This is a genomic window from Methanoculleus taiwanensis (assembly GCF_004102725.1).
GTDB classification, from domain to species: Archaea; Halobacteriota; Methanomicrobia; order Methanomicrobiales; family Methanoculleaceae; genus Methanoculleus_A; species Methanoculleus_A taiwanensis.
The window spans coordinates 860,862-917,780 of record NZ_LHQS01000001.1 but is presented as its reverse complement, the minus strand read 5'-3'; the positions used below and the strand labels follow the sequence as shown (position 1 = coordinate 917,780).

56 protein-coding genes and 1 tRNA gene (1 of these 57 cut by a window edge) are annotated in these 56,919 nt (G+C 61.2%); 32 read left to right on the top strand and 25 right to left on the bottom strand.

Features of this window, described 5'->3' with window-relative positions; genetic code table 11:
• From serA to ABH15_RS04650, 6 genes are all read left to right on the top strand, one after another.
• Positions 1–1,171, top strand: the 3' portion of a protein-coding gene (serA, locus tag ABH15_RS04675; protein ID WP_128693176.1) for a phosphoglycerate dehydrogenase. The gene continues 413 nt to the left of window position 1, outside the view; the window shows 1,171 of its 1,584 coding nt (coding positions 414–1,584); its start codon lies beyond the left edge, outside the window; its stop codon occupies positions 1,169–1,171.
• Between the two features lie 124 nt (positions 1,172–1,295).
• Positions 1,296–1,369 (top strand) — tRNA-Val (locus ABH15_RS04670).
• Between the two features lie 822 nt (positions 1,370–2,191).
• The gene (locus ABH15_RS04665) at positions 2,192–2,764 is read left to right on the top strand and encodes a hypothetical protein (protein WP_128693175.1); all 573 of its coding nucleotides are present in this window, start codon (positions 2,192–2,194) and stop codon (positions 2,762–2,764) included.
• On the top strand, positions 2,761–3,066 hold the full coding sequence (locus ABH15_RS04660; protein WP_128693174.1) for a hypothetical protein: 306 nt from the start codon (positions 2,761–2,763) through the stop codon (positions 3,064–3,066). Before ABH15_RS04665 ends, ABH15_RS04660 begins: the two co-directional genes overlap by 4 nt.
• Before the next feature lie 269 nt (positions 3,067–3,335).
• Positions 3,336–3,695, top strand: a complete 360-nt coding sequence (locus tag ABH15_RS04655) for a transposase (protein WP_128693173.1) — start codon at positions 3,336–3,338, stop codon at positions 3,693–3,695.
• On the top strand, positions 3,692–4,129 hold the full coding sequence (locus ABH15_RS04650) for a transposase (RefSeq protein ID WP_128693172.1): 438 nt from the start codon (positions 3,692–3,694) through the stop codon (positions 4,127–4,129). Before ABH15_RS04655 ends, ABH15_RS04650 begins: the two co-directional genes overlap by 4 nt.
• 11 nt (positions 4,130–4,140) lie before the next feature.
• On the opposite strand, the gene ABH15_RS04645 is transcribed toward ABH15_RS04650, so the two are convergent.
• Both ABH15_RS04645 and ABH15_RS14120 read right to left on the bottom strand, forming a co-directional pair.
• Complete coding sequence (locus ABH15_RS04645) at positions 4,141–4,758, bottom strand: class I SAM-dependent methyltransferase (protein WP_128693171.1); 618 nt, start codon at positions 4,756–4,758, stop codon at positions 4,141–4,143.
• Positions 4,759–4,937: 179 nt separating this feature from the next.
• Positions 4,938–5,243, bottom strand: a complete 306-nt coding sequence (locus ABH15_RS14120) for a transposase (protein ID WP_394342490.1) — start codon at positions 5,241–5,243, stop codon at positions 4,938–4,940.
• A 256-nt stretch (positions 5,244–5,499) separates the two neighbouring features.
• Here ABH15_RS14120 and ABH15_RS04635 point away from each other — a divergent pair, with 256 nt between their 5' ends.
• Positions 5,500–5,814, top strand: coding sequence for an antibiotic biosynthesis monooxygenase family protein (locus ABH15_RS04635; protein ID WP_128693170.1), 315 nt, complete (start codon positions 5,500–5,502; stop codon positions 5,812–5,814).
• Between the two features lie 27 nt (positions 5,815–5,841).
• Here ABH15_RS04635 and ABH15_RS04630 read toward each other — a convergent pair whose 3' ends face one another.
• Positions 5,842–7,038 carry an acyltransferase gene (locus tag ABH15_RS04630; protein ID WP_128693169.1) on the bottom strand — a complete coding sequence of 399 codons (1,197 nt, stop codon included), beginning with the start codon at positions 7,036–7,038 and terminating at the stop codon, positions 5,842–5,844.
• 122 nt (positions 7,039–7,160) lie between these two features.
• Between ABH15_RS04630 and ABH15_RS04625 the strand changes: the two genes are divergently transcribed.
• Entirely contained in the window at positions 7,161–7,646 is a 486-nt protein-coding gene (locus tag ABH15_RS04625) for a PPC domain-containing DNA-binding protein (protein WP_128693168.1), read from the top strand.
• 38 nt (positions 7,647–7,684) lie between these two features.
• Positions 7,685–9,487 (top strand): YgiQ family radical SAM protein, encoded by a 1,803-nt coding sequence (locus ABH15_RS04620; protein ID WP_128693249.1) that lies wholly within the window; start codon positions 7,685–7,687, stop codon positions 9,485–9,487.
• 18 nt (positions 9,488–9,505) lie between these two features.
• Here ABH15_RS04620 and ABH15_RS04615 read toward each other — a convergent pair whose 3' ends face one another.
• Positions 9,506–9,808, bottom strand: a complete 303-nt coding sequence (locus ABH15_RS04615; protein WP_128693167.1) for a hypothetical protein — start codon at positions 9,806–9,808, stop codon at positions 9,506–9,508.
• Between the two features lie 26 nt (positions 9,809–9,834).
• The gene (locus ABH15_RS04610) at positions 9,835–10,119 is read right to left on the bottom strand and encodes an HNH endonuclease (RefSeq protein ID WP_128693248.1); all 285 of its coding nucleotides are present in this window, start codon (positions 10,117–10,119) and stop codon (positions 9,835–9,837) included.
• 220 nt (positions 10,120–10,339) lie between these two features.
• Between ABH15_RS04610 and ABH15_RS04605 the strand changes: the two genes are divergently transcribed.
• The 3 genes from ABH15_RS04605 to ABH15_RS04595 are packed head-to-tail and all read left to right on the top strand — an operon-like array spanning position 10,340 to position 13,249.
• Entirely contained in the window at positions 10,340–11,029 is a 690-nt protein-coding gene (locus ABH15_RS04605; protein WP_128693166.1) for a TIGR00266 family protein, read from the top strand.
• A gap of 11 nt (positions 11,030–11,040) precedes the next feature.
• Positions 11,041–12,117: a DUF2117 domain-containing protein gene (locus ABH15_RS04600; protein ID WP_128693165.1), complete on the top strand. Its 1,077-nt coding sequence runs from the start codon at positions 11,041–11,043 to the stop codon at positions 12,115–12,117.
• Positions 12,104–13,249 (top strand): Nre family DNA repair protein, encoded by a 1,146-nt coding sequence (locus tag ABH15_RS04595; RefSeq protein ID WP_128693164.1) that lies wholly within the window; start codon positions 12,104–12,106, stop codon positions 13,247–13,249. The genes ABH15_RS04600 and ABH15_RS04595 overlap by 14 nt, the downstream gene beginning before the upstream one ends.
• On the opposite strand, the gene ABH15_RS04590 is transcribed toward ABH15_RS04595, so the two are convergent.
• The gene (locus ABH15_RS04590) at positions 13,246–14,901 is read right to left on the bottom strand and encodes an ATP-dependent DNA ligase (protein WP_128693247.1); all 1,656 of its coding nucleotides are present in this window, start codon (positions 14,899–14,901) and stop codon (positions 13,246–13,248) included. The genes ABH15_RS04595 and ABH15_RS04590 overlap by 4 nt on opposite strands.
• 127 nt (positions 14,902–15,028) lie before the next feature.
• Here ABH15_RS04590 and ABH15_RS04585 point away from each other — a divergent pair, with 127 nt between their 5' ends.
• The 3 genes from ABH15_RS04585 (at position 15,029) to ABH15_RS04575 (ending at position 18,446) form a co-directional block, all read left to right on the top strand.
• The gene (locus tag ABH15_RS04585; RefSeq protein WP_128693163.1) at positions 15,029–16,219 is read left to right on the top strand and encodes a hypothetical protein; all 1,191 of its coding nucleotides are present in this window, start codon (positions 15,029–15,031) and stop codon (positions 16,217–16,219) included.
• A gap of 66 nt (positions 16,220–16,285) precedes the next feature.
• A complete protein-coding gene (locus ABH15_RS04580; RefSeq protein WP_128693162.1) occupies positions 16,286–16,948 on the top strand; it encodes a PIG-L deacetylase family protein in 663 nt (220 codons plus the stop codon).
• Between the two features lie 163 nt (positions 16,949–17,111).
• On the top strand, positions 17,112–18,446 hold the full coding sequence (locus tag ABH15_RS04575; protein WP_164913632.1) for a PAS domain-containing protein: 1,335 nt from the start codon (positions 17,112–17,114) through the stop codon (positions 18,444–18,446).
• 10 nt (positions 18,447–18,456) lie between these two features.
• On the opposite strand, the gene ABH15_RS04570 is transcribed toward ABH15_RS04575, so the two are convergent.
• The 5 genes from ABH15_RS04570 to modA form a co-directional block, all read right to left on the bottom strand.
• A complete protein-coding gene (locus tag ABH15_RS04570; protein WP_128693160.1) occupies positions 18,457–19,245 on the bottom strand; it encodes an MBL fold metallo-hydrolase in 789 nt (262 codons plus the stop codon).
• A 317-nt stretch (positions 19,246–19,562) separates the two neighbouring features.
• A complete protein-coding gene (gene wtpC, locus ABH15_RS04565) occupies positions 19,563–20,621 on the bottom strand; it encodes a tungstate ABC transporter ATP-binding protein WtpC (RefSeq protein WP_128693159.1) in 1,059 nt (352 codons plus the stop codon).
• A 10-nt stretch (positions 20,622–20,631) separates the two neighbouring features.
• Positions 20,632–21,426: an ABC transporter permease gene (locus ABH15_RS04560; protein ID WP_241648007.1), complete on the bottom strand. Its 795-nt coding sequence runs from the start codon at positions 21,424–21,426 to the stop codon at positions 20,632–20,634.
• Entirely contained in the window at positions 21,423–21,971 is a 549-nt protein-coding gene (gene tsaA, locus ABH15_RS04555) for a tRNA (N6-threonylcarbamoyladenosine(37)-N6)-methyltransferase TrmO (protein WP_241648006.1), read from the bottom strand. The genes ABH15_RS04560 and tsaA (ABH15_RS04555) overlap by 4 nt, the downstream gene beginning before the upstream one ends.
• 20 nt (positions 21,972–21,991) lie before the next feature.
• Positions 21,992–22,807, bottom strand: coding sequence for a molybdate ABC transporter substrate-binding protein (gene modA, locus ABH15_RS04550; protein WP_128693157.1), 816 nt, complete (start codon positions 22,805–22,807; stop codon positions 21,992–21,994).
• Positions 22,808–23,104: 297 nt separating this feature from the next.
• On the opposite strand from modA, the gene ABH15_RS04545 reads away from it, so the two are divergent.
• Together ABH15_RS04545 and ABH15_RS04540 are read left to right on the top strand one after the other, a co-directional pair.
• Complete coding sequence (locus ABH15_RS04545) at positions 23,105–24,244, top strand: putative sulfate/molybdate transporter (protein WP_241648005.1); 1,140 nt, start codon at positions 23,105–23,107, stop codon at positions 24,242–24,244.
• A gap of 98 nt (positions 24,245–24,342) precedes the next feature.
• On the top strand, positions 24,343–24,870 hold the full coding sequence (locus ABH15_RS04540; protein WP_128693155.1) for a zinc ribbon domain-containing protein: 528 nt from the start codon (positions 24,343–24,345) through the stop codon (positions 24,868–24,870).
• Between the two features lie 33 nt (positions 24,871–24,903).
• Here the strand turns inward: ABH15_RS04540 and ABH15_RS04535 are convergent, their stop codons facing one another.
• From ABH15_RS04535 to nifS, 4 genes are all read right to left on the bottom strand, one after another.
• Complete coding sequence (locus tag ABH15_RS04535) at positions 24,904–26,190, bottom strand: serpin family protein (RefSeq protein WP_128693154.1); 1,287 nt, start codon at positions 26,188–26,190, stop codon at positions 24,904–24,906.
• Between the two features lie 99 nt (positions 26,191–26,289).
• Positions 26,290–27,036 carry a HesA/MoeB/ThiF family protein gene (locus ABH15_RS04530; protein WP_241648004.1) on the bottom strand — a complete coding sequence of 249 codons (747 nt, stop codon included), beginning with the start codon at positions 27,034–27,036 and terminating at the stop codon, positions 26,290–26,292.
• Positions 27,033–27,443 (bottom strand): Fe-S cluster assembly scaffold protein NifU, encoded by a 411-nt coding sequence (gene nifU / locus ABH15_RS04525; RefSeq protein WP_128693152.1) that lies wholly within the window; start codon positions 27,441–27,443, stop codon positions 27,033–27,035. Before nifU ends, ABH15_RS04530 begins: the two co-directional genes overlap by 4 nt.
• 4 nt (positions 27,444–27,447) lie before the next feature.
• The gene (nifS, locus tag ABH15_RS04520; protein ID WP_128693151.1) at positions 27,448–28,623 is read right to left on the bottom strand and encodes a cysteine desulfurase NifS; all 1,176 of its coding nucleotides are present in this window, start codon (positions 28,621–28,623) and stop codon (positions 27,448–27,450) included.
• Positions 28,624–28,743: 120 nt separating this feature from the next.
• Here nifS and ABH15_RS04515 point away from each other — a divergent pair, with 120 nt between their 5' ends.
• Positions 28,744–29,094: a transcriptional regulator gene (locus ABH15_RS04515; RefSeq protein WP_128693150.1), complete on the top strand. Its 351-nt coding sequence runs from the start codon at positions 28,744–28,746 to the stop codon at positions 29,092–29,094.
• A gap of 90 nt (positions 29,095–29,184) precedes the next feature.
• On the opposite strand, the gene ABH15_RS04510 is transcribed toward ABH15_RS04515, so the two are convergent.
• The 3 genes from ABH15_RS04510 to ABH15_RS04500 form a co-directional block, all read right to left on the bottom strand.
• Complete coding sequence (locus ABH15_RS04510; RefSeq protein WP_128693149.1) at positions 29,185–30,042, bottom strand: methanogenesis marker 8 protein; 858 nt, start codon at positions 30,040–30,042, stop codon at positions 29,185–29,187.
• Positions 30,043–30,167: 125 nt separating this feature from the next.
• A complete protein-coding gene (locus tag ABH15_RS04505; protein ID WP_241648002.1) occupies positions 30,168–31,070 on the bottom strand; it encodes a TIGR00269 family protein in 903 nt (300 codons plus the stop codon).
• 19 nt (positions 31,071–31,089) lie between these two features.
• Positions 31,090–31,284 (bottom strand): MoaD/ThiS family protein, encoded by a 195-nt coding sequence (locus tag ABH15_RS04500; RefSeq protein ID WP_128693147.1) that lies wholly within the window; start codon positions 31,282–31,284, stop codon positions 31,090–31,092.
• Between the two features lie 203 nt (positions 31,285–31,487).
• On the opposite strand from ABH15_RS04500, the gene nadA reads away from it, so the two are divergent.
• Entirely contained in the window at positions 31,488–32,420 is a 933-nt protein-coding gene (gene nadA / locus ABH15_RS04495; protein WP_128693146.1) for a quinolinate synthase NadA, read from the top strand.
• A gap of 6 nt (positions 32,421–32,426) precedes the next feature.
• On the opposite strand, the gene thiE is transcribed toward nadA, so the two are convergent.
• Positions 32,427–33,068: a thiamine phosphate synthase gene (gene thiE, locus ABH15_RS04490; protein WP_128693145.1), complete on the bottom strand. Its 642-nt coding sequence runs from the start codon at positions 33,066–33,068 to the stop codon at positions 32,427–32,429.
• On the bottom strand, positions 33,058–33,867 hold the full coding sequence (gene thiM, locus ABH15_RS04485; RefSeq protein ID WP_128693144.1) for a hydroxyethylthiazole kinase: 810 nt from the start codon (positions 33,865–33,867) through the stop codon (positions 33,058–33,060). Before thiM ends, thiE begins: the two co-directional genes overlap by 11 nt.
• A gap of 239 nt (positions 33,868–34,106) precedes the next feature.
• On the opposite strand from thiM, the gene ABH15_RS04480 reads away from it, so the two are divergent.
• From ABH15_RS04480 to ABH15_RS04465, 4 genes are all read left to right on the top strand, one after another.
• Positions 34,107–35,252, top strand: coding sequence for a KamA family radical SAM protein (locus ABH15_RS04480; protein ID WP_128693143.1), 1,146 nt, complete (start codon positions 34,107–34,109; stop codon positions 35,250–35,252).
• A 154-nt stretch (positions 35,253–35,406) separates the two neighbouring features.
• Complete coding sequence (gene hgcC, locus ABH15_RS04475) at positions 35,407–35,676, top strand: HgcAB-associated protein HgcC (protein ID WP_128693142.1); 270 nt, start codon at positions 35,407–35,409, stop codon at positions 35,674–35,676.
• A gap of 22 nt (positions 35,677–35,698) precedes the next feature.
• On the top strand, positions 35,699–36,553 hold the full coding sequence (locus ABH15_RS04470) for an arsenite methyltransferase (RefSeq protein ID WP_128693141.1): 855 nt from the start codon (positions 35,699–35,701) through the stop codon (positions 36,551–36,553).
• 210 nt (positions 36,554–36,763) lie between these two features.
• Positions 36,764–37,198: a GNAT family N-acetyltransferase gene (locus tag ABH15_RS04465; RefSeq protein ID WP_128693140.1), complete on the top strand. Its 435-nt coding sequence runs from the start codon at positions 36,764–36,766 to the stop codon at positions 37,196–37,198.
• A 99-nt stretch (positions 37,199–37,297) separates the two neighbouring features.
• On the opposite strand, the gene ABH15_RS04460 is transcribed toward ABH15_RS04465, so the two are convergent.
• Positions 37,298–40,621 carry a PAS domain S-box protein gene (locus ABH15_RS04460; RefSeq protein ID WP_128693139.1) on the bottom strand — a complete coding sequence of 1,108 codons (3,324 nt, stop codon included), beginning with the start codon at positions 40,619–40,621 and terminating at the stop codon, positions 37,298–37,300.
• 267 nt (positions 40,622–40,888) lie between these two features.
• On the opposite strand from ABH15_RS04460, the gene tsaA (ABH15_RS04455) reads away from it, so the two are divergent.
• The 7 genes from tsaA (ABH15_RS04455) (at position 40,889) to wtpA (ABH15_RS04425) (ending at position 51,995) form a co-directional block, all read left to right on the top strand.
• On the top strand, positions 40,889–41,446 hold the full coding sequence (gene tsaA, locus ABH15_RS04455; protein WP_164913631.1) for a tRNA (N6-threonylcarbamoyladenosine(37)-N6)-methyltransferase TrmO: 558 nt from the start codon (positions 40,889–40,891) through the stop codon (positions 41,444–41,446).
• Positions 41,447–41,958: 512 nt separating this feature from the next.
• Positions 41,959–45,801: a DUF4430 domain-containing protein gene (locus ABH15_RS04450; RefSeq protein WP_164913630.1), complete on the top strand. Its 3,843-nt coding sequence runs from the start codon at positions 41,959–41,961 to the stop codon at positions 45,799–45,801.
• A gap of 12 nt (positions 45,802–45,813) precedes the next feature.
• Complete coding sequence (locus ABH15_RS04445) at positions 45,814–47,199, top strand: hypothetical protein (RefSeq protein WP_128693137.1); 1,386 nt, start codon at positions 45,814–45,816, stop codon at positions 47,197–47,199.
• Positions 47,200–47,252: 53 nt separating this feature from the next.
• The gene (locus ABH15_RS04440) at positions 47,253–49,571 is read left to right on the top strand and encodes a PEGA domain-containing protein (RefSeq protein ID WP_128693136.1); all 2,319 of its coding nucleotides are present in this window, start codon (positions 47,253–47,255) and stop codon (positions 49,569–49,571) included.
• A 39-nt stretch (positions 49,572–49,610) separates the two neighbouring features.
• Positions 49,611–50,444, top strand: a complete 834-nt coding sequence (locus ABH15_RS04435) for an argininosuccinate synthase (protein WP_128693135.1) — start codon at positions 49,611–49,613, stop codon at positions 50,442–50,444.
• A 6-nt stretch (positions 50,445–50,450) separates the two neighbouring features.
• A complete protein-coding gene (locus tag ABH15_RS04430) occupies positions 50,451–51,005 on the top strand; it encodes a molybdopterin-dependent oxidoreductase (RefSeq protein ID WP_241648001.1) in 555 nt (184 codons plus the stop codon).
• A 3-nt stretch (positions 51,006–51,008) separates the two neighbouring features.
• On the top strand, positions 51,009–51,995 hold the full coding sequence (wtpA, locus tag ABH15_RS04425) for a tungstate ABC transporter substrate-binding protein WtpA (protein WP_128693134.1): 987 nt from the start codon (positions 51,009–51,011) through the stop codon (positions 51,993–51,995).
• Positions 51,996–52,080: 85 nt separating this feature from the next.
• On the opposite strand, the gene ABH15_RS04420 is transcribed toward wtpA (ABH15_RS04425), so the two are convergent.
• Positions 52,081–52,779 (bottom strand): ABC transporter substrate-binding protein, encoded by a 699-nt coding sequence (locus tag ABH15_RS04420; RefSeq protein ID WP_128693133.1) that lies wholly within the window; start codon positions 52,777–52,779, stop codon positions 52,081–52,083.
• 271 nt (positions 52,780–53,050) lie between these two features.
• On the opposite strand from ABH15_RS04420, the gene ABH15_RS04415 reads away from it, so the two are divergent.
• Both ABH15_RS04415 and ABH15_RS04410 read left to right on the top strand, forming a co-directional pair.
• Positions 53,051–53,287: a hypothetical protein gene (locus ABH15_RS04415; protein WP_128693132.1), complete on the top strand. Its 237-nt coding sequence runs from the start codon at positions 53,051–53,053 to the stop codon at positions 53,285–53,287.
• A 46-nt stretch (positions 53,288–53,333) separates the two neighbouring features.
• Positions 53,334–53,762 carry a hypothetical protein gene (locus tag ABH15_RS04410; protein ID WP_174719410.1) on the top strand — a complete coding sequence of 143 codons (429 nt, stop codon included), beginning with the start codon at positions 53,334–53,336 and terminating at the stop codon, positions 53,760–53,762.
• Here ABH15_RS04410 and ABH15_RS04405 read toward each other — a convergent pair whose 3' ends face one another.
• The 3 genes from ABH15_RS04405 to wtpA (ABH15_RS04395) are packed head-to-tail and all read right to left on the bottom strand — an operon-like array spanning position 53,763 to position 56,817.
• The gene (locus ABH15_RS04405; RefSeq protein ID WP_128693131.1) at positions 53,763–54,842 is read right to left on the bottom strand and encodes an ATP-binding cassette domain-containing protein; all 1,080 of its coding nucleotides are present in this window, start codon (positions 54,840–54,842) and stop codon (positions 53,763–53,765) included.
• Positions 54,829–55,698: an ABC transporter permease gene (locus ABH15_RS04400; protein WP_241648000.1), complete on the bottom strand. Its 870-nt coding sequence runs from the start codon at positions 55,696–55,698 to the stop codon at positions 54,829–54,831. Before ABH15_RS04400 ends, ABH15_RS04405 begins: the two co-directional genes overlap by 14 nt.
• 39 nt (positions 55,699–55,737) lie before the next feature.
• Positions 55,738–56,817, bottom strand: coding sequence for a tungstate ABC transporter substrate-binding protein WtpA (gene wtpA, locus ABH15_RS04395; protein WP_206633416.1), 1,080 nt, complete (start codon positions 56,815–56,817; stop codon positions 55,738–55,740).
• Positions 56,818–56,919 lie beyond the last annotated feature (102 nt).

The window sequence follows — 56,919 nt, the reverse complement described above, 5'->3', positions numbered from 1 at the left end:
GAACGACAAGACGCTCGGGATCGTCGGGTTCGGCCGTATCGGCCAGGAAGTGGCGAAGCGTGCACGGGCGCTCGAGATGAAGTGCGTCGCCTACGACCCCTTCATCAGCAAGGAGCGTGCCGCACAACTCGGTGTCGAACTGCTGCCGCTCGACGAGCTCTTCCGGGTGGCCGACGTGATCACGGTGCATACGCCGCTGATCAAAGAGACACGCCACGTCATCAACGCAAAGAGCATCGCCACCATGAAGGACGGCGTGCGGATCATCAACTGCGCCCGCGGCGGTATCATCGACGAAGCAGCCCTTGCCGATGCGGTGAAGAGCGGCAAGGTCGCCGGAGCGGCACTCGACGTCTTCGAGGAAGAGCCGCCGACGGCATCGCCGCTCCTCGAGATCGACCGGGTCATCGTCACGCCGCACCTCGGTGCGAGCACCGTCGAGGCGCAGAAGAACGTGGCCATCTCGGTGGCACGGCAGTGCATCAGCGTCCTCGAAGGCGGCGCTGCCAAGTACGTGGTCAATGCGCCGATGGTGCCGCCGGAGCAGGCGGAGATCGTCGAGCCCTATGCACGGCTTGCGGAGAAGATGGGCAGGCTCTTAATCCAGCTCGTGGAAGGGCCGGTCGAGTCGGTCGAGATCATCTACGGCGGCGAGATCGCCCGGATACCGAACACGAAGTACATCACCCGCACCGCTCTGAAAGGGCTGCTCGACCCGATCCTGCAGGTGCCGATCAACATCGTCAACGCCGAGTTCGTGACGAAAGAGCGCGGGATCCGGATGAGCGAGACCACGACCGAAGAGGCCTACGGGTTTAAGAATATCATCACGATCACCGTGAAGACCGACCGGATGACCGAGTCGGTGAGCGGCAACCTCTCCGGCCAGAACAAACCGCGTATCGTGAGCATCGGCGGATACATGACCGACCTGACACCGACCGGCCACGTCGTCATCTCGCGCCACACCGACAAACCCGGGATTATCGGCAAGGTCGCTACCATCCTCGGGCAGGTGAACGTCAACATTGCGGGGATGCAGGTCGGCAGGAACAAGCCCGGCGAGGAGGCACTGATGGTGCTGACCGTCGACAGCGACGTTCCCCCGGGCGCCATGGACGAGGTCCGCGCGGTCGGCGGTATTCACACCGCGAAGCATGCAGAGATCTAGAGAAAGACCACCTCTTTCCCCCTTTTCTTCGGCCGTACCGGCGGGCGGCGCCTCTCCCCGCGGAACTGCAAAAGAGAATTCTTATATATCCATGAGATCAACGGTATAGAGCACAAGGCACACCGGGCTCGTGGTCTAGCTGGTTATGACGTCGCCTTGACATGGCGGAGGTCCTGAGTTCGAATCTCAGCGAGCCCATCTTTCTTTTGTTGTTCTCTCTCCTTGAGAAGCATCGTTCGTGCGGCGACGGTTTCGTAGCGAGGAAGGCCGGGTCACATTTTTCCAGGAGTCTCCAGAGGGAGATTACTCTCCGGAGGTCGCGGCATACGAGCGGGCGGAGGAGTATGCAGAGTTGCAATCCGGAGTGACGAGGACGGTGATGACACGTACACCATGGCAGCAGATGTACACCGTATGTACACCACGTGCTGCCACTATCAAAACGGCGAAACCGGGGAGGAATCTGCTGATACTCTTCTGTATAGTACAAAAAGCGTATCTCAGAGTACTGATGTACACCAGGATCGGGGGGCACAGTCCGGACAGCGTGCTCGCTCCTCTCACACTGCATGTGTCTGTGCTCTGGAGAATGGTGTACATGTCGGGGCGAAAACCGCATTTGAGTCTCGAATCAATGCCATTCCCCAGGAATCGCCTTCGCTCGGTGACACCACGCGGTGTACACCGGTACACCCGGGCACCTCGCCGCTGTACATGGTGTACCCGACCGACCCCGTCCCGCTGCCGCTGACGAAGGACGAGCCCTGCCAGATCTACGGATATTGACGGCGACGGTCTCTACGACGGCTGCAAACCCCGGGACGGACGTGGCGGCAGCGCCCTTCCCGGCCGGAGCCGATCGTTCTCCCCACATCGCCTGAGCTGCATCCGGAGCCCTTCGACGGGATCGCCGGTGACCGCAAGATACCGCCCTTACTGACATCACCGAAAATCGCCTTGTCCTCCGGCAGGCATACCGGAGCGAAGGCCTTAACTGGAGCCGGTACGGTACCGTTGTATATGAAGAACAGGTCGCTTTCCATCCTCCTTATCCTCTGCATCCTCACCTCCGCCGTCCTCTCGGCAGGGTGCACCTCCACCCGTTCGACAGCGCTGGCGGACGAAGGGGCGAGACCCGAGATCACCCGCCCCGACGTCACCCTCCCGTCGGGCGCCGCCGCAGTTCCGACCATCGATCCCGCGACGCAAGCGGCGCTCGAAGACCTGGCGGTGACGGCACAGGACCTTGCCGCCGCCTGGAACCTCGAGAGCGCCGTCTACGAGGGATCGTCGGTGACCGTCGCCCTCAGGAACACGAACGGCGATACGGTAACGATCCGGTCGACCATGTATGCAACCGATGACGAGGCAAACGAGGCCTACACCGCAGCAAAGGCACAGGCAGGAGCCCGCACCATCCCGCTCACGATCCCGGACGAGAGCTACGGTGCGATCAGGGGCGGGACGGCCGAGGTCGGGTTCGTCAAGAGCGTCGTCGTCACCCAGACGGCGTATACTGCCGCGGACGGAAAGGTGACGCTGGCGGACGCAACAGAGATCGCGAAGCTTGCGGCCGGTAAGATGGCGGCATGAGGCAGATCTCTGTAATCCTGCTCTGCTTCGCCGTCGTAGCGGCCGTGAGCACGGGAGTCGCCAACCTCTCGCTGCCCGACCGCGACGCACCGGAGAGCGTGCTCGGCACCGCCGCATCCATGTGGGAGTTCGTTACGTGGCTGGTGCAGCTCGGCGACGATTGCATGGCGCTCGCCCACGAGGTGCTCCGGTACCTCGAGGTGGGGAGCGAGTATATCGAGCGCCTGACGGGGGCGATGGAAACGGGAAAGGATATCGTGAATACAACCGTCGAACGGCATGCACCCCCGGAGAGGGTGTAGCGGGAACGATCGTCACCTCTTCCTCATCGATCCGGGTGCCGGGGTGAGGGAAAACACCTCTCACCTCGCCTTAAAACAAGGCTGATTCACCGTTATTTTCTGATTTTAGCGTGGTTCTCAGAGACCAGATATCGACAACCATATTCGCCGGCATATATCGTGCTGATGGCGAAACGGAGCATAACCCAGGGAGTATATCGACGATATGAGCGCCAGTAATTTTGAGGTCACCCCATAATTATAAGGCCTCTTGAATAAAACCTGGAGTCATGGCCTTCCGGGAAATTGACGGTGATCTCTGGGAAGTCATCCGGAAATACCTTCCTCCAACGAAGCCGCACATCGGCCGACCACGGCGTGACCCCCGCGGGCTGATCAACGGTATCCTGTACGTCCTGACCACCGGCTGCACTTGGCGCGACGTACCGGAGAAATACGGCACGAAATCGACAGTTCATCGGTACCACCTCGAACTCTGCGAGAAGGGGGTGTACCAGGCGATCTTCCTCGACCTTCTCCAGTCGGGGTATGAGATCCGAAAGGTCGATCTCACGCATTGTTCCACCGATACCAAGGATATCGCGGCTAAAAAGGGGGATCAACCGGCTATGATGGCTATAAGAAGGTGAACGGGAACAAGCTGAGTGCTCTGGTCGATCGAAATGGTCTCCCCCTTGCCTGCACGATTCCACCCGCCAATGTCCATGACTCCCGGCTCTATGAACCAACCCTCGAAGCATTTGCGATTCCCGGGACGGAGGAGCAACCAATGATCATCTCGGCAGATGCGGCTCATGATGCCCGGAAGATTCGTCAGTACAACCGGAACCGGGGAATCAGGAGCAATATCCCCGTCAACCGGAGATCCTGGATACACCCGAAGCGAGGAAGGCCATTCTGGTTCGATCCGGAACTTTACAAAAAGCGCAGCGCCATCGAACGATTCTTCAGCTGGATTGAGGCGTTCAAAAAGGTTACTCCCCGATATGAGCGCTATGAACACTCATTCCTCGGGCTAATCCGCCTGGCATGTGCCATGATGATCTGGAGAATTCTGGGATGAGATCCTTCATATCATCTAGATTTAAACAGATAGTTCCGCCAACCATCTTTTCTTAGTTTCTCATCAAGATAACCTTCACGAACATATTCCAACCCTGCTTTTTCAGCCTCTTCGCACAGGTAATTTTGAGTATATAAGTAAAACGTTCTATTCAGTTTTCTTCCATCGACATCTAGCATACTGAATTTTTCATTGATCCCTTCTCCCTCAACAATAATAATGGCAACGTAGCCACCATCAACGAGTACTTTTTTAATATTACTCAAAACTACTCCCAATTCGCTGGGACCTATATGGACCAATGATGCACAGGCAAAAACTCCTTCAAACCTTCCATATACATCATCTAAAAAACGAAAATCCTCTATTGCAAATTTGCATTGAGGACAATGTTGGCGTGCAATATCAATGCATTTTTTACTGAAATCAACACCTACAACTTTTGCTCCCGCCTGGCTCAATCTCATGCTTTCATGACCAGGGCCGCAACCAAGGTCAAGAATTTGTGGACTTGGCGGCAGCAATGAAAGAAAATCTTGTATTGTTGGTTTCAGTATATCTTCACCATACCATTCATCGGCGGTTCTTTCTGCCATTAAATCATAGAATAATTTGATTTCGTTCTCCATCTTATTTGCTCCCAATGTTCAAATCAGTCCATCATCAAGGTTCCGACAAGAGTTCGACTCCTATTGATTTTGGAAACAACCTGAATTCTCAAATTCTAAAACTGTTAATTGGAAGAATTATCAATTAACATCCTTTCCACATTTCAAACCTTTCCTTAAGATGTTTATCAAGAGTATAGTTACTGACTCAACATCTTTGAAGCATACTTTGGACTCAAGAACATCTTCACCAATTTCTCCCAGTAGGCTTTCTTCTCCGCCAGTTGCTCAAATGCCCGTGCAATCGTGGCGATCATGTGCTCGTAGCCCCTGACAAACATTGCCGAGACCTCCCGCTTGATCGCTCGCCAGACCTGCTCGATGGGATTGAGATCCGGCGAGTATGGCGGGGAAGGTGCACTAGACGGAGTTACAAGCGGCCTACTGCCTGACGAAAGTCGCGTGGTGCGACTTGAAGTTGCCGAGGGCGATGCCGAGCCGTTTATCGGGATTCGCCTTCCGATATGTTCTCAACGCCTCTCGAATGTCCTCCTGTTTGGAGCGCTCCCGGAACGGCTGCAATAACTTCCTCCACACTCTTCCGGGATGCCATAGAGCGCGGCTGCCTCTTCAAAGACCCAGCAACGCTGCACCCCGTCACGGATCATAGATGAATAGATTGAGCCTCCAGTTTCGGTGAAGCGCAAGGCATAATACGGATGCCCCGTATGGAGGCCTCCGATCACCATGGTAGTTGCACGAATGTCAGTATGGAAGTTCAAGAGCGGTCGGCGTGAGAGCGCTTTTAACGCAATCGAACAGATTAAGGCGAACGCACAGAAAACAGACGGCTTTATGGGGCACCTCTTCCTGATGCCGCAGGAGAACCCGGACTCCATGACCGCCATCAGCCTCTGGGAGAACGAAGAGGCGGCGAGGTCCTCCATGCAGGGACTCTTCCAGGAGGCCTCCCGCGATCTTACGGAATACATCTCGTCTCCGCCTGAGGTTACGACGTACCGGGTGTACTCGGCCAATGTCTCGGACGTGAGACCGCAGATGGCACAACCGGTGTAAAAACCCCCCCGGACAGGGGCGAAGGGCTCAGAGCTCCTCCGGTGAACCGCCTGCGGAGCCACGCCTCTTTTCGCCCACAGCCGCCGCCGGATCGCTTCGCCGCACCCCGAGAGCAAGACCGCTCCCGGGCAGAGCCCCGAGCGCCCGCACAAAGCCGTAGGTTATCGCAACCGTCGCAACGAAGAGCACCGGGTAGAAGAGCCACGAGGAGTAGCCGAGGCTCAGCTCTGCGAAAACGCCGAGCAGTATCGCGATGACGAGCGGGTGGATGAGGTAAATGCCGTAGGAGTGTTCGCCGATGCTGCGAAGAGCGGTCGAACTGCGGGATGCCGAGGGAGCCAGGCGCTGCGCGGCGGTGAAGAGAACGAGAAAGATCGGCAGATACATGAGCGGTTCTGCTATCCTGTAGACACAGAAGTATGCCGGTGAGACGGTGCTGAAACTTCCGGATTCGGCGATCCCGATCGACCACATCGCGGTGAGAAGGACCGTGACGGAGACAGAGACTCCGAGCATCGCCTGCCAGGGGAGACGGCGCCTGATCTCGAGGAACGTATCGTAATGCCGGCAGGTGGCGATACCGAGGACGAACCAGAAAAGGTGCGAGACGAAGATCCGTATCAGCACCGAGTACCAGACCGTTCCTGCATACGCCCCGATAAGGTGTGCGCCGACATTCCAGAGGGTCTGCACGAAGAGCAGCGTAAGAAGCAGGAATAACACCGCCCCGGGTCGCTCGACGGCGACATAGCCCCGGAAGATGAGCGGGAAGAGCAGGTAAAACTGGGCGATCAGAACAAAGAACCAGAGATGGTAGTGGCCGGTGCCCGTCAGGAAGGCAGCCAGGGCTGTGTCGACGGAGGGCAGCTGCAATGTTCCGGTGAGGTAGAGGGCGCCGAGAGCAGGGAGAAGAATGTATACGCCGGAGTAGAGGAGATACGGCGGCCCTATCGTCATGAACCGCCTTTTGTAGAAACGGGATAGCGGGTAGGTGCCCTGGTACCTGAGCGTGAGGACGAACCCGGATATGAAGAGGAAGAGCGGAACCGCAAAGTGCGTGGCGATATAGACGCCGAGGTTCACAGCCGCAAGAGTATCGAACCGGGCGACCTCGGTGAAGAAGGCGGAGACGTGGACGGCGACGACTGCGAGGATAGCAAAACCCCGCAGGTACTCGATCTCCCCGATCCTGGCCACCCCGGGCATGGCTCCTCCGGCAGACATGAAACGGTGAATGGGCACGGAGAGTAATGAAGGTGATCCCGGGTACGCTGCCCGGGAGCTCCGGCGAGCCACGAATATTAATACCACGGAGCGTTCATCTAACAGCAATAAGGACGATTTGTATGCAGTATTCGCAGGGCCATATCGGCAGGGTTTTTACAATCCGGTTCGACGACGGAGAGGATCTGCTCACCGAACTCCGGCGCTTCGTCCGGGCGGTGGACGTGCAGACCGGGACTATCCAGCTCCTCGGCGCACTCCGGGAAGGGCAGCTCGTCACGGGGCCGAAAGAGCCGGTTATCCCGCCGGTGCCCCACCACGAGAATATCTACGGCGGTTGGGAACTCCTCGGGTTCGGAACCGTCTACCCGGGCACGGAAGGGCCTTCAATCCACCTCCATGCGGCTGCCGGGAGAGGCATAACGTCGCTGACCGGGTGCCTCCGGAACACCGTCGGCGTATACCTCGTGGTAGAGGCGATCCTCACCGAGTTCATCGGCATACAGGCCGTAAGGCTTCCTGACGAGAAGACCGGGGTTTCTCTGCCGGTCTTCGAACGGACGCTCGAACCGGAGCCGCCCGGAGAACCCGGAGCAGAGCAGCCGTGACGACCGCTTCCAGCACCATTCAGCCGCGCCACCTGCCCATGTCGGTGAACGAGCGGGGCTCACCCGGCGTCGGTGAGTTCGATGTCGTCATCGTCTCCGGAGATGCCTACGTCGATCACCCCTCGTTCGGAGCGGCGCTCCTCGGGAGAGTGCTCACAGACGCCGGCTATTCGGTCGGGATCATCGCGCAGCCCGACTGGACAGGGGAGAGCGACTTTACGAGGCTCGGGAGACCCCGCCTCTTCTTCGCCGTCTCGGCCGGGAACGTCGACTCAATGGTGAACCACTTCACCCCGAACCTGAAACGGAGGAAGAGCGACGTCTACTCACCGGGCGGGAGACCGCGGCGGCCCGACCGGGCAACGATCGTCTACACAAACCGGCTCCACGCCCTCTTCCCGGACACCCCGATCGTCGTCGGCGGCATCGAGGCGAGCCTCCGCAGGTTCGCCCACTACGACTACTGGTCGGACTCTGTCCGGCAGTCCATCCTCGCCGACGCTCCCGCAGATCTCCTCGTCTACGGCATGGGCGAGCGGCAGGTCACGGAGATAGCACGCCGCCTCCGTGCCGGAGAAGCAATCTCCGACCTCACCGATATCCGCGGCACCGCCTACCGGACGGAAGTCCGGGCGTGGAGGGAGGCCGACCACGACCCGTTCGTCGTCCTGCCGGGATACACCGAGGTCAAAGAGGACAGGTATGCCTATGCACGGGCGTTCGCCGCCCACTACCGGGAGCAGGATCCCGTCCGCGGCCGACCGGTCGCACAGCCGCACCCGAAGACTGTGGTCATCCAGAACCCGCCGGCACTCCCCCTCACCAGCGCCGAGCTCGACCGTATCTACGAGCTCCCGTATAGTCGGGAGGCCCATCCCTCCTACGCCGAACCCGTGCCGGCACTCGAACCGGTCCGGTGGTCGGTGACCAGCCACCGGGGATGCTTCGGTTCCTGCTCGTTCTGCGCCCTCACCCACCATCAGGGCAGGATCATCCAGAGCCGGAGTATCGAGTCCGTCGTCCGCGAGGTCGAACGGATAACAAAGATGCGGGGCTTTCGGGGGGTCATCCAGGACGTCGGCGGACCTACCGCCAATATGTACGGCATGGCCTGCAGCCGCTGGGAGGAGCAGGGAGCGTGCATAGATCGGCGCTGTGACTCCTCGTGCCCGACGCTTGCGGCGGACGCTGCCCGGTACCGGGACCTGCTCCGACGGCTCCGTGAGATCCCCGGGGTAAAACGGGTCTTCATCGGGTCGGGGATCCGCTACGACCTTCTCCCGGCGGAGGACGATACGTTCCTCGACGAACTCTCCGAGTATCACATCTCCGGTCACCTGAAGGTCGCACCCGAACATGTCGCGGAGAAGGTGACGGACCTGATGCACAAACCGCGAAAAGAGGTCTTCGAAAGCTTCCGGAAACGGTTCGAAAGCAGGCAGGCGGGAAAGCAGAAGCGGCAGTACCTCGTGCCCTACTTCATCTCGGGCCACCCGGGATGCAGCGTTCAGGATATGGTGGAACTCGCCGAGTACATTCGAGAAACCGGCCTCTACACCGAGCAGGTGCAGGACTTCACCCCGACCCCGATGAGCCTCTCCACCGCGATGTACCACACCGGGCTCGACCCCTTCACCCTGCAGCCCGTCCACGTCCCCAAAGGACGGGAGAAACGGATTCAGCGCGCCCTCCTGCAGTACCGCGATCCGAAGAATTACGGTCTCGTCTGCGAAGGGCTCCGGTCGATCGGGCGGGAGGATCTCATCGGCAGCGGCTGGACCTGCCTTGCCGGGCGGAACCGGGACGGGCCCGCATCGTCAGGCAGAAAGAAAAGGCAGTAGAGCGGCGGCTGAGAACCGTTACTCCCGGAAGATCAGCCCGGACGCCATACCCGCCGCCGTCGCGGTCAGCCGGAACGGCACCGGCACCCGCGGCATGACGAGCACCATCACCGCGAACGACCCGACGGTATTCGGAACTGTTCCGGGGGTAAGCAGAGAATCGAGAAACTGCATGGTCGCCGATCGCCGGGGCGGGCAGCACCCGGAGATGGCTGCGCCGGGACGGCAGGGGTCGGTCACCAGGGATAGTGCACCGTCAAGCAGGCTCATGGTCGTCGAGTTCCACTGCTGCTGCGGCACTTCGAGGTCGTCACATGCCATCGATGACCGGTGAGGCCTCGAAATACTTATGCCTTTGGCTCTTCGTCACTCCGACGGGCGAACCAGTCCCGCTGGAGGAGCATCATCCGGTGATGGCAGAGGAGACAGAGCGCGTGCATGTTCCGGGCCGTGTGCTGTCCTCCCAGAATAACGGGTACGATGTGATCGAAGTGCGCCCCATCCGCCGTAACCGCCGTCCCGCAGGCGGCGCAGGCATACCCCTGCCTCTCGAGTATCTCGCGGGCGACGGTCTCGGTGATATACGCACCGACTATCCGGTCATTTCGCGGAACGGGATCGTGCAGGATCATTCTCACGAGCGATGTATACTCCGGTTCATCCATTTAAAGGTTGAGAATGGCCGGCTATTGATTCAGGCCATTATAAACCTGCCTTTTTTGAATGGGTGAAATATTCCGGGAAAACGGCGATCAGCACCTCACATAACGGGATACCGGCAGTTCCTGCCCGGCCGTCGAAATTATCGGCGGGGAGAACCAATTATACCGAATAGATACCAGAGGATATACAATGCGCTACGAGATAACGGGAGATAATCTCCAGATGGTCACGCTTCACCTCGGGGCGGGCGAGAGTATCTATGCCGAGGCAGGCGCCATGGTGAATATGAGCGGGAACATGCAGCTTACGACCAACATGAAGGGCGGGCTCTTTAAGGGGCTGAAACGCATGGTCAGCGGCGAGAGCCTCTTCGTGACCGAGTTCACCCCGCAGGGCGGCGAAGGCTACGTCTCTTTCGCCGGCAACATTCCCGGCAAGATCTTCCCGATAACCCTGAAGGAGGGCGAGTTCCTCGCCCAGAAAGACGCCTTCCTCTGCTCGGAACACGGGATCGACCTCGATATCGCCTTCACCAAGAAGCTCCGGTCGGGATTCTTCGGCGGAGAAGGATTCGTCCTCCAGCGCCTCTCCGGAACGGGGTCGGCATTTCTCCACTGCTGCGGTGACGTCATCGAGATGACCCTCGCCCCGGGCGAGGTCGTGAAGGTGGAGACCGGGCTCGTTGTGGGATTCGAGAAGACCGTCGATTACAGCATCGCCATGGCCGGCGGTGTATCGACCGTCCTCTTCGGCGGTGAAGGGCTTTTCCTGACCACGCTGACGGGGCCGGGGAAGGTTATCCTGCAGTCGATGGATCTCGCGAAACTCGCCGCCGCGCTGGTGCCCTATCTCCCGAGACCCGACACGTCAGGACGGTGACGATAGACAGGATGAACCGGCAGAAACACACAGGAACACCGGCATCGGACACGGTCATGGTCGTGCACGGCCCGGAAGCCTTCGATAGCGGCGACGCCGGATGGCTCGCAGATCTCGTACGGCCTCGCGGGATTCTGGTCGCCGGGGTGATGGGCCGGTGTGCGGCAGAGGCCTCGGGTCGCCCCGTCCGGTGCACCGACACACGGCCGAGCATCGTGCTCGCCGCCGAGCAGGGGCGGGCGTTCCTCGTCAACCGCGGGAAGACACCAGCGTCCGGACGGATATTCGGCGAGCTTGTCGCAGGCCGCCTGCCGGAAGGGCGCGGTCTCGTCCATGTCGAATGCTCAAACCGGACGATCTTCGTCTGGAACGAAGGTGACCGCCGGCTTGCCGGAGACCTCGCCGACCTGACCGGGTTTCCGATCGTGGAAGCAGCCGGATCTGCCGGGACGAAAGGAGAGGGGCGCACCATCCGGGGGTGCATTCCGGGTGAGGCCGTCTTCGTCAACGGGGTTGTTATCGGGACGGCGACCGCAGAGACGGTGGTGCTGGCATCCGGGAGCGGCACCATCGAAGCGATCGCCGGGATCGACCTCAAGCAGCACGGCGTCGAGAAACTGCTCCGGGGAGGAGTCCCCGACCTTGCCGCCGCCTGGTGCAAGAGCGGCCGTGTCCGGTCGGCAGTGCCCAGGCATGCCGGACGGGCACGCGAGACGGGACGGATCGCTGTGATCGATCACGCCGGCCATACGCTCTACCGCGAGATAGCGGAGGGCGTCGCCGGTGTGCTCAGTATCGGCGACGACACCACCGCCGTCTGCGGGCATATCTGCGCCCACCATGGCATCCCCGTCTTCGGCGTCATCGACGGCGACGGCGACGATATCATCCAGGCCGGGTATGCACCAGGCTCGGTCGTGGTGGAGACAGCAGGAGAACGCGACGACGATCTCGGGTGCGAGATCGCTGCATCACTCGGTGAGGAGCCTGTATCCTGGGAGGAGTGGGTCGCAGGAACACTCGAACATCTCGGCGGGCGGGTGCGGATAACGGTCGACAGGCGGGGAGGAAACGGTGCGGTGCGCTGAGTGCAAGGGAAAGAAGGGACTTTGCGGGCTTGAACGCTGCCCGGTCATCAGCCGATTCCATGCCCAGCTCGCGGTGAAACCCTCCGACCACTACATGGGCGGGGCGCCCTCGGTCTTCGTCGGGAGTTACGGCTACCCGAACGTCAGCGGTGGGCCGCTTTTGATCAACGATCCCGACACCCCCCCGGTCTGGGTCGACCGCGGCCTCTCGATAGACGATATCGTCGGCCTGCGAGCCCGGACGATCCGCGGGACGTCGGAGGTTGCGCGGGTCGTCGACAACATGCAGGAGATCGCGCTCTCGAGCAGCCCCCTCGACGTCGAGGTGCGATTCACAAAGCCGGTCGCGGTCGACGTCAGGTTCGACGGAACGGTTGCGCCGGTAGGCCTTTCCGGGGCTATCAGGAAGATGGATATCATCGACAACGCCCGGGTCGAGCGGGCGGTGGATAAGATCACCTCCGACACCGACCTTCCCGCAGTGGATGCCTGCAACCTCCTCCACGAGTCGTCGATCGACGTCTACCGCATCACGGAACTCCTCACGACGGGACTCCTCGGGAAGAAGCGCCGCATCGTTCCCACCCGCTGGGCGATCACGGCGGTCGACGATATGGTCTCGACCGGGCTAAAGAAGAGTGTTACCCGTTACCCGTCGATCGAGGGATACCGGCTCTTCGACGGTACGCTCTACGGGAACCATATCGTCTGCATCCTCGCTCCGGGGGACTGGAAGTACGAGATGATCGAGATCTGGGGGCGCCGGTCACTCTGGTCGGGAGAGACGGAGACGATAGCGGTCGACGGCGAGGGGCAAAAGAAGACGGGCTACTCGCCTCTCGCAGGCGCCTACTACTCGGCCCGCCTGGCGGTGACGGAGTACCTGGAGAGCATCAGGCGTTCGGCACGGGTCATCGTGCTCCGCAGCATCTCGAGCGAATACTGGGCGCCTCTCGGCACCTGGGTGGTCAGGGAGGCGGCGCGGGCCGCGATGAAGAACCCGGCGGGCACCTATGCCACCCTCGACGAAGCGGTCGCGGCTGCCTCCCGCCTCCTCGGGAACGCACGCTGGCTTCCGGAGAGCAGGCTGGTTCCGGAGCTGAAGACGCAGAAAACACTCTTCGACTTTTAAGAAGGGGCGGCTCCGCCCCCGTTCTGCTGCTGCCGGTAGCGTTCCCGGACGGCATCGAGCGTTTCGATATCGCCCGCGCCTTTATCCTCCCGGAGCCGCACGAACCGCGGGAACCGGAGAGCGTATCCGCTGCTGTAGTTCGGGCTCGTCTGGATCTCCGAGTAACCAACCTCGAAGACGAACTCAGGCTCGAGCGTCACCTCTTTTCCCGACTGGGCGATGACACGATCCTTCAGGAGCGCGTAGAGTTCGGCGAGCATCTCGTCAGAAAGGCCCGTCGCCACCTTGCCGACGGTGAGGAACCGTCCCTCGTCCTGGCACGCGAGGAGGAACGACCCGAAGACCCCGGCCCGGCGGCCTTCACCCCACTCGGCGCCGACGACGACGAGGTCTATCGTATCGACTCCGGGTTTCACTTTCACCCACTGCCTCCCCCGGATCCCGGGCAGGTAACGCGACTCGAGCACCTTGACCATCACGCCCTCATGGCCGAGATCGAGCGCCGCAGCATAGATTCCTTCGGCCGCCGTGGCGTCGGCCGTCCTGACCTGCGGGGCGATATGTTCGGAGAGCACCTCTTCGAGCTTCTCCCGCCGCTCGGAGAGGGGGAGATCGATCAGCGTCTCGCCGTCGAGGTAGAGAATATCAAAGACCCGCGGAACGAGCATGATCTCTTCCATCATCGCGTCGATCCGGTGCTTTCGCCGGAATCGCCTGATGACGTACTGGAACGGCATCGGCCGGCCGTCCTTGATCGCGATCGCCTCGCCGTCGAGGATCACGTCGCGGTCTGTTGCGGCCATAAGCAGCCGGGCGATATCGGGGAGGGAAGCTGTCACGTCCTCGAGCCTCCGGGAATAGATCCGGCACGTATCACCCTGTTTGTGGAACTGGAACCTGCTGCCGTCGTACTTGTACTCGACCGCCACGTCCCCGTACTCCTCAATCCGCTCGGTGATCGTCCCCTGCTGGGCGAGCATCATCTTCACGGGGCGGAAGAGTTCGATCTTCACCTCTGCGAGGGCATCCGCCCCCCGCCGAGCAAGGAGAGCGACCTCACCAAGATCGTTCATCGCCTGGTGAGCGTGCTCGACGAGGGAAACGTCGACTGCGAAGGCTTTTGCGATAGCGTCACGGACGTTCCCCTCGCCCATCCCGATCCGGAGTTCTTCCAGCATCAGACGGGAGAGATACCGCCCTTCGAGCGGCCGGGCGTTCGCAAAGAGCCGTTCCGCCACCCGGGTCTTCTCCCGCTGCGAACGGTGCCCCCCGGCGACCGCCATCCGCTCGAGGTCGCGGTAGACCTCGATGAGGTCGAGCTCTTCGGGGGAGATAATAACCTTCTGCTCTTTGGTGGCGAAGAGCTGCTCGACGGCGAGGCCGGCATCGCCGAGCGTATTGATAGTCTCCCGCACAACCTCCTTCTTTGTCCCGGCAACGTTGGCTACGGCCTCGTAGAGGAGATTCGGCCCCACACCGAGTTTCAGCGGGCTCCAGTCGGCGAAGACCCGCCCCATGATGAAACGAACAAATATAGGGAGTTCCTCGTCCGTGAGCGATGGAAGAACGCCGCTCACGAGATCGATCATCTCAAGGCGGCCGGATATACCCTCAAGCTGCTCGCAATAACGAGAAAACTCCATAAATCGCATAAACAGATCTCGATCAATCAAGGTTTCGGGGGAAATAATAACCTTGTGTTTCGTGGAACAGCGCCCGGCCGCGGCGGCCGCGTAAATAATAAACAATATCCCTTCATCGCCCAACCATGTACGTAATATGGAGGAGCCGTGGCAACCCGATGCCGTCCAGAGCCGGAGACTCGATCAGCTGGAAGCCTCCATGTCCGAGTATATCGAGAGGAATATCGACACGATCGAGATGAATCTCCCGGTATTCTTCGGCCACGTTGCTGCGTCTCTCGACCGATCGTTCCCGTCGCTGCCCGACCGGGAGTACGACGAGTTCATCGATGCCGTCACCTTAAAGCTCCTCAATACGATCCGGCACCAGCCCGATGTGGACTTTCTCGAAAAGGTGCTCCGCCACGCAATGGGCAACAAGCGGCGCCGGAAAGGCAGGGCAACCCTCGACGTCATCGCCGGGCTGAAACTGATGAACAGCGGAAACTTCAGCCAGGCGCTCGATTACCTGATAAAACACCGGAACGCCGACGCCCGCATCAATACCGCCATCGCCTACTGCTTTTACCGGCTCGGCCAGCACCAGAAACCGGCCGCAAAGCCACTAACCCCGTTTCGCCCGGGGAATATGGAACTACACGCCCGCGAGGAGATGATCACGCTTATTCGGGCGAACCCCCCACAGAACCGCCTCATCCTCTTTAACCAGAAGGACTCGCAGCTCGACAAAATCTTCTGGTTCATGCAGGAGCAGGCGGTCGAATGGTTCCCGAGCGAGCCGGAGTTTCTCCGCCTCGGGATCCGGAAGGCGAGGCTCGATGAAGATACGCAGCGACGGCAGCGCCTCGTCGCGCTCGCCACCGAACGGTTCCACGACGACAAGTATTTCCTGACGGAGGCGTTCACCCTCCGGATAGAACAGCGGGACGGCAACGCGGCCGCAGCCATCGTCAAACAGATGATGCAGCAGTACCCGGACGATCACGAACCGATATACTTCGGGCTGAAACTCGCTGTCTTCGGGGCGCAGCCGTCGTCGTACTACAGTTTCCGAAAGCTGGCACTCCTCAAAGAGTTCCCCTCCCGCCTGCTCCTGCTGCTCGATATAGCCTTCGAGCTGATGTGCAACCGGCAGAACGAAGCCCACCTCTGCTTTCTGGAGGCGAAGAAGGCCTTCGGGAAGAGGAATCACTTCATGACCGCGCTCGAGTACATCTTCCGTGATGCACACCGCGACGACCCGGAACGGGCAAAGCGGGCGAGGGGCACCCTCATTACCGCCGTCGATCAGTTCTGCATGCAGACGCTCGGCATCAGGCAGGACTGACCGGGACCCTCAGCCCGGCAGACTGTTGCGCAAAACCAATGAACCTCCTCATCGATCAGTGATCGTATGAGGATTCTTGCAATTGGTGCACACCAGGACGATCCGGATATCGGGTGCGGAGGGAGCCTGATCCTTCACGCTGATTCCGGTGACGACGTAACGGTTGTATACGCCACGGACGGGGCAGCAGGCTCGGCGACTATCCCGAAGGATCAGCTTATGCCCCTCCGCAGGACCGAGGCCGAGCATTCCGCAGCGGTTCTGGGCGCGAAAAGACTGATTTTTCTTCCATTCAGTGATGGACAACTTGCATATGCAGGCTACGATCTGGTGACCGAACTCGGGAAGATCATCCGGTCGGAGCGGCCGGAGATCGTTTATGTGCACCATCAGGAAGACGCCCATCCCGATCACCGTGCTCTTGCCGCAGCGACTCTGGATGCCTGCCGCAGGGCGTCGACACCGTACTTCCAGGAGATGGGCAGCGGACAGCATACCGTCACCGAAATCCGCCTCTATGAGGTCTGGACACCGCTCCGGGAGTATCGCCGGGCAATCGACGTATCAACCGTTATCGACCGGAAGACGGAAGCTATCAGGCATCACCGCACCCAGCTTTCGCTCATACCCTACGATGAGGTCGCCAGAGGTCTTGCACGGTACCGGAGTATCGCCGTTAGGGGGAGCACATATGCGGAGGTCTTCGATACCGCCAGGGCGACGTGGTGATCCCGGCGGGTTACCGATCGGGAGCCGGATCGGATCAAAAACCGCCGAAGAATGGTTACCGGCATAGAAGCCGCCGGCACACCCCGGTAAATCAAATTTAACCATTTAAATACGGAATAGCAGAGCGATGCCTATATCAAGGGAAACACGCAACAAGTCAGTATTGAACGCGACACCGCATCTTATCGACGAACTCCCGTACGCGATCGTCCACACCGGTGGCGACCGGACGATCCGGTACCTGAACCGTTCAGCGGAGGCTTTGTTCGGTACCCGTCATGAGAGCGTCATCGGGATGCAGGCCGGCGAGTTTTTCGCACGTTATCTCGCCCCGCGCCTGGCGGACGAACCGGTGTGCTGTGAGACCATCGCCGAGGCGATCCGATCCGACCGCGACATTCCGGCGGCGACACTTCGTTTTGCCGACGATGCGGGCAGCTTCTGCGAGGTCGAGTATGCAAGTGTCGTCGTCAGGGACGGGCCGGCATCCGGCGGGCGAATCGATACCTACCGGAGGATCAGGCGGGTGGAGCAGGCATCGTCGCCCGGAATCGATAAGACCACCCTCATCAGCGCCCTCGAGAGCGCTCCCTACGCGATTCTCCTCCTCGATGCTGACGGCAGAAGCATCTATGCAAACCGGACGTTCACCGCGATCACGATCTACTCGATCGAGGATGTTCCGGACCTGCTCACCTGGTTTACCCGGGTGCACCCGAATCCGATGTACAGGGCAAAGGTACTCGATGCCTGGAACGAGCAGATCATCAGGAACAGAAGACCCGGCGTCTTCAGCGTCGTCTGCGGCGACGGCAGGGTCAGGGAGATTGAGATCCGGTCGACTGACCTCGAGGGGGGGGCAACCCTCCTTGCCATGCTCGACATCACCGAACGCAGCGCCGTCGAGGAGCAACTTAAACAGGCAACAGGCGAGCTCGAAGCGGTGATCGATGCGTTCCCCGACCTGTATCTCCGGGTGAACTTCGACAGCACCATTCTCGAGTTCAGGGCGGGAGAGAAGGCGGATCTCTCGTTCTCCCCGCAGGTGCTGCTTGGCAGAAAGATCCGGGAGATTCTCCCGCAGGAAGACGGCCAGGCCTTTCTCGAAGCCATTGCACGGGCGCTCGAAGGGGAGACAATAACGTCGCAGGAGTTCTCGCTCCGCCTCCCCGATGGGCGGCGGTGTTTCGAGGCGCGGATAGTGCCGCTCCGCGAGAGGCAACTGATGGTGATCCTCCGTGACATCACCGAGCGGCGACGCGCCGAGGAGGAACTCCGGCGGTACCGCGAGCACCTCGAGGATCTGGTGGAGGAACGCACACTGGAACTCGACGAGGCGAACCAGCAGCTCCGGCGCCTGCTCCACGAGATCGAGATCACCGAACGGAGAGCTGCGGAGGAGTCGCTCGCGCATCCCGGAGAACCCGCAGAGTTCGAGGACGAGATCTTCACCGGGCTCGACAGTATACCGCTCGATCCGTCGCAGCAGAAAGAATAGACACGCCGCCTTACAGGCGGAGGCCACACCCGGCGGGATTGTCATCCCACGGGTGCTGCGGGGCGACGGAGATCTGCATCCGGTCGGCGTAGAGACCGAGACCGTTAAGAGCGGTCGAGAGCGCTTTTTCATGGGTGTTGTTCACCTCACTGAGGTGAGCAAGGAGGACGGAGTCCACCCGGCCGGCCATCGTCCTGAGGCAGAGTGATGCAGCGGAGTTTGAGAGGTGGCCACGCTTCGACCGGATCCGCTGTTTCAGGTAAACGGGGTAGGGGCCGTTCTCGAGCATCTCAGGACAGTGGTTGCTCTCGAGGAGAACCGCGTCGCAGGCGGCGAGGCGCTCCATCATCCCGTCGGTGACGATGCCGGTATCGGTGCAGCAACCGATCCGGAGATCCTGCTCGCCGATACAGTAACCACAGGGTTCCCGGGCGTCGTGGGATATTGCAAACGGTTCTATGGTAAAGTCGCCGAGGGAAAAAGACTCCCCCGTAACGCACCGCTCCGCCTTGACGCATCCCCGGTCTCCGAACTTATTGAAGAACGCCGCCAGCGTCCCTTCCGTGGCGATGACGGGGACGCCGAGCTTCCTCGCGAGGACGTCTGCGCCGCGCAGGTGATCCGAGTGCTCGTGCGTGAGGAGAATTGCTTCGATTCGCTTTTCATCCCCGCCGGCACGGCCGAGACGGCGAAGGAGTTCGCGTGCACTCAGCCCGGCGTCGATGAGCAGCGCACCGCTCTCACCGTTCAGGTAGGCAGAGTTTCCTTTGCTTCCGCTGGCGAGGATGGTCAGCTCCATTCCGGAGATATTGGCACTCTGCCGATTTAAAGCCATAGAACCGGGCAGTCTCCACCGAAGAAAAGCCCCCGGATACGGATAGATTCCGGATAAAACGCCGTTACGGCAAGAAATGGGCGGCCAGGGTTTTTCATACGGTTCTCACCGATCCCGGGAACCCGGAATATGCACAGACCGCCCGGCAGTGCGTCTCCCGGCACCACACGGAGAGCCTGATCATCCGGCGGAGCCCGGGCGCGGGGGCACCGTCGTCGCAGGCATCCGGGACGCTTCACCGCTATCGCCCCGAGAAGAGAATGAGGGGGGGTCCGGGAGACTCAGGCGTTCCCGCCGGGGAAGACGTGGGCGGCAGTGGCTTTGAATGCGATGAAAACCGGATCGCCGACGGAAAGACCGGTCTCCTCGAATCCCTGCCGTGTCAGGGCAACGATAAATTCCGCTCCTGCATCAACCGTGAGCCTGACGACTGCGCCGACGTGCACGATCTCGCGGATCGTTCCGGGGAATGAGTTCCGCACCGGCGAAGCGAGGGGCTCTGTTGAGATCAGAATATCCTCCGGCCGGACGGAGACGTAGACCTCTCCTTCCTCAGCCGAATGAGCACGTATCTGCGGCCCGTCGATCGCGATAACGGCGATGCCGTCATCAACGGACGATACACCCCGGAAAACATTCGTCGCACCCACAAAGTCTGCCACAAACCGGTCCTTCGGCCGCCGGAAGATCTCGTCGGGCATCCCGATCTGGACGATCCGACCCTGATTCATGATAGCGACACGGTCGGCAAGATCGAAGACCTCCTCGAAGTTGTGCGTTATGTGGATGACGGTCGTCTTCGTGAGGGCATGCAGCGACTTGAGCTCCCTGCGGAGGATCTCGCGGGTCTTTGCATCCAGCGCACTGAGAGGCTCGTCCAGGAGAAGCGCTCGCGGGCTCATAACCATCGCGCGCGCAATCGCAGCCCGCTGCTGCTCGCCGCCGGAGAGCGTGCCCGGATACCGGTGGAGCAGGTGGGCGATGTTCAGCATCGTCGCATACTTCCGGACCGCCTCAGCAATCTCCTCTTTCGGGACCTTCTTCGACTTCAGGCCAAACCCGATATTCTCCTCAACCGTCAGGTGCGGGAAGAGCATGTAGTCCTGATAGACCATACAGATCTTCCGATCCTTCGGCGGTGCATCGGTGATCTCGCGTCCGTCGAGGCGGATCTCTCCGGAGTCCGGTTCGTAGATTCCGGCAACCGTCTCGAGAAGGATCGTCTTTCCCGCTCCGGTCGGGCCGATGATCACCAGGTACTCCCCGTCCAGAACCTCAAGCGAGACGCTGTCGAGGAAAAATTCACCCATATCCTTTGATACGTTCGTTATCTGCAGCATCCGTTCACTCCTACAGGCGCGCCCACCCGCCGTAGCGTTCGAAGACGTAGAGCGAGACGACGCTGATGGCGATCAGGATGGTCGCCGCCGAGATGGCGAGGTTCAGTTTCCCGCACGACATGTTCAGGAAGAGGGAGATCGGCAGCGTCTCGGTCACCATGCGGGTTGCCCCGGCGATCATCAGCGCGGCACCGAACTCCCCAATACCCTTCGCCCAGGTGATCACCGAGCCTGCAAGGAACCCATTCGCCGCCATCGGCAGGGTAACACGCCAGAGCGCCTGGGTATCGGTGCACCCGAGCGTCTTTGCCACGTACTCGTACCGGGGGCTGATCCCCTCGAAGGTGGACCGCATGATGCGCAGCATAAAGGGGACGTTGACGAAGAACTGCGCGACGATGATCCCGAGAGGCGTAAAGACGAAGACCAGTCCCGCCATCGCCAGCGCTTTTCCTATCGGGCTCGCACCGAAGAAGAGCAGCAGCCCGACACCCGCCACGAGCGGCGGGAGCGCGAGCGGCATGTCGAGGATCGTGTTTACGGCGTGCTTCCCGAAGAAGTCGTAGCGTGCAAGTGCGTACGCCGCCGGAACACCGATCAGGATGCAGAGGATCGTCGAGACAAACGACGTCGCCAGGCTCAGGTAGATGGCGAACCGGATCTCGGAAGAGAGGAGTGAGGAGATGAGGCCGTCCAGAGTCGGATGGCTCATCACCATAACGAGGAGCACCACAATGAACGTGGCGAGCCCAACGCCCGCGCCGATAGTGACTACCTTCAGCGGCGAGCGGAAAAGACCTCTCACTGGTTCGTCCTCTCCCGGTCCCGTAGCGCCCTTGGCGTGCTGTTCCACTCGGCGATGTCGTCGATGTGCTGGTCGTCTACCCATCCGCTCCGGACTTCATCGCGGTGATCGAACCGGTAGACATAGGGTTTGATATCGATCAGCGGCGTCCCGTCGAGGACGTCCACCCCTTTGATCTCGAGCACGTTCCCGTGCACGCCGAGCAGCCTGACGATCGAGATGCCGATCGGGTTCGGGCGCTTGAAGTGCCTGATGGCAAAGATACCGCGCTCCTTTTCGCCGTCCAGGAACGGCTTCTGGAGGAGGGTGCACTCACCCGCCCGGTCGAAATGGTAGAGGAGAATTATGTGCGAGAAGGACTCGATGTCCCGCAGTCCCTCCGCGTACTCAGGGAAGACCTCAACCCGTCCAACTGACTCGTTGAAGATCCCCTGAATCGGTGTCTCATCCTGCTCGGTGAACTCTGAATGAACGATGCCTATCGGTCGGTATCGGATCTCCATGGTTTTCACGTCCTGGTAGTTTCTGTTCACGGTAATTACCATCCCCTCGTGTAGTAACCCGATCAGACCGTCCCGTAGTAGGAGTCGGGGTAGGTCGTGAATCCGTGTGCAGTGAAGATCGCCTTACCCTCATCGGAGGAGACAAACGCGACGAACTGATCGGCGAGCTCCTTCTGTTCGGAGAAGGTCAGACTGCCGATGGGAACGATCTTGATGATATTCTGCTCCTTCGGGATCTTGACAAGGTCGAGCTTCTCGCTTTCGTAGAGATCCTCCCAGACGATCGCGGCATCTGTCTGTCCGAGCGAGGTGTGGACGATGAGCTCGTTCACCGTCGCCGTGCGTGCAACGGTGTTGGCAAAGACTTCGTCCTTGATACCGTTTTTAGCAAGCAGGCTGTCACAGAGCTTGCCGATGGCACAGGCCTCCGCGTCGCCGAGCTCCACCTTGACTCCCGGCCGTGCGAGGTCGGCAAGACAGGTGATATTTGCCGGGTTGCCCTTCGGCACGACGATCACCGGGACGTGGTAGACGACGAGTTCTTCCTTCTCGACAAAGCCTTTCTCGCGGGCAGCATCGAAGTACGAGGTCGCGCCCGGCATGTAGACATCGCCCTGCTTAACCAGTTCCATCTGCGAGAGCAGTGCACTCGAACCAGCGAAATTGTAGTTTACGGCGTTACCGTACTTCTCCGTAAAGACAGTACCGATCTCATCCATCGGTTCACGCATGCCGGCACCGCAGTAGACCAGGAGCGATGCAGACTCGCCTGTGGCTTCATTCGACTCAGCAGTTGCTGCAGGACCGGTGCATCCGCAGATGAAGACGGATGCACAGGTGACGAGCAGCAGCATGAAAACAATCCGTTTGTTGTGCATAAAAAGGATTGACCGACCGCAGAAGATAACTGTTTATATTGGAGCACATCAGCAAGGCGCTTAAGTTAAATTGATTAACTTTACTTAAATTCGGCCAGGCGCAGATTCCGGGTGCAGGACGGCACGAGGGGTCCGGCAAGACCCGGAGAACAGGTTCACGCTGAAGGAGAAGCAGAAAAGACCCGGATCCACACGCAACGGACGATAACCTCATGCATGATCCGGATCACCGCTTTCATGCCGGTACCGAAATCAACAAACATCATTACCGCCTACAGACTACCCGTGAGGAAGGGAGTGGCATCGCACGCTCAGACGGGAAGCGATCCCGGAGGCATCCGGTTCACCCTTGAGGAGATCGCAGGCGGACTCGGGGATATCGGCACGATATTCCCGATCATCCTCGGGGTCGCCCTCGTCTCGGATGTCAATATCAGCCACATCTTCCTCTTCCTCGCGGCCTGGTACATCATCGCCGGCCTCTACTACAGGCTCCCGATTCCTATCGAACCGATGAAGGCCATCGGGGCGATCGTCATCGCCGAAGGAATAACAGGAGATGTAATCGCGGCAGCGGGAATTACTCTCGGAGTCCTCTTCTTCATCCTCGGGGTCATCGGCGGGATGGAGCGTATCCGAAAGTGGATCCCGCAGAGCGTCATCCGCGGTGTCCAGGCAGGGCTTGCACTCCTGCTGCTCAGGACGTCGCTTGGCTATATTATCGACGATCTTCTCTTCGCCGTGCTCTCGATCGCCATCATCCTCGTCTTCTTCGTTCTCGCAAACCGGACCCGGCTGCCGGACATTTCGGCCCTGGTCGTGATCGCGATCGGTCTTGCCGCCGGCATCCTCACGGTCGGGTTCCCACCGTTCCGCCTCATCCCCCTCCCGCACCTGATCGTTCCCACGTTCGCGGACTTTATCAGCGGTGCATGGACGCTTGCCCTCCCGCAGATCCCCCTGACCCTGGCGAACGCCATCCTCGCGACTTCGCTCCTGACGATCGATCTCTTCGGAAAGGAGGTCAAACCCGACCGCCTCTCCCGGACGATCGGCCTGATGAACCTGGTCTCGACACCCTTCGGCGGGTTTCCGATGTGCCACGGTGCCGGGGGGATGGCAGCCCAGTACCGGTTCGGTGCCCGCACCGGTGGAGCGAACATCGCCGCAGGCCTCTTCATCCTCGCCTTCGCATTGCTCTTCGCGCCTCCCGAGGTGCTGACCCTGATCCCGATCGGCATCTTCGGCGGGCTCCTGGTCTTCGTCGGGATCGAACTCGGAAAGCACAGCATCAAGACCGATTCGTATATCGTCACCGGGGTTATCGCCGTACTCACGCTCGCGGTCGGGCTCACGGTCGCGTTCATCGCCGGCATGGCTCTCGCGTACGCCCTGCAGCGGTGGCGGCCGGGAACGGGGCGGGTACCGGAGGAGTGACGGAGCCCCGGCAGGAATATTTATTCCGGGTCTGCTCCATTCTTAATTTAAGAGCATTTTCACGATGCACGAGTGACCGATCATCAGGAGGAGACGATATGGAAGAGATATCCATGAAAGCATGCCAGAGCTGCGGCATGCCGATGAGAACGGAGAGTGACTTCGGCACCGAGGCCGACGGCACATGCTCGAATGACTACTGCATCAACTGCTACCAGCGTGGCGCCTTCACTGAGCCCGAGATCACCATCGACGCCATGGCGGAGAAAGGCGGCGCGATACTGGCGCAGCTCTTCGAGATCCCCGTCGGGAACGCGAAAAACTTCTGCAGAGAGCAACTCACCTGCCTGAAGCGGTGGGCAGGGCGGGAGATTCCGGTCTGCGCAAGCTGCGGGATGCCCCTCGCCCGGGACGAGGACGCCGGAACGGAGGCTGACGGATCGCGGAGCACCAGATACTGTATCCACTGCTACAAGGACGGGGCGTTCACCGAGCCCAATCTCACGAAGGAGGAGGCGGTTGCGAAATATGCCCCGATGATGGCGGCACACCTCGGCATGCCGGTCGGGAAGGCGGAGGGCATGGTGGCGCAGTACCTCGCGACGCTTCCACGGTGGCGGGAGTAAACCGGTAGAGCCGCAGACGAGGGTGGGGTGGATTCAGGCCGCCTCCGGCCGCATAACCCGCCCCATGAAGAGAATGTTTCCGGTCTCACTCTCCTGAATGAGGAAGACGAACGGGTGATCCGCCTTAAAGACGGGCGTCTCATCTTCCCGGACGGAGGTCAGGCTTACGACGACCCCGGTCGCCGCCGCTGCCTCGGTGCCCTCCTCGTTCACGTCGACGAACGCCTTATGGACGACGTCGCTGATGAAGAGATCCTCCGATCCGTCCATCCCTGAGAAATCGGCCGCTGCGGTGAAGGGCGTCGGCATCCCCATCGCCGCGAGCGTCTCCGGGAGGCCGTACTCCGTCTCGAGCGTGAACTTCGGGAAGTAGACGTCGACACGCTGTGATTCAAGCGACTGCCGCAGCTCCGAGAGATTCTGCAGGTTGAGACTCTCCTCGGCAACCGTCAGGTTCCCGTCCTTCGGGAGCAGGACGAGCATCGAGAGATTCTGCCCGTCTCCGGAAGCGTACGGCAGCGCGAGCACCTGGAGCGAATCGGTCTCCGCATACGGGTAGACGGCATCCTCGTCGGTCCGCTGCATCATCGGGACGGTGACGGTCTGGTTCTGCGAGACGCGGAAATCAGTGTCCTCGGTCTCGTTCGCGTCGAACTGCAGCGTCCACGTTCCTTTGAAGTAGATGGCGTTCGTGATCACGAGCCGGGTCAGCGGGGTGATCGATCCGGCCGGCAGCAGATCCTGGATTCTATCCTCAGTCTGCTCTTCGACCCACCGGTTGATCGCCAGGCGCGACTCCTCCGGAGCGCCCACGAAGTCGAGGTTCGTCGTGTTCGCGTCGTAATAACGCTCCGCCGTCTCGATGTACTCCGGGAGGAACGGATAGGTCTCTTCCGCCCAGAGTGCGTTCGCCGTCCGCAGGGTGTAGTTAGCATCGCCGCTGTTCAGCCCGGCATTGATCCCGGCGAATCCCTCCCTGCGGAGCGTATCATTCACCGGGAGGTGCAGCACCAACCGTATCTCGTCGGCGGTCTCTCCCCGTGCGCCTTCGTAGGTGATCCCGAGGGCCGATGAGATGCTGAAGGGCGAGAAGAAGAGATTCTCCGTTGCCGACCCGTTCGCGAGGGAGCGGTAGAGGTCGAAAGCAAACTCGTTGTTTCCCGCGGCGACGCCGCGGGCGGCATCCGCCACCGTCGCCTGCCTGGCGGGGGATACGGGTTCTACGGCCGTCGTTCCAGGCAGTTCGGTGCACCCCGCAGCGATACTGCCGAGTGCGATGAACGATGCCAGGATCAGCATGCCGATCATCTTTCGGTTCATGCTCTGCTATACGGCATGCCGGAGAGTTAAACCCAGCGTTAACGACGAAATTCTTCGAAGTCTCGATCCGGCCGGCGGCGGACGGCAGAAACACCGGCTCTATCGCTCCCGCCTCGCCGCGCCGCAGTCCTGGCAGTCCGGGTGCCGCTCAACCGGCAGACTCTCCATCTCCGTTGTAGCCCCGCTCCAGATGAGGAGCCTGCCGGCAAGCAGGCCGTCCATCCCGAGGAGGAACTTGATCGCCTCGTTCGCCTGGATCATCCCGATGATCCCGGCCGTGACGCCGACAGCCGGGAAGACTTCCGCCGGAGGAGCCCTCGGGAAGATGCACCGGAGGCAGGCGGTCTTACCAGGGATGATGGTCGTCGCCTGGCCGTCGAACCCCCGGATAGCGCCGTGGATGAACGGGATACCCTTCGCGAGCGCGACCCGGTTCAAGAGGTAGCGGGTCTCGAAGTTGTCGAGGGCGTCGATGATCAGGTCGGCGTCCCCGACGAGCGCTGCGGCGTTCGCTTCATTGATGGTGGCCGGAAGATCCGTGACCCTGACATCCGGGTTCAGCAAACGGAGTTTCTCTGCAGCGGAGTCGGTCTTCCTGCGACCGAGATCCTTCTCCCAGTGGAGAACCTGCCGGTTCAGGTTCGTGCGGTCGACGGCGTCGCAGTCGGCAAGCCGGATCTCCCCGACCCCTGCCGCGGCAAGGTAGAGGGCGACCGGACAGCCGAGCCCGCCGGCGCCGGCGATAAAGATCTTCGCCGCCTTCAGCCGCTCCTGCCCCTCCTCACCGAAGAGGAGGATCTGCCGGTCGTAACGCGAGAGCTCGCTCTCGCGGAAGGAGCCGGTCACTCCCCGGCCTCCGGCCCCTCTGCCCATGCGGGAAGGCCGTTCTTTGTGCGGCAGTCGTTTATCGCCGCATGAATACACTCTTCCGCGAGCACCGAGCAGTGCAGTTTCTGCGGCGGGAGCCCCTCGAGCGCTTCGGCGACCGCCCGGTTCGTGACCCCCCAGGCTTCTTTCAGCGTCTTGCCGACGATCATCTCCGTCGCCATCGAACTCGAGGCAATCGCCGCCCCGCACCCGAAGGTCTTGAACTTCGCGTCCGTGATCCTGCCGCCCTCCACCCGGATGCAGATCTTCATGATATCGCCGCAGGCCGGATTCCCGACCTCGCCGACACCGTCCGCATCCGCGATCTCCCCCATATTCCGGGGGTTCATAAAGTGATCCATTACCCTATCGCTGTATCCTGTCATGCACCTACCTCGTATCCGTCGGTGTCAGCGGCGACATGCTCCGGAGCCGTTCGATGATGCCGGGGAGCACCTCGAGGACGTAGTCGATATCCTCCTCCGTGTTCTCTTCCCCGAGGGTGAGTCGGAGCGAACCGTGGGCGTGCTCCGCCGGCAGCCCACAGGCAAGAAGGACGTGCGAGGGATCCAGAGTCGCCGAGGTGCAGGCGCTCCCCGTCGAGGCAGCGATCCCGAAGTAATCGAGCATCAGCAGGATCGACTCGCCCTCAACGTAGCGGAACGCAATATTCACGTTGTTCGCGAGCCGCTGTGTAGGGTGACCGTTTAGCCGGGATTTTGGGATCGTGTCGAGGATGCCCGCAATCAGGCGGTCGCGCATCGCGGCGATCCGCCGGGTACGCCCCTCGAGGTCGGTGACGGCATGCTCGATCGCTTCTCCGAGCCCCACAATTCCAGGGACGTTCTCGGTGCCCGCCCGCCGGCGCCGCTCCTGGCCGCCGCCATGCATGAGCGTCTCTGCCCGGGTGCCCTTCCGGATGTAGAGCGCCCCGATCCCCTTTGGCCCGTAGAATTTATGGGCCGAGAGCGAGAGGAGATCGACGGACAACGCATCGACGTCGATCGGTATCGCACCGATCGCCTGCACGGCATCGGTATGGAAGAAAATATCGTGCTCGCGGGCGATCTTCCCGATCTCGGCGATTGGCTGGATGGTGCCGATCTCGTTGTTCGCCGTCATCACCGAGATCAGGATCGTTTCGGGTGTAATAGCAGCCGCGACCGCCGCCGGGTCAACCCTGCCGTACTCGTCGACGGGAAGGTAGGTCACCGAAAAACCCTGCTTCTCGAGGTGCCGGCAGGGGTCGATGACTGCGTGGTGCTCGATCGACGAGGTGATGATATGATTGCCCTTCTTCCGATGAGCAGCGGCGATCCCTTTTATGGCCCAGTTATCGGACTCCGTCCCACCTGACGTAAAGTAGATCTCCTCGGGACTCGCCCCGAGCGCGGTCGCTACCTTGATGCGGGCTTCTTCCACGGCTTTACGCGCCTCCCGCGCCCGGCTGTAGAGCGAAGAGGGGTTCCCGAACTTTTCCGAGAAGAACGGAAGCATCGCGTCGACGACTTCCGGGTGAGTCGGCGTGGTCGCCGCATGATCCAGATACACCTGCCTCGTAACCATGAACGTTCACTTCCGCTGCGGGCAGAGCGCCGGGGAAAGATATTTCCGGAGCCCCCGCAATTCACAATTGTGAATTTCCATTAACCGTACTATTCACGATCCCTTAAGCGTTGTGATATCATGAAGTTGCCCTGTCAGGCTATTGTCTGGGATGTGCTGCCCGCAATACGGGCGGCTATCGCTGAAGAACTGATCCGGTGCGGCGTCTCCCAGCAGGAGGCCGCCCGGCTTCTCGGGATGGCGCCTTCGGCGATCTCGCAGTACCTCTCCGGGAAGCGAGGCTACCGGATCGTCTTTGAGAACGACGTGAAGGCATCGATCAGAGAGCTCGCCCGGGATCTCCGCGAAGGAAAGGTCGACGACCTCGCCGGACGGATCTGCGCCATCTGCATACAGCTCCGGGAAGAAGATCGTGAGTTCTGCCGGTGCAGTGAGGAGATGAGCGATGAAACCCCGGGAACGCCTGACTGAAGGGCCTGGGACGGGAAAGCCACTCTTCATCGTCGAGACACCCGGGGGGTGGCGGTTACAGTACACCGGGCATAATACCCGAAGTAACTGTCAGACAAGGGGTTCGGGCTGCCGGCCACCCATGGCCGGGAGACGGGTCGGCTTTACCAGCACCTGTTCGTCCGACCTGCGTACCTTCTCGAGGATGAGGTCTTTTCCGCGCTCCGTCATCGCATAGACCGGTACCGAGACCCCGGCCTGGACGAGTGCCCGCGAGCCCGCGATCTCCCTGACCGTTCCCGATGCGCAGGTCGTCACGAGGTCGGCGGCCGCGGCGACGGTCGCTGCTCCGTCACGGGTCATGCCGGTGACGTGCACCGCGACGATGAAGGCATCGGGGTGCGCCTCCCGGATCGCCGCCGCGTCTTCCGGAAGCGCGACCGTGACGGCGATCTTCCGGTAGCCCTTCTCCTCTGCAAGCGCGACCCCCGCCGCAGGGTTCATCGCCGCAGTCTCGCGGTCGAGGACGAATCCGCCGCCTTCTTCGATCCTGTCCATGACCGACGGGTACGGCGTCGTCCGGACGAGCCCCGACATCCGACCGCCGATCCCCTGCACCATCGCAGGATCGGTCACGACGACCGTCCCGGCACCGTCACAGGCGAGAACTGCGGCGTCGATCAGCCCGGCCTTTATCCCGAAACTGAGCAACTCGGACGCTCCGAAGCCAACGAACTCACGGGTCTCCAGCACCACCCGTTCGGGCGTGCACATCCCGAACGCTTTTATCCGGTGCTCGATATTCTCCCTGACCGCGTCCGCCGATATCTCCGGTACCGGGCATGCAAACCTTTTTGCGAGCGGGCAGTCGGTGATGATCGCCTCGCCGACCTCCACGACTTTCCCGTTCCTGACGACGACCCGGGTCTTTCCTACCGCTTCGATGACGTGCTCGTCCGTATCCGGCATACTGTATCTCCTCGAAGAATGCTCCTGGTATCTCTCTTTCTGCAGACAGATATGGATCGCGATCCACCCGGTTCAAAGCACGCAGACCTTTCAGTCATGCCCACCGCACCCCGGGCGTGCAGGCTCTACCGCTCTTCCCGTCCAAGCAGCCTGCAGACCTGGCAGACCTCGCCGCTCGCAAGTTCGCCGCAGATACGGCAGAGGCGAAGCTCCCCCGCAGGCTCCGTCGGAGAGGCCGAACCGCGGATCTCCTCGCGGAACTGCATGAGACGGCCCATCGTGCCCGGGTGGCGGTGCTCCATCGTCGCGAGCATCGTCCGCACCTCTGACCGGAGGGCGGTGCCGGCATACGGGCACTCGGGCAGGTCGCGATAGTACGCCCGGAGGAGCAGGTATATCGTGATCTCCTTCTCGGAGAGGACGGCAAGGGGCTTTATTCTCGGGACGAACTGGCCGGGCAGCCCCGTCGCGGTATCGTGGAGGAGGTGGGGGAGGTCTCCGCGGAGCACGTTCATGAGCACCGACTGCGCCTCGTCGTCCAGGTTATGGCCGGTCGCAAGTTTTGTCGCCCCGGTGCGCCGTGCCGCTTCGACGAGCGCCCGCCTCCGCAGCACGCCGCAGACGGTGCAGCCCTGCGCCTCTCGTCCAACGAGGAGCCTATCGAGATCGCCCCCGAAGAGATCGGGAAACGTGACGATCCGGTGCTCGACACCGAGCTCCGCCGTCAGAACCTCGGCGGCCCTGAGGGTTTCCTCGCGGTAGCCCGCGATCCCTTCGTCGACGGTGACCGCAACGAGCGTCGCATCCGTTCGCGGGACGAGGCGGTGGAGCAGCAGGAGAAGAGCGGTGCTGTCTTTTCCCCCGCTCAGGCCGACGGCTATCCGGTCACCCGGCGTGATCATTCGTCCGCATTCAAGAGCGGTGGCGACGCGGGTCTCGACGTCCTCGATGAAATGAGCGGCGCAGAGCCGTCGATCGGGTCCGGTGAGGTGGACGACCGCAGGTTCGCCGCAGCGGGCGCACTGCATCTCTGCGGCAGGCACCCGATCACCCGCCATGCGAGACCCGCAGAATCCGGATCTCGTCGCCGTCGTCCGCCGTCACGTCCTCGGGGACGACCCTGCCGTTTTTCACGACGATCACGGTCGTCGGGTTGATCCCGAGCGAAAGGAGGATCTCCTCTATCGGCGCGGAGGTGCAGGAGACTGTCCGCACGCTTTTATCCGGGAGGATGATATGCATAGATATAGCAGAGGGTTGATCCCGCCACCCCATAAATATCCTGCAGGATTCGGGGGAACATTTTTCAGGATCGCGAGATCCAGTTCATCCAGCATTCGCGGGATGCAATTCGGCACCGCCGGCGCCGCCGGCAAGAGACCGCACGGAAGGGTCACATCGTGACGTTCCCGGTACTACCGCGAAGATAGACAGGTTGTGATACTATCCCCGTTTCCGATACTCCCCGAGAGAGAGAGACCGTACTCCGGCAGATTGCCGCACTGAAGGGCGAGCGGAACGCGACGGTTCTCGCGCATAACTACCAGGTTCCCGAGGTGCAGGATATCGCCGATCTTGTCGGAGACTCGCTCGAACTTGCACGAGCGGCGGCGAATCTCGATAGCGACGTCATCGTCTTCTGCGGCGTCGATTTCATGGCCGAGACGGCAGCGATCCTCTCGCCGGAGAAAACGGTCGTCCTGCCCGCCGCAGACGCCTGCTGCCCCATGGCCAGGATGATCACCGCCGGGGAGGTGCGGGTGCTCCGGCAGCGGTTCCCGGATGCCGCCGCCGTCGCCTACGTCAACACCTCGGCAGAAGTAAAAGCGGAGAGCGATATCTGCTGCACCTCCGCAAACGCCGTCGCCGTCGTCGAGTCGCTCGCCGCGGAACAGGTGATCTTCCTCCCGGACAGAAACCTCGCCCGCTACGTCGCCCGGTTCACGGCAAAAGAAGTCCTCCCCTGGGACGGCTACTGCATCGTCCACGAGCGGATGACGGCCGATGAAGTGGCGGCAGCCCGGCGGGCTCACCCGGATGCCGAGGTGCTCGTCCACCCCGAGTGCCGCCCCGGGGTGATCGATCTCGCCGATCACGTCTTCTCGACCTCAGGGATGGTCAGGCATGCCTGCACGAGCACAGCCCGGGAGTTCGTCATCGGCACCGAGGTAGGGCTCCTGCACCAGCTCGAAAAGCAGTGCCCGGGGAAGGTCTTTTACCCTCTCTCGAACAGGGCGATCTGCGTCAATATGAAGAAGACCAATCTCTCCGCGGTGCTCCGAGCCCTCGAGCGGCTAAAGCCGCGGGTGACGGTGCCGGAAGACGTCGCCGCCCGGGCACGGACGGCGATCGAACGGATGCTGGCCCTCCCCCGGTAGGACGGATCACCGGCGGCCGCCACCCTCTTTTGCAGCGGCGATCAGCGATTTCAGCCCACATACGGCCGCCGTAACGTCCGATGCACCAACCACCGCCGAGATGACCGCGACGCCGTCGGCTCCGGCGGCGATCACCTCCCCGACATTATGGCACCCGATACCGCCGATCGCCAGCACGGGTACGGAGACTGCCGACCGGATCGCGGCAAGGACGGCAAGCCCGTAGCCGGAGCCGGCATCCTCTTTCGATCCGGTCGAGAATACCGGGCTGAGCGCGACGTAATCGGCGCCGCCGGCCACGGCAAAAGCCGCTTCTTCGACGGATCCTACGGAGACGCCGATGATGAAACCGGGCGGTGCGATCCGTCGTGCAGATTCGAGCGGCAGATCGCTCTGCCCGAGGTGGACGCCGTCCGCTCCTGCGGCAAGCGCCACGTCAAGGCGGTCGTTCACGATGAAGAGGGCGTCTCCTGCAGAGGTGACCGCCCGGATCTCGTGTGCGGCCGCGAGGAGGTCCCGGCACGAGAGTGTTTTGTCGCGGAGCTGAATGGCATCCGCCCCGCCGGCGACCGCAGACCGGGCAAGCTCGGCGTGCGTCCGGCCGCGGCCGATCGCTTCGTCGGTCACCACGTAGAGGTCATAGGCCATCGATCGTCCTCACCCGTGTGTGTCCGGCGAGATCGTCCTCCGTGAGGGTGAAGAGCTCGTCGATAAGCCCCGTCCGGAAGGAGTAGGGGCCGCTCGCCTTCGCAGCCGCACGCTCTCCCGCTCTTCCGAATGCCGCGAGCGCCGCTGCCGCCGCGATTGTGCGGTCGCTCTCGACCGCGACGAAGGCTCCCGTGACCGATGCCGCCATGCACCCGGTACCCGATAGTTGCCCCATCAGGGGCGTGCCGTTTTCTACCAGGACGACCCTTCTGCCGTCGGTGACGATATCGGTCGCCCCGCTCATCGCGATGACGGCTCCGGTCGTGCGAGCGCATTCCCGTGCGGTCTCGACCGGGTCACCGGTGACGCCGCCCGAATCCACGCCCCGGACACGTCCTCCGGTACCGGCTATCGTGCCGATCTCGCCGGCGTTCCCTTTCAGGACGGCGATCTCGATCCGGTCGAGGAGCCGCGCGACACTCTCGGTTCGTAGCCGTGTCGCCCCCGCGCCGACCGGGTCGAGGACGACCGGGATACCGAGTTCGTTCGCCCTCACGCCGGCGATGAGCATGGATTCGACCTGATCGCGGGAGAGTGTCCCGATGTTCAGGACGAGCGCGCCTGCAGCACCGACCATCTCGCCCGCCTCTTCGGGAGCCGCGGCCATCACCGGGGCGGCACCGGCGGCTATCGTAATATTGGCGCAGTCGTTGATCGTAACACAGTTCGTGATATGGTGCACGAGCGGCCGCGCCGACCGCACGCGCGCCAGGATATCGGCGCATGTCGTTGGATTCATGGTAGCTTCCGTACGTATGAACAGATAGTGACGGCAGAAAAGGTATGTGTGCCGGTGCCCATCAGAGTTCCTTTGAGGCATCGCTCTGCCTGACGAACCGGCCCCGTTCTCCCCTGCGGGACGCATCACGGCATTACGGGTTCGGAGCAGAGACCTCGATCCCTCCCGGAAGCGAGGTACTCCGGACCTTCGATTTCCCGATTTGTATAAATATTTTGGAATAGTATTCGGGAACCAGAATGGCCGGACCAAAGTACACTACCGATATCAGGAAGGTCGTGCAAATCCCTGCGGACGAGCGGGAGCAACTCGCCGAAGTAGCGCGTAAATTCGCGTTCCGCTCGAACGATTACTACCTCTCCCTCATCGACTGGCGCGACCCCGGCGATCCTATCAGGAGGATCGCCATCCCCGATCCCGAGGAACTCGTGGAATGGGGGAGCCTCGATGCGTCCGGGGAGAGCGCCTACGTGGTGGCACCCGGGATGGAGCACAAGTACGACCAGACCGCCCTCCTGCTTGTGAGCGATCTCTGCGCGGGATACTGCCGCTACTGCTTCAGGAAACGGCTCTTCATGCAGCACACCAATGAGGTGGCGAGGGATATTTCGGCCGATATCGCCTACATTCGCCAGCATCCCGAGATCTCGGGCGTCCTCATCTCCGGCGGCGATCCCCTGTTCCTCGCGACGCCCCGGCTTGAGCGGATCATCAGGCAGATTCGGGAGATCGAGCACGTGAAGATCGTCCGGATCGGCACCAAGATCCCGGCGTTCAATCCCTACCGCATCATCGACGACCCAGCCCTCCCCGGGATGATCCGGCGCTACAGCACCCCGGAAGGGCGGATCTACATCATGACGCAGTTCACCCATCCGCGGGAGCTGACCGATCCGGCTCTCCGGGCGCTCGATATCCTGCAGAGCGCCGGTGCGATGCTCGCGAACCAGACACCCCTCCTCAAAGGCATCAACGACGACCCGGCGGTGCTCACAGAGCTCTTCCGGAGCCTCTCGTTTGCCGGCGTCGCCCCCTACTACGTCTTCCAGTGCCGCCCGACACTCGGCAACCAGCACTTCGCCGTGCCGGTGGAGGAGGGCTACCGGATCTTTGAACAGGCCAAAAGCCGCTGCTCCGGGCTTGCCAGGCGGTCGATCTTCGCCATGTCGCATCGCACCGGGAAGATCGCAGTCGTCGGGCTCGACGACGAGCATGTTTATCTCAAATATCACCAGGCGGCAAGGAGGGAGGATATCGGGAAGTTTATGGTCTACCGGAGACTCCCGGAGGCGGTATGGTTCGACGACTATGCCGATCTCGTGCGGGAGAGCAGGATCACCAGGACGGAAGAGGAGGTCCGGCAGGTGCCGCCCCTGATCACCTGAAACAGGCGGCAGGGGTTCCACCCCGGAGTGTTCGGGCTCTGCCGTAACCTCTGTGACAACACTTCTTGAACAGGCAGATCCCAATCTCCTGATTATTCAGAACATTCAGAAATTTTATACGCTGTGCCCGACCACCATCATATGGTGAACCTGCATGGCAAACATCCCGAGAGATGATCGGCCGTCCCCCTGTTCCTGCTCCATCGAAGCAGTCGTGAGCGTCGACGCGCGGGGGCAGATGGTGCTTCCGAAAGATATCCGAGAAAGGGCGAAGATCGCTCCCGGCGACCGGCTTGCGGTCGTCTTCTGGGAAAACGAGGGCGACGTCTGCTGCATCACGCTGATCAAGGCGGATCATTTCAACAGGATGGTAACGAACCTCCTTGCTCCCATGATGGAAGATATCGCAGGCGGCAGGGAATAAGACCCCATACGGAGCTTTAACGATGAAGGAAGACAACGTTCGCAGACAGGTGCGAAGCAGATACGGGCAGGTGGCCCGGCAGGAAGCATCGGGGTGCGGATGCGGCAGCGGGTGCTGCGGTAGCGGCCGGTCGGTCGAGTCGGTGAGCCTTGGCCTTGGCTACTCGGCGGAGGAGATCGGAGGAGTTCCGGAGGGCGCGAACCTCGGGCTCGGGTGCGGGAATCCCGTGGCGCTTGCGTCCCTTCGGGAGGGCGAGACCGTCCTCGATCTCGGATCCGGGGGCGGTTTTGACAGTTTCCTCGCGGCCGAGCGGGTCGGGGAGACAGGGCGGGTGATCGGCGTCGATATGACCCCCGAGATGCTCGAGCGGGCGCGGGAGAATGCACGGAAAGCCGGGTACGCCAACGTCGAGTTCCGGCTCGGCGAGATTGAGCACCTCCCGGTGGCGGACAGCTCGGTCGACGCGATCATCTCAAACTGCGTCATCAATCTCTCGCCCGACAAACGACAGGTCTTTGCGGAGGCTTTCCGGGTGCTCCGCCCGGGAGGGAGGCTCATGGTCTCGGACATCGTGCTGACGATGCCCCTCCCGGCGCCCATCCACGAGTCGGAGCTCTTCTACACGAGCTGCGTCTCCGGAGCGCTGCAGAAGGGCGAGTATCTCAGGGAGATCGCCGGTGCTGGCTTCGACGAGATTACGGTCGTCGGGGAGACGGTCTTCCCGCTCGACCATATCGTCAGCGAACCGGTGCTTGCAGAGACTCTCGACGGCCTCTCCCTCGACGAAGCCGGGCGGAAAGCGCTCCTCGAGAGCATCGTGAGCGTCAAGGTCAGCGCCCGGAAACCGACCGGGTGCGCCTGCTGCGGGACACGGTAGCCCGGCGGAACGTCTCCGGCAGCAGCCGGAGAAGACGCAGTCTTTTTTAGAGGGGCGCGTGATGCAGGCCGCAGTATCCCGACGCCAGTATCCGGGTGAGGTGTTCCCCGCAGGAGGAGGGCGCTCGCACCGCTGGTGATCATGTTGCGGCGGGGGCTGAGCCGTACCGCTCCGATAGCTTCACGAGCAGCGGTGCAGTATACCGATCAGATGACAGAGACTGCCCGTGAACTTATGCCTGCCGAGTTCCCGCTCGCCGAGGAGGTATGGAAGAAGTACCGCGGCCAGAAGGCCGACCCGGATTCCGAACGCATCTTCGGCGTCTTCGAGGACGGAAATCTCGCCGCGACCGCCCGGTTCACCCGGCACCCGGACGGCAACGAGATGGACTGCGTCTTTACGCTGGACGACTACCGGGGCAGAGGGCTCGCACGGGTTGCCGTCCTGGCACTGCTCGACAGATGCGGGCACGAGACGATCTACATCCACTCAACGCTCATCCTGATCCCGTTCTACGGAACTTTCGGCTGGGTGCCGATCCCGGAAAAAGATCTTCCGACGTCGATCAGGGAGCGGTTCGCCTTCTGCTTCGGCGAGATGGAGGGGTGTAACGTCTGCCCCATGGTACGGGCAGCGACGGCGTGATACGGGATTGAAGAGGAACCGGTCCGGCCGATGCCGGTGATCACGGAGCAGCGGCGATCAGGTCTCCTTACGGCCATACCGGTTCCAGGGCGGGGCTGATCAGGCAGCTGCCGTGATCGTATATGCCCCGTTCGGCACGGATATCTCGAACCGCGCCCCCTCGCCAAAGGTTCCCGTCTCCCGGAGAGCGATACCGGTTATAGCAAGGATCTCCCGCGACAGGTACAGACCAAGCCCCGTATTTCTTCCATATCCCCGTTCGAATATCAATTCTTTCTGGCTATCGGGAATCCCGGTACCGTCATCCTCCCAGAGGATCGTCAACCCGTCGGGGGATATACGATAGGAGACACGAACCGTGGTCGCATTCGTGCCGTGGCGGATAGTGTTGTCAAGCAGGTTTTCAAACACCTTCTCAAGAAGCGGGTCTCCGAAGATCTCTATGCCCCAGAGATCGTTGTGAATGACGACATGCGGCTCCCTGACCTTCGCAAGAACGTCGGAGATGCTTATCCAGACGGGATTTTTTATCCCGAGGTTCTGGTAGTCGCGAGTAAATTCGATCTGCCGCTGGATCGTGCGGGCCGAGCTCTCGAAGTTCCGGATGCATTCACAGAGTTCGCTGGCGGAACTACTCTGCCCGGCAATCTCGGCGTACCCGAGCTGAACCGTCACCTGATTGAGAATATCGTGCCGGGTAACGCTCGAGAGCAGATGCAGTTTTCGGTTCGCTTCCTGCACCGCCCGTTCCGTCCGCTTCCTCCCGGTAACGTCGCGGATGTTCACGATGATGCCGTGAATCGACGGATCGTCCAGATAATTCTGCCCCAATCCCTCAAAGTAGAGCAGGTTTCCGTACTTATGGATCGCACGGTAATCGAACTGAAACGAGGCAGTCCGATTGCGGATCATATCGTTCCAGTGCCGGCGGAGGAGCGGGGCGTCGTCGGGATGCGCATGGTCGAAGATCGACCCCGTACATTCTTCTGCCGGATACCCGGTGATAGTGGCGACGACGGGACTGACGTAGCGGATCGTGGCGTCCGGGTTGACGATCAGGAAGATGTCGGAGGAGTGATTCACCAGGAACTGGAAATGCGCCTCTCTCTCCCGGAGGGCATCCTCCATGCGCTTTCGCTCCAGTGCGCTGCCGATGAGCTCCGACGATATGCGGAGGAGCTCCGCATCTTCCGGGCACCACTCCCGGGTGCAGGTGACATTGTCAAGCCCGATAAACCCGATGAGTTCTCCGCGGATCTGCACCGGCAGAACCAGAACCGATTGTATACTCTGGCTCTCAAGGATCTCCCTCTCTGCACAGGCCTCTTCCGGGAGCGACGAAACGTCGGGGATGACGATGATCTCGCCATTGCGAAGGCGTGCCATCCACCACGGGAACATATCGCAGGGGAGGTTCTGGAGAGCATCCTGCTCGGAGACTACCCCTTCGCCGCACCATTCGTGGGTATTGCTGATGCTCTTCCCGCCGCCGTCCAGGAGGAACAGATACGCACGGCAGGCACCGCTCAGGACTCCAACATCCCGCAGGGATTCAGTGACTGCCGCATCAAAGGAAGCATGGGTGATGAACCGCGATGATACGGCGGCAAGGGTCTTCTCAAAGCGATACCGCTGCTCGACCGCATGCTTCACCTGCAGGTAATCGGTGATGTCGCGCCCCACCGCCTGGTAGCCGAAGATCTCACCCGATGTGAAGTACAGTCCACGGATATTCCACTTCACCCAGCGCACCACGCCGTCGGAGAGCATCACCCGCTGATCTACCGTCACATCAGGGTGTTCGGCGGTGAGCGCCTCCAGTTGTATGCGTATCCTCCCGATATCATCCGGATGGATGAACGCCGGGTCGATCCTGCGTTTCAGAAAGTCTTCCCGCTTTTTACCAAAAAACCGGCAGAACGCTTCATTGGCGAACGAAAAGATGAAGCCCGGCGTGAACCGGCAGATCATCTCAGTCTGCTCCTCGACGACCGCCCGGTAGCGCGTCTCGCTCCTGCGGATCTCATCGTGCGCAGCGGCAAGATCATCCATCTGCTGGCGAAGTTCCTCCTCCATCGCCGTCAGGTGTTGATTCGCAGCCTCCAAGTCTTCGGTTTTGGCAAGCAGCGCCTTTTCGAATGCAATCCTGTCCGTGATATCCGTGCTCATCGTTGCAAACCCGCCCTCGCCGACGGGCACGGCACAAACACTGAAGTGCCTCTCCTCACGCGGGCAGTATGTCTCGAACCGGACAGAATCCCGGGTCTCGGCGACGCTGCGGTAGATCTCTCTATCTGACGGATTTCTGTCGGCGTAGAGCCCGGACGCCCGCATGCCAACTGCCTTCTCCCGGGGAATGCCGAATGTCTGCTCAAACGCCGGGTTGCAGTCGGCGATCAGGAAATCAGGTACGTCGCCATCATCACCCGGGCACGGGGCGTGGAAGATGACGACATCCTGCGTCCACCAGTAGATCGACCTGAAACGCTCGTCACTCTGCCGGAGTGCCTGCCCTGCGGTGACGAGTTCATCCATCTGCTGGCGAATCTCTTCCTCAGCAGCAGTCAGCTGTTCGTTCGCCGCCATCAGTTCTTCGTTCTTCTGCTCCAGGTCCTGCTGGGCAGCCTTTAAAGCGGTGATATCGCGGATCGATTCGATCGCACCGATCAGATTGCCGTGTTCGTCGTAGAGGGGGGCCGCCTTTGCCCAGAGAACAACATTTCTGCCCCTGGGATGCGCATACTCGGTTTCAACAACGATACCGGTGCTGCTTCTGGAGATGCTGGAGTACTGCTGCTGTGAATAACCCCTATCGCATTTGAGAACGAGATCAATCAGCGTGCGCCGGCGCTCGCCATAGAACGGAAGAGCGTATGCAAAGTCCCCCCTGCCGACGATATCTCCCGCAGCAACGCCGGTCATCTCCTCTATCGCCCTGTTCCACGCTATGACGTGCCCTTTCGGATCGATGGCGAATGTTGCATCCGGCAGAAAATTGATGATATCGGCCATCCGTTTCTCTGATTGCTGGAGCTGAACCTCTGCACGCCGCCGGTAGACAGCGTGCCTGATCTTGTGCTCGAGTTCACGGAACTGTGCCTTCGGATCGCTTCCTTTCTGCAGGTAAAAATCGGCGCCGTTGTTCAGGGCTTCGATGACAACCTCTTCACGCCCCCGGCCGGTGAAGAGGATGAACGGGATCTGATCGAATCCGAACCGGACATGCTGCAGGAACGCGATTCCGTCCATCCCGGGCATCTGGTAATCGGAGACGATTGCGTCGTACGTCCGGTGCTGCAGTTGCCTGATGGCTTCGTGTGCAGAGGGAACCGTGTCGACGGTCAGCTCACCGTTCTTTTCAAGGAAGAGTTTTGCAATATCGAGAAGAGCGGGCTCATCATCAACATAAAGGACTGATATCATACGCGATTTGATTCTCCGGGCTGCTTAGACATTAGTATTCATCAATTGAACCAAAAATATTTCCCGTTATGGCAAATGAACCCATATCATCCTGCCATAAGGCCTGAAATCCGGCAAAACGCAGATTTTCACCCGGAAAAGCTGGTAGGAAGCTCCACAGAGCAACAGCGACAGGGACACATTGCCACATCCGGTAGTGATACAACCATGAATTGCTTACGTACCCGACGGCGGAACTATCCGTCGAGAGAACTTCGGAGAACTATCATGCACAGACCATCACCCGATTCAATCGGTACGGCCATAACCCTGCGCCCCGTGGGGACCGTCCACAGCACAGTACAGCAGCCTTTCCTCGTCGCCGACAGGGACGGCATCTCGATGCGGGAAGGGCATGACGCAAGTATGGATCATATCCGCAGCACGAGCGGGGCGATCACGAAGATCGTCTTCAGCGAGGACTGTACCGGGGTGCTCGACGGTATCGAGGAGTATTCTCATCTCATGGTGCTGTACTGGGGGCATAAAGTGCCGGAGGATAGCCGGTCGCTCACCCATGTGCACCCGATGGGCAGGACGGATATCCCGAAGGTGGGGATCTATGCAACCTGCAGCCCTGCCCGTCCGAACCCCGTGCTTATGACCGTCGTCCGGCTGCATGCAAGGCGGGAGAACGTGCTGGAGGTTGCCGGCCTCGACGCCGTCGACGGCAGCCCCGTCGTCGACATCAAACCCTACGTCCCTGCTCAATTCCCGAAAACGGAAGTGCGGGTTCCCGCATGGATGGACGGGCTCATGAAGGAAGTGGGCGAGCGGCGGGTGTGAGGACACCCGTTTCGGCAGCTGATCCAGTCACCAAAGCATATCGTAGGCCTCTTCATCCGGCTCGGGGATGGGGTGATCGATATCGGCTGCAGTTCACCCATCCCCTTCCACATTTTTAGCAGAACATATTCCACTGCCGGCACTGCAGCGTTCTCTCTTCCGACCCGATCTGGTCGGACTCCACGGATGCGGTCACCGGGGAGCTCTCGCAGGCACTCTTAAGCGCGGGAAGCCTGATACGGAGCGGCCTCCCGGGACTGACGGCAGCACACCGAAGGGCGGCACCACCCAGATACGGCATAATCGGAACGGAATCCGCATTTCCAGCAATATCGAAGCCCCCTGGCGCCGCACGGGCAGGTTAATCAAATTAAGTTGGTTAATTAGATTAAGTAAATGCAAACTATATACTCCCGCCATTCCACCTTTTTAATGCCTTGCACATGCTGGGAGTCTTCTCGGCAGCCTGTTTGCGAAAAGGTGAGTTTATGATACATTTGAGGGAAAATAAAGTGATCTGCTTAACGGTGCTGCTCGCACTGATGATCCTCATCGTGCCTGTAGCGGGAGCCGATTCCGGGCTTTCGGTCGAACCGTACGCCCCGGAGAACAGTGTCGTCGGGAGTGCTGCTGCCGACGTGCTCTTTGACGATACGGTGACGCTGACCGAAGGAACGTTCACCTGCACCGCGTCATCGGGCAGTGCATATACCGTCGATCGCCTCACCCCGCTCGGAGCGCTCGATGCCGTCGCCGATGCCGAAGGGTTCACTTACGTCGTCGGGGACAAAAAGAAGCTCTCGAACGGTTTTCTCCTCCTTGATAATGTCAGTGATTACGTCTACGTCAAGGGAGGCGATTCCTGGTATTACATGGTGAACGGCGATCCGCTCGACGGATTTGCGGATGCCTCCGAGGGTGTCGACGTCTACGGACTCGTCGACGGCGACGAAGTCGTCTTCTACTACGGAGGAAACGGCGTTACCCCGGAGAACGCAACCGCCCTCATCAATATCACCGTCTCGGTCAACGAAGGGATGGATGTCCTGTACGACGGAACGGTGACGCTTGAAGACGGCACCTTCACCTGCACTGCATCCTCGGGAGCAGAGTATACTGTTAACACGCTCACCCCGCTCGGAGCGCTCGACGCCGTCGCCGATGCAGAAGGATTTCTGTATATCGTCAATAATAAGTCCTACGACAGCAAGGGCATCCTGCTCATCGACGGCATCGGCGAGCACCTCTTTGACAAAGCAGCCGGCACCACGTGGGTCTGCTACGTCAACGATGTCGCCCTCGATGACTGGAACAGTCCCGCCACCGACGGCCTGAACCTCTATACCCTCGAGGAAGGCGACGAGGTAGAGTTCTACTTCGGCACAAAGCCCGTCGCCCCCGAGACCGCCACCGCGATGGTCGGCATCACAATCGAGGTTGCCGAGCCCGAGAGCTGGACGCTCTCCCTGAAGGGTGCCCTGACCGACACCATCGACCAGGCATACTTCGAGGATGCGGTCGACTGCGGCCACGTTGCCACCTACACCGACGGTGACGGCAACGTCTGGTCGGGCGTCCCGCTCTGGTACCTCGCAGGCTGGGTCGACGACGACCAGAAGCACGGTGCCGGGGCGTTCAACGACGATCTCGCCGCCGAAGGTTACTCGATCAAAGTCACGGCCGGCGACGGCTACAGCGTCAACTTCGAGAGTGCCAGCGTCGCCCGTGACAATGCGATCATCGTCGCGAACACGCTGAACGGCGAACCGCTCCCGGCGGTCATCGGGGAGAAGGAAAAACCCTGCTGGCCGCTCCAGATGATCGGCGAACATGTGACCTCAGGCCAGAAGGTCGGGAACGTCGTCGAGATCGAACTCGTCGGGCTCCCGGAACCGTCCGACGGCTGGACGATAACCCTGAACGGGAAGTTCTCCCGCACCCTGACCCAGGAAGAGTTCGAGGAAGGCATAGCCTGCGGCCACGCTGCAGCCTATACCGACAGCAGTGACCGTGTCTGGACGGGAATGCCGCTCTGGTACCTTGTCGGCGTCGTCGACGATATCGAGACCTCGAACCACTGGACGTTCGACGATACGCTGGCGGCCGGAGGATACACCATCAACGTTACTGCCGAAGACGGCTACACCGTCACCCTGAATAGCGCCGATATCGCAGAGAGCGACGCCTACATCGTCGCGAACAAGCTGAACGCCACCCCGCTCGGGAACGATGACGGTTACCCCCTGAAACTGCAGGGCTCTGCGCTGACGAGCGGCAAACAGAGGGTCGGCAACATCGCCTCGATCACCCTCGTCGATCTCCCGGGTAGCCCTGAAGAGGGCGAGTGGACGCTCACCCTCGAAGGACCTGCAATCACCGCCGTCATCTCACAAACCGAGTTTGAAGAAGGAGCCGCCTGCCACAGCGCGACCTACAACGACGGCGTCTCCACCTGGACGGGCGTCCCGCTCTGGTACCTCGCAGGCTGGGTCGACGACGACGTCATGCACGGGTCGGGCGCCTTCAACGACAACCTCGCAAGCACCGGTTATACGGTTATCGTCTCCTCGGGTGGCGTTTCTCCCTACAGCAAGGAGTTCACCAGCCAGGAGATCGTAGCAAACAAGAACCAGTACATCGTCGCCAACAAAGTAAACGGCTCCGCCATCACCGGGACAGCGTTCCCGCTCCGCCTCGTCGGTGAGGGAGCGCCCGGCAGCAAGAGCGTCGGCAACATCGAGAAGATCGCCCTGACGGCGTTCCAGGAGCCGACCGATCTGCCCTCGGTGCGTATCATCCGCTACGCCGCTGACGGCAAGACAATTCTGAATCAGACAGAGAAGACCTACCGGTGGATGGAAGAGAATCTCCCCGTCATCGGCGGCGCCGACGGTGTCCGTCTCCGCTACCAGGGCCCGACCTTCGACCCGAACGACCTCTGGAACCCGGCCGAGGATAAAAACCCCGGTAAAGTCGATAACGTCGTCCGGGGCACGTCCATCGCCGATCTCTGCGACCTCGTCGGCGGAGCGCCCGAGGGCAGCGAGATCGTCCTCATAGCTTCCGACAACTACGAAGCAAAGCTCAACTACACAAACATCTACACACCACTCGACCGGCAGGGCGAGGCTATCCTGGCATGGTGGGCGGACGACGAGTACGTCCCCGACTACCGCGACGGGATCCGCCTCTTCTTCAACGCCCCCGACGGCATCTTCGGGGCCGACGATATGCGGGCATGCCTCGCGGAAGATTACTGGCACTACTACTGGAGCGGCGGCATTCAGTATCCGTCCGCTGCCGGAATCGCGAACAAGAATATCGTCACGGTCGAGATTCACCCCGGTGCACGTGAGGACTGGAACCTCATCCTCTCCGGCGCTATCACCGACACCATCACCCGTTCGTACTTCGAGGCAGGGAAGGCCTGCGCTCTCGGCGGCCACGGAGCGACCTACACCGACGCCGACGGAAACGAATGGTCGGGGATGCCGCTATGGCTCCTCGTCGGCTGGGTCGACGATACCAACAAACACGACTACGGCACCAACCCCTTCAACGAAACACTCGCCGATATCGGCTACAACGTCGTCGTCATCGACTACGGCCCCGACAATGTGAAGGGCACCGATGACGACTTCTCCGCGACCTTCGCAAGCAGTCTCATCAAACTGAACAACAACATCATCGTCGCGAACGAGATAGACGGCGCCCCGCTCCCTGCAGACGGCGACAAGCCGTCATGGCCGCTGAAACTCGTCGGCTCAGCACTGACGAGCAACAAGCAGAAGGTCGGGAGCATCGACGAGATCGCCCTGATCGATCTCCCGGTCCCCGCCGATGCGGAGCTCTCCTTAGAGCAGGGTTGGAACTTCATCTCCATCCCAAAGCGGCTTGCATCCGGCCATAACACCGCTGCGATCTTCAGCGGAGTCGATACAGCAAACCACAGTATCTGGCAGTACAATGCAGCGATAAAGTACTGGGAGGAAGTCCAGACGACCGATACCCTGAGACCGCTCGCGGCGTACTGGGTCTACTCGGCAGCCGCCTGCAACGTCTCGCTCATCTTCAGTGACGAGCCCCTGCAGACGCCGCCGACCGGGAACCTGTATAAGGGCTGGAACGCAATCGGGTTCACCGACACCGAACCCGCAGCGGCACGCGACACCCTCCTCTCCCTCGGCGACATATGGACACAGGTGCTCGGCTTTGACGCCGGCAATCAGGAGTATGAAACCGCCATCATCCGCGGCGGCTCAGGCTCACATGCCGACACGGGAGCGATGCTTCCGGGCAAGGGCTACTGGGTGTACCTGCGGGGAAGCGGTGAACTGGCAGCAATCGCCTCTTAGGCAGCGATAACCATGGATGCGAGACCAATCATCACACTATTTCTTTTGCTCCTGCTGGCAGGAGCGGCGGCAGCCGAACCGATGCCGGTCCTTCCTGCACAGTACTCGGGAACCGCCGCCATCGACGGCGCCGATGCTCCGGCAGGCACCGTCATCGTCGCCAAGATCAACTGGAACGAACGCGGGCGTTTCGCCCTCACCGAGCCCGGCACCTTTGCAAACCGCCTCATCGTACGGGCTACGGAGTTCGATCTCGTCGCATCCGACGCGCCAACGGTTACATTCTGGATCGGCGGCGACCAGGCTGCCCAGGAGATCACTTACGTATCCGGTGACGCCCGCATGCTCGATCTGACATTCGCCACCGGGAGCGGTGGCGACGATGCAGAGACCCCGATCGGATCGGGCGACTGCTCCTTCGCCCCCGGCGGCATTCAGACGAATACGGCAGGCGGTGCGCAGCAGGTGACGATCGACCGGCAGGGAACTACAGCCAACGTCACAACCAGCGGCAACAAAATCGTGATGCAGGATGTGGGCGGCGGCTGGGAAGAGATCGTCATCGAGACCGGGAGCGAGCCCGCGGTCGGGGAGACGACCGTCACCGGAACCGTCACCGGAGTGACCGCACGGAGCAGTCCCGTGACGGCGAATGTCGATGCCACTGTCGGGACGGCGGCGGCAGAGATCGCACTCAACATGAGCGAACTGCCGCCGTCCGATGCACGGCTTACGACGACGATAGCACGAGAGCCCGACCCTGCGGCGCAGAGTGCGTTCCTCCTCACCGCCCAGCAGTCCGGAAGCGGTATCACGGATATCGCATACGTCATGAACATCCAGAAGAGCAACATCGCGAACGCCGGTGACGGCGGCGTCATCACGGCCGCGACAATCAGAATGGCCGTCAGTCCTGCCTGGGTAACGGCGGTCGGCGGGACGGAGAAGGTCGTGATCATGCGCAGAGCCGATGACGGCACCACAAGCGCTCTTGCGACGACGCTCATCGGCACCGATGCTTCCGGCAACTACGTCTTCGAGGCCGCATCACCAAACGGCCTCTCGATCTTCGCCCTCATCGGGACGTCCACGGTCAGCCCCACGCCGACGACACCGCCGAGCTCGGGAGGTTCGGGAAGCAGCAGCGGAGGTTCAACTGCCAAATCGAGCTTTGACTACAACCCCGAAGCGACCGTCGCCACGCCGGTGAGCACACCCGCCGCCGGTGAACCGACAGCCGCCCCGACCACCTCGCCGAAAGAGACCGCTGCGGGCGTAACGGCGGTACCGACGACGACGGCCGCTTCCGGCGGATCGTGGTTCCCGCTGCCGATCCCCGTCCCAACCTGGGTACCGGTGCTCGCGCTCGGGCTGTTCTTCCTCCTCCGCAGGAGATAATCTCCCATGCCTCTTTTTCAGAATGCTTCAGCAGGACGCCGGTGATCCCCCCCATGCGGATACATGCTCTGTTCCGGCTTTCGGCCAGTGTGCTGCTGCTCCTCTGCATCCTCATCCCGGGGAGCGCCGGCGCCGCAACGACGGAGGTGCATGTCGTGCGCTACGCCGCCGACGGGGCAACCGTCCTTGCCGAGACGGCCGTCGACTACCGGTGGATGGAGGAGAACCTGCCCGTCCTCGGGGACGGGGAGACGCACTACTACCACCAGGGGCCGGTATTCTCCGGCGACCCCTGGAACCCTGCAGAGGATACCAACGTCAAAGAGAAGGACATGGGCGCGGTGAAGGGAACCGACCTCGCCGATCTCTGCGACCTCGTCGGCGGGATGGCGGAGGGCGAGACCGTCAGGGTGAAGGCATCCGACGGATTTTCAAAGACCTTCCCCTACCGGAACGTCTACGAACCCGAATCGAGGCAGGGACCGATGGTCATTACCTGGTACCGTGCCGACGAGGGGTACGTTCCCGACTACCGGGAGGGGATGCGGCTCGTCTTCTTTGCGGACACCTCCGTCAACCCCGACGGTCTCCACGCCTTCGGCGTCGCCGATATGCAGGAATGTTTCGATTCTGAGTACTGGTACTTCTTCCAACCCAATGTGCCGACAACGACGGGCTTGTCCGCACAGTATGTCAGTGAGGTCGCGATCTTCAGCGAGGAGGAGGCGACCGGAGCGCTTGAGGTCGAGTCAAACCCTGCGGGGGCGCTCGTCTATCTCGACGACGAGAACACCGGCCTTCTTACCCCCTGCACGATCCGCGACCTTGCGGTCGGATCGCACTCCATCTGGGTGGAGAAGGATGGCTACGCTGCAGATCCGGAACAGTGGGTCACGGTAAAAGCGCTTGAGACCGGGCAGATTACCTTCGCCCTTCTCCCGCTACAGGGGAGCATCGCCGTCTCCTCCCTGCCCACGGGAGCGGGGATCATCCTCGACGGGAACGAGACCGGGAACGTGACCGATACGACCCTCAAGGGGGTTTCGGTCGGGGAGCACACCATCACCCTCGTCAGGGACGGGTATGAGAACGGCACCACGACAGTTACCATCGAGGCGGATGAGACGACCCCCGTCGATCTGGTCCTCATGTCGCAGAACGGGTCAAAACCCCTGCCGACGACATCGCTCACCGTAACCGTCCCGGCTACCGCGACGGCGCCTGCGGCCACGGCGACGACCTCTCCCACACCGACCGCGACGCCGGCCCCGGCCTCGCCAGGGCTTTTCGATCCGCTCTTCGCGCTCTTCCGATTCATCGCTTCACTCATCACCGGAGGGACGGATGAAACCGAACCTCCGGCCGGGACGCCCGAAGACCTGCCGGAACCTGCCGTGAAGAGCAGACTGCCGGAGACCCCGGCAGCAGCACCGGCCGTGACGCCCGAACCGGTTCGTGCGAACCGCTCCGGCGGACTCTTCATCGACTCCTTCCCGCAGGGTGCGGCGATCACCGTCGACAACACGCGGATCGATCGGAACACCCCATTCGTGGTATACGGGCTCCGCGAAGGGCTCCACACCATCGCCCTCGAGTACGAATCCGCGAGCAGCATCGATGCCGCAGATACCGGCGTCGACTACGGGACGCACCGGGTGTGGGTCTATCCCGACGCCGTCACCCCCGTCCGTATCGACGGTATCCAGAACCGGCACCTCCGGACGATCACCGTCGAAAGCTCCGACCTTGCCGGGGCGGCGTTCACCGTCAACGGAGCGTACCCGGCGTATACCCTGCCGGCGACGGTCGATATCGACGGCGGTGGAGCCTGGATCACCATCCGCGAGAATACGACCTACCGCTCGATCACGCTGCCCGACACCATCTCGGACGGGGGGCGGTTCGCCGCAATGCCCGGGGCGGAGGAGACGTACGCCGTCACGGTCGTCTCCAACCCGCCGGGAGCGCTAATCTTTGTCGACGGATACCCCACCGGCCTCCGGACGCCCGCCGTCGCCCGCGACCTATCTTCAGGGAGGCACACAATCACCCTCTCGCTGCCCGGATACCTCCCGGCAGAAGGCGGGATCACGATCCCGCAGGGTGCCCCGGCAGGAGCGGCAGGGACGATCCGATCGAGCCTGACCGAATACCCTTGCGGCTCGCTCAGCGTGAACAGTACCCCACCGGGGGCGAAGATCTACCTCTACGGCCGCTATACCGGGGAGACGACCCCGCACACCTTTCCGGGGATGCGGATTGGCACGTACGCGGTGAAGGTCGTCGGCGAGACGGAGAGCAGGACTATCGAAAATGTCGTCGTGACGCCGGGGGCGACGGCCGGGTGCACTGTGGCGCTCGAAGAGGCGTAACAAAGTAAAGACGAACAGATACTGGAGACTGACACAATTATGGCATCACTACCGACACGACTGCTCGCGGTCGCCCTGCTCCTGCTGGCAGCGGCGGGTGCGGCGGCGGCAGCGCCCACTACCGAACTTCACGTGGTGAAGATTGCGGGCGACGGAACGACGATCCTGAACGAAACGACAGTGGACTACCGCTGGATGGAGAAGAACCTCCCGGTGCTCGGGGACGGCGTGACCCACTACTACCACCAGGGGCCCATCTTCGAAGGGGATAAGTGGGATCCGAACGAGACGGCGAATTTTAAGGATCGGGGTGCCGTGAAGGGCACCGACATCCGCGATCTCGCCGAACTGGTCGGCGGCGCAGAGCCCGGCGACGAAGTGATGGTGAAGGCCGCCGACGGCTACCACGTCGAGTTCGTCTACGAAAACGTCTATGAGCCCGATCCCCGGCAGGGGCCGATCGGGATCACCTGGTACAACGGCGACGAGACGGGAGCGGGCGAGCGCCAGGGCACCGGCTACGTCCCGGAGTTCTACAACGGCATGCGGCTTACGTTCTTCGCCGACAACTCGACGAATGCGGAAGGCCTGCACGTCTACGGCAACCAGGATATGTACGAGACGCTGCCGGAGGCCGCGCAGCACTTCTATGACCTGCTCCCCTCCACGAGCGGCCTGTCGGTGAAGTGGGTGGACGAGGTCAGGGTCTACGAGGGCGGCTACCAGGGTGAGCGAAGTGCGCTCGTCAAGTCGCTCCAGGGCACCACAGCCTCTGCCGATGCGACCACTGCCGGGAACGTCGAGACACCCCTCTCGCTGCTGCCGGCACTCCTGGCGATCGGCGCAGCGGGTCTCTTCCTCGGCAGGAGGTGACGGCAGGTGCTGCGCATTGTATCTATCCTCCTGCTCGCCGCCGCCGTCTGCATCTGCGGGTGCATGGGAGCAAGCGAAAGCGGAACCGGGGAGCAGATAGCCTGGAACCTCACGGTTGCCGGCGATACCGAAGAGGTGCTCACGCTCGCCGAGCTCCGGGCACTGCCCGCCGAAGAGGGATACGGGTATGCAGTCTCCACCGTCGGGATCACCTTCGGGCCGAACCGGTACCGGGGGGTGCTCGTCGCCGATCTCGCTCTGATGGCGGGCGGGGTGGACGAGAATGACCTCGTCTATGTCTCCGCCGAAGACGGGTATCTCTGGGTCTTTGATACCGATCAGGTGCGAGGAAAAGGGTTCTTTACCTTCGATGAGAACCTCCGCGAGATCCCGGCGCCGCCTCTCAGGGTTATTCTGGCCTACGAGCAGGATGGCAGACCGCTCACCTACGAGGAGGGCGGACCCTTACGGATCGTCATCATCACCGAGAGCCCCGACGTCATCACCGAGGGGAGTTCATGGGTGAAGTGGGTCGACCGGGTCGAGGTGCACCGGCGGTAGCGGATGAAGACAGTGCTGCTCATGCTCTGTGCCGTCCTGCTGGTTCTGACGGCAGGCTGCATGGGAGAGGAGAGGGTCACGGAACTCCGCGTCGTACCGGCAGGCAGCCTGCTCGGCCCCCTGGAGGAGATCGAGGCGGCTTACGAAGACCTGCATCCCGGCGTCGACGTTCGGGTCGAGGGACACGGGAGCATCCAGGCGGTCAGGCAGGTCACCGATCTGCACCGGGCTGTCGACGTCGTGGCGGTGGCGGATGCATCGCTGATACCGGATATGATGTTCCGCCCGATGGAAGACGGGAGCGGTAATTATACCGATACCTGCACGCCGTTCGCAACGAATGAGATGGTGATCGCCTACACCGAAAAGAGCCTGTATGCCGATGAGATCACACGCGAGAACTGGTATACCATTCTCGCCCGGCCGGATGTCAGGGTGGGATTTTCCAATCCGATGCTCGACGCGTGCGGCTACCGGGCGCTGATGGTGACGGCACTCGCCGAAGAACATTACGGGAACAGGGCGCTCTTTGACGCAATCATCGGCGATCACCTCGATCCCCGGCCGGCCGTGAACCGGTCGGGCGGAACTGTCGCGATCACGCTCCCCGAGGTGCTGCGGCCATCGGACGGGAAGGTGCAGATCCGGGACGGATCCATCTACCTCCTCTCGCTCCTCGACGCTGGCGGTATCGATTACGCCTTCGAGTACCGGAGCGTGGCCGACGCCCACGGCCTTTCCTCGATCAACCTCCCGCCGGAGATCGATCTCTCGAGCGCCGCCTATACGGATACCTACCGGAACGTGACGGTGCAGCTCGGATTTCAGCGGTTCGGCTCCATCGGGAGCCTCAGAACGGGAGCGCCCATCGTCTATGCCCTGACCGTCCCGGCGACGGCGGAGCATCCGGAGAAGGCCGCCTCGTTCGTTGCCTTCATGCTGGAGGCCTTCGAGAAAGGCAGGGACGGGTGGCCGCAGCCGCTCGGATGAGGCCGGAATCCGACTCCCGAAACCTCATTTACAATCAAAAAAGAAGGCAGAACTGTTCTGGATTCAGGGTGAAGAGGTGAGTCGGCTACCCGACCACAAGATCGCGGTAGACGCCGCCGGCATCCTCGACGAAGAGCACCGCCCGCCCCTGCCGGAGGGCCGGTTTTGGGAACTTGCGGATCTCGACGACACCCTCGGTGACGTGTATCCCATCGGCGGTCATGACGCTGTCGACGCCGCCGCCAAGGAGCGTCGCAACGGTCTGGCAGCCTTTGAGGTCTCGCGTGCATCCGCGGACAACGAACCTCCCATCGTTCCGGGAGGCGGCGAGACCGACCCCGGCGAGAGCTCCGATGATGCCGCCGTTCGTGCCGCCGAGCCCTTCAAGCGTAATGCCTGCCTGCCGGGCGAGGTGGCGCGCCTCGTCCTGTGTCACCACGCTGCTCTTTGCCCGCAGCCCAAACGAGAGCAGATGGTCGGGTACCTGGTTCTCCGGAGCGATGCAGATACCGGGGTCGCTCCCTTCAATAAAGTCTGCGAGGATCAGCTCGCGGGCAGCGGTGAAGATCTCCCGGACGGATCCGTTCTCTACCTCCTCGATATGGAGGACGGCGCAGCTATTGTGCGACGTATACGGAATGTCGTCGTGGACGTAGAGCTGATGCCGGGTCACGCCGGAGATCCGGCAGATCCCGGAGAGTTCTGTCGCAATCATACGGGCAAGCCGCCCGGTTCCACGGGATTCGGGGGTGTCGGTGTCGTCGATGCCGAGGTATACGGTCATGGTCTCTGCTCCGGAGGATACCCTCTGTCTTCCTCTATCATCAGCTCTTTTACGTGAAGAAGCCTTCCTGAGTTAATGTAACCCGATTAACTAAATGAAGCGCAGGCAATCCCCCGGTGCTTGAAATTACTGCAAATTCACCGTATTTCTGCATTACAGCCACAGATATAAGGAGTTGAGATCAGCGGGCACAGGCAGGATCCTGGGAAAGTATTAAATAGCCAGAACTTATACCAGGTGGTATACCAACTGTTTCAGAGGTGAAAAGACCATGAAGATCTACGTACGTGAGCGCCAGAAGGTTGGAACCGGTGTAAAGCAGCCGCGGTTCCGCGTCGTTGCCGTCACCGGCGAAAAAGGCGATGAAATGCATTTCAAAATTGAGAGCGTGCACTTCAGGAAGACCGAACTCGAGCAGATCGCAAAAGATGTCGGCGCGGAGGTCGTCTACCTCGAAGAGATGCCCGAGGAAGAGCGGGGCGAGATGAGAGCGGCAGCAGCAGTGTAACCCCCTCCCACCGTACAAAAATCTACACCTTTTTGTGAGCAAGACCATGCCCGACCAGAACGAGCTCTTCGATGCAGCAGTACAAATCCTCCTCTTCGTGGATCGCCGCGTGACCATCAGTATAGCACCGGGCGGCGTCTCGATGCGCCTCCCCACGACCCGGAAGCTCGCCGAATTCCTCCAGGTTCCGCACTACTATGTCCTCCCGACCTTCGATGGGATGGAGCAGGACGGACTTATCCGCAGAATGGAACGGATCGGGATCTCCACCACGCCGAAAGGCACCTCCCGCATACTCCGGATGATTGAAGAGGGATACACCGATGCAGCGGAGGAGATCCTGGGTGAGGGGATGTTCACCGAACTCCTCAAGAGAATGGAGATAAGCCCGGATCAGACCATGCGCGGCAGGCTTTCGCCCGTAGAGCTGCACAGCCCGGATATCGAAGGCGAAGACAGCACCGTCTCTGAATGATCAGACCTTCAGGTCGGAGTCTCTGGCGATCACATGGATAGCGCTTGCCTTGATGAGCACAACAACCGCAGATCCGGGTTTTAATCCGAGGTCGTCGACCGACTTCTCGGTCAGGAGAGCAGTCACTGCCACACCGCAATCAACCCTGACATCGACGAGCGGCCCGTTGCCGACAAGTCCGGTCACCGTTCCGGAGAAGACATTCCGGGCGCTTGATGCGTGGCTGCCTGAAAGCGCGATGCCGATGTCCTGACCTCTGACGCAGAGGCAGACGCAGGTCCCGGGTCGGGCATCCGTCACCGCTTCAAACCGGATGCCCGATACATCGATAACGGCAAGGCCGCCGGTGCTCTCAACCACACTGCCCTCGAGGACGTTCTCTATTCCGACGAACCTGGCGACGTCCGGGCGATCGGGAGTGTTCAGCACCGCGCTGACCCGATCCTCGGCGGCGAGCCTGCCGTCGATGATGACCGCCATCCGGGTGCCGAGGCGCCGCGCTTCGCTCCGCTCATGGCTCACCTGGACGATCGTCAGGTGCTGCTCGCGGTGAAGAGCCGCAAGGTCCTGCATGAACTTCTCCCGCGTGACCGGATCGAGCGCCGAGAGCGGTTCGTCGAGCAGCAGAATATCAGGCTTCACCGCAATGGAGCGGGCAAGCGCTACCCGCTGCTGCTCGCCGCCGGAGAGTGTCAGCGGGTAGCGATCCGCCAGATGTTCGATGCCGAACCGCTGCAGAAGGTCGTCCACCTCACGGGAGATCTCCTCCTTCGAATACCCCTGAAGACGCAGTCCGAAAGCGATGTTGCCGGTGACGGTCATGTGCGGGAAGAGCGAGTAATCCTGATATACAAGCCCGATGCGCCGCTTTTCCGGCGGCGTAGCGGTGATATCCTCACCCCGGAGGAGCACGCGCCCCTGCCCCGGCAGGTGGAGCCCGGCGATCGCCTCGAGCATCACTGTCTTTCCTGCCCCGGAAGGCCCGACGATGAAGTAGTAATCCCCCTCGTTGATCGTCAGGCTGATATCTTTCAGAGCGAACTGCCCGAGCGTCAGCGATACTCGGTCAAACTCGATCATCGTACCTCCCCACGTAGCGCGTCAGGCGCCGCAGCAGCAGGAAAACAACAAAGCTGACGATGATGACGGTGAACGCGATGCTCCTGCTCGTCCTGATGCCGTCCGTCGTGAATGCGTAGTAGATCAGCGTCGAGACGATGAAGGGATAGTAGGCGATCATGATGACACCCGCAAACTCGCCGATAGCCCGCCCCCAGGCAAGGAGCGCACCGTTGTACATATGCCGGAAACTTAAGGGCAGTGTCACCTGAGAGAAGGTCTGGAATCTCGTCGCCCCGAGTGTCCGGGCAACGTTCTCGAGGTGCACCGGCACTTTCAAAAATCCCTCCCGCATCGTGTTGATGTAGAACGGGGATGCCACAAAGAGCATCGCAACGACCGTCCCGGGGTAGGCGTCCTCAAAGGCGATCCCGACCTCCGAGAGCGGTGCTCCAAGCCATCCTCTTCGCATGAAGAGGAGGTAGACGAGGAGACCTGCGACGGTGTGGGGAAGGATGAGCGGGATATCGACAATGCTCTCCACCATCTCTTTTGTGCGCGAAGGCTGCGACCGCGCGAGCACGTAGGCGAGCGGCGTGCCGAAGAGGATGAGCAGCAGCACGGCATTGAAACCGGCACCGAAGGTCAGGAGGAGCGAACCGACCACCGCAGAACTCGTCGCCACCTCAAAGAGGTGCCCCGGGTCGGCAAGTTCAGTGATCGAGATATTTGCAAGCGCAAGCACCGTGATGCCGACGATAACCGACCCGAGGAGACAGAACCCGAGGATGCACCAGTCGATCCTGCGTTGGGGCCATACGGCAGACAGGCTCTCGCCGGGTGAAAAGAGGTCTTTCAGGAGTGTTGCCATCTTCATCAGTAAAAACGTCCTCTGTGGTGATAAAAAGGGGGGATTTTAGGCCTTCATGGCAACCAGGGAGGTGAGCTCCGCAGGTATGCTGCCATAGCCGCCGGCCGGAACGATCGGGGGCTGTCCGTCTTCGGTCAGGATCGCCTGTCCGGTGGGGCCAATCAGCATCTTGACAAACGCAACACCCATCTCGGGGTGCTCGGCGATCTCGGGGACGGTCACACCGTAGACGATGGGAGCGCCCACATAGATGGTCGTCCCGTCGCCTTTCTTGCACTCGATCTGAACGGTTGCATACGTGTCGGCATACTCGATGTCAGAGAGATCGATTGCTGCCGGAAGCTCGATGAACTCGAGGTCGTTCTGCACCGCAACGCTCCGGTACTCCCAGGCGTAGTCGAGGCCGCCGGACTGCACCATCTGCACGAGCTCGACGCTCTTCGGCCGGATGGTCAGGGTCGTACTGTCGGGGTTCGGTTCGGTAGCGTGGATGGTGTAGGTGCCGTTCTCTTCGGTGACGGTGATATCGCTGTGCTCACCAAGGAGAGTCTCAAAGATCTGGTCGTTGTTGTAGTGAGCCTCGGCGAGCTGGATCACCATCGGCGTGCGGTAGCCGCAGGGATCGGAGTTCGGGTCGGAGAACGCCCACCTGACACCCTCGCGGTCAAGGACGTCATACCAGTTCTCTGCGGTGATCTCATCCGCATACTTGCTGTCGTTCGTGTAGGTGAGCACCATCGTGTTCTTGGCGAAGGTGAGATACCAGTCGGCGTGATCGGGCACCATCATCTTCGGGATGAGTGCGTAATCGGCGGATGCAACGACATCGGCGGGCTTGCCGTTCTCCGTCACCTTCTTGATGGTGTCGACGCTTCCTGCAGGTTCGAGGAGCACTTCGGTGTTCGGGAACTCCGCTTCGAATGCTGCTTTCAGTTTCTCAAACGGCCCGGTGAGGCTCCCGGCATGGAAGACCTTGACCTGGATCTTCTCTGCAGGAGTCGCTGTAGCGGTGGTTGCTCCCTGTTCGGGGGAGGTCTGTTCGGATGATGTCCCGGTGCAACCGCAGATCATGACAGCAGCGCAGAAGCATAGGAGAAGAATTGCACATATGCGCATATTTTTCATGAGAAAATCATGAACGGGCATTAATATATAGCTTCTATATTCGCCCTGAGTTAATGAGGTTATTTTACCGAAATATACTTTTAGGCAGGTAGTAACGAGTAA

Excerpts from the sequence above, each read along its gene's own strand:
- ABH15_RS04665 (WP_128693175.1), top strand. The coding sequence starts at position 2,192 with ATGAAGAACAGGTCGCTTTCCATCCTCCTTATCCTCTGCATCCTCACC.
- ABH15_RS04660 (WP_128693174.1), top strand. The coding sequence starts at position 2,761 with ATGAGGCAGATCTCTGTAATCCTGCTCTGCTTCGCCGTCGTAGCGGCC.
- ABH15_RS04655 (WP_128693173.1), top strand. The coding sequence starts at position 3,336 with ATGGCCTTCCGGGAAATTGACGGTGATCTCTGGGAAGTCATCCGGAAA.
- ABH15_RS04645 (WP_128693171.1), bottom strand. The coding sequence starts at position 4,758 with ATGGAGAACGAAATCAAATTATTCTATGATTTAATGGCAGAAAGAACC.
- ABH15_RS04635 (WP_128693170.1), top strand. The coding sequence starts at position 5,500 with ATGTCAGTATGGAAGTTCAAGAGCGGTCGGCGTGAGAGCGCTTTTAAC.
- ABH15_RS04630 (WP_128693169.1), bottom strand. The coding sequence starts at position 7,038 with ATGTCTGCCGGAGGAGCCATGCCCGGGGTGGCCAGGATCGGGGAGATC.
- ABH15_RS04625 (WP_128693168.1), top strand. The coding sequence starts at position 7,161 with ATGCAGTATTCGCAGGGCCATATCGGCAGGGTTTTTACAATCCGGTTC.
- ABH15_RS04620 (WP_128693249.1), top strand. The coding sequence starts at position 7,685 with ATGTCGGTGAACGAGCGGGGCTCACCCGGCGTCGGTGAGTTCGATGTC.
- ABH15_RS04615 (WP_128693167.1), bottom strand. The coding sequence starts at position 9,808 with ATGGCATGTGACGACCTCGAAGTGCCGCAGCAGCAGTGGAACTCGACG.
- ABH15_RS04610 (WP_128693248.1), bottom strand. The coding sequence starts at position 10,119 with ATGATCCTGCACGATCCCGTTCCGCGAAATGACCGGATAGTCGGTGCG.
- ABH15_RS04605 (WP_128693166.1), top strand. The coding sequence starts at position 10,340 with ATGCGCTACGAGATAACGGGAGATAATCTCCAGATGGTCACGCTTCAC.
- ABH15_RS04600 (WP_128693165.1), top strand. The coding sequence starts at position 11,041 with ATGAACCGGCAGAAACACACAGGAACACCGGCATCGGACACGGTCATG.
- ABH15_RS04590 (WP_128693247.1), bottom strand. The coding sequence starts at position 14,901 with ATGCGATTTATGGAGTTTTCTCGTTATTGCGAGCAGCTTGAGGGTATA.
- ABH15_RS04585 (WP_128693163.1), top strand. The coding sequence starts at position 15,029 with ATGGAGGAGCCGTGGCAACCCGATGCCGTCCAGAGCCGGAGACTCGAT.
- ABH15_RS04580 (WP_128693162.1), top strand. The coding sequence starts at position 16,286 with ATGAGGATTCTTGCAATTGGTGCACACCAGGACGATCCGGATATCGGG.
- ABH15_RS04570 (WP_128693160.1), bottom strand. The coding sequence starts at position 19,245 with ATGGAGCTGACCATCCTCGCCAGCGGAAGCAAAGGAAACTCTGCCTAC.
- wtpC (WP_128693159.1), bottom strand. The coding sequence starts at position 20,621 with ATGCTGCAGATAACGAACGTATCAAAGGATATGGGTGAATTTTTCCTC.
- tsaA (WP_241648006.1), bottom strand. The coding sequence starts at position 21,971 with ATGGTAATTACCGTGAACAGAAACTACCAGGACGTGAAAACCATGGAG.
- modA (WP_128693157.1), bottom strand. The coding sequence starts at position 22,807 with ATGCACAACAAACGGATTGTTTTCATGCTGCTGCTCGTCACCTGTGCA.
- ABH15_RS04540 (WP_128693155.1), top strand. The coding sequence starts at position 24,343 with ATGGAAGAGATATCCATGAAAGCATGCCAGAGCTGCGGCATGCCGATG.
- ABH15_RS04535 (WP_128693154.1), bottom strand. The coding sequence starts at position 26,190 with ATGAACCGAAAGATGATCGGCATGCTGATCCTGGCATCGTTCATCGCA.
- nifU (WP_128693152.1), bottom strand. The coding sequence starts at position 27,443 with ATGACAGGATACAGCGATAGGGTAATGGATCACTTTATGAACCCCCGG.
- nifS (WP_128693151.1), bottom strand. The coding sequence starts at position 28,623 with ATGGTTACGAGGCAGGTGTATCTGGATCATGCGGCGACCACGCCGACT.
- ABH15_RS04515 (WP_128693150.1), top strand. The coding sequence starts at position 28,744 with ATGAAGTTGCCCTGTCAGGCTATTGTCTGGGATGTGCTGCCCGCAATA.
- ABH15_RS04510 (WP_128693149.1), bottom strand. The coding sequence starts at position 30,042 with ATGCCGGATACGGACGAGCACGTCATCGAAGCGGTAGGAAAGACCCGG.
- ABH15_RS04505 (WP_241648002.1), bottom strand. The coding sequence starts at position 31,070 with ATGCAGTGCGCCCGCTGCGGCGAACCTGCGGTCGTCCACCTCACCGGA.
- ABH15_RS04500 (WP_128693147.1), bottom strand. The coding sequence starts at position 31,284 with ATGCATATCATCCTCCCGGATAAAAGCGTGCGGACAGTCTCCTGCACC.
- thiE (WP_128693145.1), bottom strand. The coding sequence starts at position 33,068 with ATGGCCTATGACCTCTACGTGGTGACCGACGAAGCGATCGGCCGCGGC.
- thiM (WP_128693144.1), bottom strand. The coding sequence starts at position 33,867 with ATGAATCCAACGACATGCGCCGATATCCTGGCGCGCGTGCGGTCGGCG.
- ABH15_RS04480 (WP_128693143.1), top strand. The coding sequence starts at position 34,107 with ATGGCCGGACCAAAGTACACTACCGATATCAGGAAGGTCGTGCAAATC.
- hgcC (WP_128693142.1), top strand. The coding sequence starts at position 35,407 with ATGGCAAACATCCCGAGAGATGATCGGCCGTCCCCCTGTTCCTGCTCC.
- ABH15_RS04470 (WP_128693141.1), top strand. The coding sequence starts at position 35,699 with ATGAAGGAAGACAACGTTCGCAGACAGGTGCGAAGCAGATACGGGCAG.
- ABH15_RS04465 (WP_128693140.1), top strand. The coding sequence starts at position 36,764 with ATGACAGAGACTGCCCGTGAACTTATGCCTGCCGAGTTCCCGCTCGCC.
- ABH15_RS04460 (WP_128693139.1), bottom strand. The coding sequence starts at position 40,621 with ATGATATCAGTCCTTTATGTTGATGATGAGCCCGCTCTTCTCGATATT.
- tsaA (WP_164913631.1), top strand. The coding sequence starts at position 40,889 with ATGCACAGACCATCACCCGATTCAATCGGTACGGCCATAACCCTGCGC.
- ABH15_RS04445 (WP_128693137.1), top strand. The coding sequence starts at position 45,814 with ATGGATGCGAGACCAATCATCACACTATTTCTTTTGCTCCTGCTGGCA.
- ABH15_RS04440 (WP_128693136.1), top strand. The coding sequence starts at position 47,253 with ATGCGGATACATGCTCTGTTCCGGCTTTCGGCCAGTGTGCTGCTGCTC.
- ABH15_RS04435 (WP_128693135.1), top strand. The coding sequence starts at position 49,611 with ATGGCATCACTACCGACACGACTGCTCGCGGTCGCCCTGCTCCTGCTG.
- wtpA (WP_128693134.1), top strand. The coding sequence starts at position 51,009 with ATGAAGACAGTGCTGCTCATGCTCTGTGCCGTCCTGCTGGTTCTGACG.
- ABH15_RS04420 (WP_128693133.1), bottom strand. The coding sequence starts at position 52,779 with ATGACCGTATACCTCGGCATCGACGACACCGACACCCCCGAATCCCGT.
- ABH15_RS04415 (WP_128693132.1), top strand. The coding sequence starts at position 53,051 with ATGAAGATCTACGTACGTGAGCGCCAGAAGGTTGGAACCGGTGTAAAG.
- ABH15_RS04410 (WP_174719410.1), top strand. The coding sequence starts at position 53,334 with ATGCCCGACCAGAACGAGCTCTTCGATGCAGCAGTACAAATCCTCCTC.
- ABH15_RS04405 (WP_128693131.1), bottom strand. The coding sequence starts at position 54,842 with ATGATCGAGTTTGACCGAGTATCGCTGACGCTCGGGCAGTTCGCTCTG.
- ABH15_RS04400 (WP_241648000.1), bottom strand. The coding sequence starts at position 55,698 with ATGAAGATGGCAACACTCCTGAAAGACCTCTTTTCACCCGGCGAGAGC.
- wtpA (WP_206633416.1), bottom strand. The coding sequence starts at position 56,817 with ATGAAAAATATGCGCATATGTGCAATTCTTCTCCTATGCTTCTGCGCT.